Source organism: Pseudomonadota bacterium, assembly GCA_041395565.1.
In the GTDB taxonomy this organism is placed as follows: domain Bacteria; phylum Pseudomonadota; class Gammaproteobacteria; order UBA9214; family UBA9214; genus UBA9214.
The window spans coordinates 171,112-228,782 of the sequence record JAWLAI010000007.1; the positions used below are offsets into that span (position 1 = coordinate 171,112).

At 60.0% G+C, this 57,671-nt stretch carries 47 protein-coding genes, 3 tRNA genes and 1 pseudogene (2 of these 51 only partly in view); 20 read left to right on the plus strand and 31 right to left on the minus strand.

The genetic code is table 11. The features are described from left to right. Nucleotides 1–324, minus strand: the 5' portion of a protein-coding gene (locus tag R3F42_12615) for an autotransporter assembly complex family protein (protein MEZ5542868.1). 1,500 nt of this gene lie to the left of the window's left edge; 324 of the gene's 1,824 nt are visible here — the first part of the coding sequence; it begins with the start codon at nt 322–324; the stop codon falls past the left edge of the window. Nucleotides 325–488: 164 nt separating this feature from the next. Between R3F42_12615 and R3F42_12620 the strand changes: the two genes are divergently transcribed. The 3 genes from R3F42_12620 (at nt 489) to R3F42_12630 (ending at nt 4,919) form a co-directional block, all read left to right on the plus strand. Continuing rightward, nucleotides 489–1,568: an efflux RND transporter periplasmic adaptor subunit gene (locus R3F42_12620; GenBank protein ID MEZ5542869.1), complete on the plus strand. Its 1,080-nt coding sequence runs from the start codon at nt 489–491 to the stop codon at nt 1,566–1,568. Next, nucleotides 1,565–4,675, plus strand: coding sequence for an efflux RND transporter permease subunit (locus R3F42_12625; protein MEZ5542870.1), 3,111 nt, complete (start codon nt 1,565–1,567; stop codon nt 4,673–4,675). Before R3F42_12620 ends, R3F42_12625 begins: the two co-directional genes overlap by 4 nt. 115 nt (nt 4,676–4,790) lie before the next feature. Continuing rightward, on the plus strand, nt 4,791–4,919 hold the full coding sequence (locus tag R3F42_12630; GenBank protein MEZ5542871.1) for a DUF3149 domain-containing protein: 129 nt from the start codon (nt 4,791–4,793) through the stop codon (nt 4,917–4,919). 159 nt (nt 4,920–5,078) lie between these two features. Here the strand turns inward: R3F42_12630 and R3F42_12635 are convergent, their stop codons facing one another. From R3F42_12635 to R3F42_12645, 3 genes are read right to left on the minus strand one after another with little or no spacing between them, the layout of a single operon-like run. Beyond that, on the minus strand, nt 5,079–6,242 hold the full coding sequence (locus tag R3F42_12635; protein ID MEZ5542872.1) for a hypothetical protein: 1,164 nt from the start codon (nt 6,240–6,242) through the stop codon (nt 5,079–5,081). 23 nt (nt 6,243–6,265) lie between these two features. Then, nucleotides 6,266–7,360: a homoserine O-succinyltransferase gene (locus R3F42_12640; GenBank protein MEZ5542873.1), complete on the minus strand. Its 1,095-nt coding sequence runs from the start codon at nt 7,358–7,360 to the stop codon at nt 6,266–6,268. A gap of 5 nt (nt 7,361–7,365) precedes the next feature. Then, nucleotides 7,366–8,229: an ATPase gene (locus tag R3F42_12645; GenBank protein ID MEZ5542874.1), complete on the minus strand. Its 864-nt coding sequence runs from the start codon at nt 8,227–8,229 to the stop codon at nt 7,366–7,368. A gap of 299 nt (nt 8,230–8,528) precedes the next feature. Here R3F42_12645 and R3F42_12650 point away from each other — a divergent pair, with 299 nt between their 5' ends. Continuing rightward, nucleotides 8,529–9,383, plus strand: a complete 855-nt coding sequence (locus tag R3F42_12650) for an SPOR domain-containing protein (protein MEZ5542875.1) — start codon at nt 8,529–8,531, stop codon at nt 9,381–9,383. Nucleotides 9,384–10,180: 797 nt separating this feature from the next. Here R3F42_12650 and R3F42_12655 read toward each other — a convergent pair. Next, nucleotides 10,181–10,271 (minus strand) — tRNA-Ser (locus R3F42_12655). Between the two features lie 442 nt (nt 10,272–10,713). On the opposite strand from R3F42_12655, the gene R3F42_12660 reads away from it, so the two are divergent. Continuing rightward, nucleotides 10,714–11,397, plus strand: coding sequence for a YceI family protein (locus tag R3F42_12660; protein MEZ5542876.1), 684 nt, complete (start codon nt 10,714–10,716; stop codon nt 11,395–11,397). Between the two features lie 206 nt (nt 11,398–11,603). Here R3F42_12660 and soxA read toward each other — a convergent pair whose 3' ends face one another. Both soxA and soxX read right to left on the minus strand, forming a co-directional pair. Next, complete coding sequence (soxA, locus tag R3F42_12665; GenBank protein ID MEZ5542877.1) at nt 11,604–12,374, minus strand: sulfur oxidation c-type cytochrome SoxA; 771 nt, start codon at nt 12,372–12,374, stop codon at nt 11,604–11,606. Continuing rightward, complete coding sequence (gene soxX, locus R3F42_12670) at nt 12,371–12,889, minus strand: sulfur oxidation c-type cytochrome SoxX (protein ID MEZ5542878.1); 519 nt, start codon at nt 12,887–12,889, stop codon at nt 12,371–12,373. Before soxX ends, soxA begins: the two co-directional genes overlap by 4 nt. An 85-nt stretch (nt 12,890–12,974) precedes the next feature. Between soxX and R3F42_12675 the strand changes: the two genes are divergently transcribed. Then, the gene (locus R3F42_12675; protein ID MEZ5542879.1) at nt 12,975–14,081 is read left to right on the plus strand and encodes an SGNH/GDSL hydrolase family protein; all 1,107 of its coding nucleotides are present in this window, start codon (nt 12,975–12,977) and stop codon (nt 14,079–14,081) included. A gap of 21 nt (nt 14,082–14,102) precedes the next feature. Here the strand turns inward: R3F42_12675 and R3F42_12680 are convergent, their stop codons facing one another. The 4 genes from R3F42_12680 to R3F42_12695 are packed head-to-tail and all read right to left on the minus strand — an operon-like array spanning nt 14,103 to nt 16,847. Beyond that, the gene (locus R3F42_12680; GenBank protein MEZ5542880.1) at nt 14,103–15,056 is read right to left on the minus strand and encodes an HD domain-containing phosphohydrolase; all 954 of its coding nucleotides are present in this window, start codon (nt 15,054–15,056) and stop codon (nt 14,103–14,105) included. Next, a complete protein-coding gene (locus R3F42_12685; GenBank protein ID MEZ5542881.1) occupies nt 15,053–15,271 on the minus strand; it encodes a hypothetical protein in 219 nt (72 codons plus the stop codon). The genes R3F42_12680 and R3F42_12685 overlap by 4 nt, the downstream gene beginning before the upstream one ends. Beyond that, nucleotides 15,235–16,203 (minus strand): hypothetical protein, encoded by a 969-nt coding sequence (locus tag R3F42_12690; GenBank protein ID MEZ5542882.1) that lies wholly within the window; start codon nt 16,201–16,203, stop codon nt 15,235–15,237. The genes R3F42_12685 and R3F42_12690 overlap by 37 nt, the downstream gene beginning before the upstream one ends. After that, nucleotides 16,200–16,847 carry a transglutaminase-like cysteine peptidase gene (locus R3F42_12695; GenBank protein ID MEZ5542883.1) on the minus strand — a complete coding sequence of 216 codons (648 nt, stop codon included), beginning with the start codon at nt 16,845–16,847 and terminating at the stop codon, nt 16,200–16,202. The genes R3F42_12690 and R3F42_12695 overlap by 4 nt, the downstream gene beginning before the upstream one ends. A gap of 74 nt (nt 16,848–16,921) precedes the next feature. Between R3F42_12695 and R3F42_12700 the strand changes: the two genes are divergently transcribed. From R3F42_12700 to R3F42_12730, 7 genes and pseudogenes are all read left to right on the plus strand, one after another. Next, nucleotides 16,922–18,232, plus strand: coding sequence for a surface lipoprotein assembly modifier (locus R3F42_12700; protein MEZ5542884.1), 1,311 nt, complete (start codon nt 16,922–16,924; stop codon nt 18,230–18,232). A 288-nt stretch (nt 18,233–18,520) separates the two neighbouring features. After that, nucleotides 18,521–19,660 (plus strand): hypothetical protein, encoded by a 1,140-nt coding sequence (locus tag R3F42_12705; protein ID MEZ5542885.1) that lies wholly within the window; start codon nt 18,521–18,523, stop codon nt 19,658–19,660. A gap of 64 nt (nt 19,661–19,724) precedes the next feature. Beyond that, nucleotides 19,725–20,270: a VPLPA-CTERM sorting domain-containing protein gene (locus R3F42_12710; GenBank protein MEZ5542886.1), complete on the plus strand. Its 546-nt coding sequence runs from the start codon at nt 19,725–19,727 to the stop codon at nt 20,268–20,270. 314 nt (nt 20,271–20,584) lie between these two features. After that, a pseudogene (locus R3F42_12715) lies at nt 20,585–21,031 on the plus strand (peptidoglycan-binding protein). A gap of 54 nt (nt 21,032–21,085) precedes the next feature. Next, nucleotides 21,086–21,844: a L,D-transpeptidase family protein gene (locus R3F42_12720; protein MEZ5542887.1), complete on the plus strand. Its 759-nt coding sequence runs from the start codon at nt 21,086–21,088 to the stop codon at nt 21,842–21,844. Between the two features lie 344 nt (nt 21,845–22,188). Beyond that, nucleotides 22,189–22,725 (plus strand): RNA polymerase sigma factor, encoded by a 537-nt coding sequence (locus R3F42_12725; GenBank protein ID MEZ5542888.1) that lies wholly within the window; start codon nt 22,189–22,191, stop codon nt 22,723–22,725. After that, nucleotides 22,722–23,435, plus strand: coding sequence for a hypothetical protein (locus tag R3F42_12730; GenBank protein MEZ5542889.1), 714 nt, complete (start codon nt 22,722–22,724; stop codon nt 23,433–23,435). The genes R3F42_12725 and R3F42_12730 overlap by 4 nt, the downstream gene beginning before the upstream one ends. Before the next feature lie 56 nt (nt 23,436–23,491). On the opposite strand, the gene R3F42_12735 is transcribed toward R3F42_12730, so the two are convergent. Next, complete coding sequence (locus tag R3F42_12735) at nt 23,492–23,971, minus strand: DsrE family protein (protein MEZ5542890.1); 480 nt, start codon at nt 23,969–23,971, stop codon at nt 23,492–23,494. Between the two features lie 324 nt (nt 23,972–24,295). On the opposite strand from R3F42_12735, the gene R3F42_12740 reads away from it, so the two are divergent. From R3F42_12740 to R3F42_12750, 3 genes are all read left to right on the plus strand, one after another. Beyond that, nucleotides 24,296–24,757, plus strand: a complete 462-nt coding sequence (locus R3F42_12740) for a hypothetical protein (protein ID MEZ5542891.1) — start codon at nt 24,296–24,298, stop codon at nt 24,755–24,757. Between the two features lie 81 nt (nt 24,758–24,838). Then, a complete protein-coding gene (locus R3F42_12745; GenBank protein ID MEZ5542892.1) occupies nt 24,839–25,447 on the plus strand; it encodes a hypothetical protein in 609 nt (202 codons plus the stop codon). Nucleotides 25,448–25,451: 4 nt separating this feature from the next. After that, nucleotides 25,452–26,195 (plus strand): hypothetical protein, encoded by a 744-nt coding sequence (locus tag R3F42_12750; GenBank protein MEZ5542893.1) that lies wholly within the window; start codon nt 25,452–25,454, stop codon nt 26,193–26,195. A 351-nt stretch (nt 26,196–26,546) separates the two neighbouring features. On the opposite strand, the gene R3F42_12755 is transcribed toward R3F42_12750, so the two are convergent. The 4 genes from R3F42_12755 to R3F42_12770 all read right to left on the minus strand — a co-directional run bounded on the left by R3F42_12755 (nt 26,547) and on the right by R3F42_12770 (nt 30,499). Next, nucleotides 26,547–27,488 (minus strand): phytanoyl-CoA dioxygenase family protein, encoded by a 942-nt coding sequence (locus R3F42_12755; protein MEZ5542894.1) that lies wholly within the window; start codon nt 27,486–27,488, stop codon nt 26,547–26,549. 196 nt (nt 27,489–27,684) lie between these two features. Beyond that, complete coding sequence (locus R3F42_12760) at nt 27,685–29,844, minus strand: class I tRNA ligase family protein (protein ID MEZ5542895.1); 2,160 nt, start codon at nt 29,842–29,844, stop codon at nt 27,685–27,687. A gap of 37 nt (nt 29,845–29,881) precedes the next feature. Beyond that, nucleotides 29,882–30,087 (minus strand) — tRNA-Asn (locus tag R3F42_12765). 319 nt (nt 30,088–30,406) lie between these two features. Further along, a tRNA-Ser gene (locus tag R3F42_12770) sits at nt 30,407–30,499 on the minus strand. 112 nt (nt 30,500–30,611) lie between these two features. Here R3F42_12770 and mltF point away from each other — a divergent pair. After that, entirely contained in the window at nt 30,612–32,102 is a 1,491-nt protein-coding gene (mltF, locus tag R3F42_12775; GenBank protein ID MEZ5542896.1) for a membrane-bound lytic murein transglycosylase MltF, read from the plus strand. Between the two features lie 69 nt (nt 32,103–32,171). Here mltF and R3F42_12780 read toward each other — a convergent pair whose 3' ends face one another. The 14 genes from R3F42_12780 to R3F42_12845 all read right to left on the minus strand — a co-directional run bounded on the left by R3F42_12780 (nt 32,172) and on the right by R3F42_12845 (nt 54,460). Then, the gene (locus R3F42_12780) at nt 32,172–33,134 is read right to left on the minus strand and encodes an MBL fold metallo-hydrolase (protein ID MEZ5542897.1); all 963 of its coding nucleotides are present in this window, start codon (nt 33,132–33,134) and stop codon (nt 32,172–32,174) included. Between the two features lie 68 nt (nt 33,135–33,202). After that, nucleotides 33,203–33,658 (minus strand): tRNA adenosine(34) deaminase TadA, encoded by a 456-nt coding sequence (gene tadA, locus R3F42_12785; protein MEZ5542898.1) that lies wholly within the window; start codon nt 33,656–33,658, stop codon nt 33,203–33,205. A gap of 86 nt (nt 33,659–33,744) precedes the next feature. Then, complete coding sequence (locus R3F42_12790; protein ID MEZ5542899.1) at nt 33,745–34,431, minus strand: FkbM family methyltransferase; 687 nt, start codon at nt 34,429–34,431, stop codon at nt 33,745–33,747. Nucleotides 34,432–34,809: 378 nt separating this feature from the next. Beyond that, entirely contained in the window at nt 34,810–35,994 is a 1,185-nt protein-coding gene (locus R3F42_12795; protein ID MEZ5542900.1) for a hypothetical protein, read from the minus strand. Nucleotides 35,995–36,050: 56 nt separating this feature from the next. After that, complete coding sequence (locus R3F42_12800; GenBank protein ID MEZ5542901.1) at nt 36,051–36,299, minus strand: hypothetical protein; 249 nt, start codon at nt 36,297–36,299, stop codon at nt 36,051–36,053. A gap of 36 nt (nt 36,300–36,335) precedes the next feature. Next, nucleotides 36,336–37,394 (minus strand): hypothetical protein, encoded by a 1,059-nt coding sequence (locus R3F42_12805; GenBank protein ID MEZ5542902.1) that lies wholly within the window; start codon nt 37,392–37,394, stop codon nt 36,336–36,338. 61 nt (nt 37,395–37,455) lie between these two features. Further along, nucleotides 37,456–42,909: an ATP-binding protein gene (locus tag R3F42_12810; protein MEZ5542903.1), complete on the minus strand. Its 5,454-nt coding sequence runs from the start codon at nt 42,907–42,909 to the stop codon at nt 37,456–37,458. Next, on the minus strand, nt 42,906–44,588 hold the full coding sequence (locus R3F42_12815) for a hypothetical protein (GenBank protein MEZ5542904.1): 1,683 nt from the start codon (nt 44,586–44,588) through the stop codon (nt 42,906–42,908). The genes R3F42_12810 and R3F42_12815 overlap by 4 nt, the downstream gene beginning before the upstream one ends. Continuing rightward, nucleotides 44,578–47,175, minus strand: coding sequence for a serine/threonine-protein kinase (locus R3F42_12820; protein MEZ5542905.1), 2,598 nt, complete (start codon nt 47,173–47,175; stop codon nt 44,578–44,580). The genes R3F42_12815 and R3F42_12820 overlap by 11 nt, the downstream gene beginning before the upstream one ends. A gap of 25 nt (nt 47,176–47,200) precedes the next feature. After that, on the minus strand, nt 47,201–48,730 hold the full coding sequence (locus R3F42_12825; GenBank protein ID MEZ5542906.1) for a protein kinase: 1,530 nt from the start codon (nt 48,728–48,730) through the stop codon (nt 47,201–47,203). Continuing rightward, on the minus strand, nt 48,730–50,136 hold the full coding sequence (locus tag R3F42_12830) for a restriction endonuclease subunit S (GenBank protein MEZ5542907.1): 1,407 nt from the start codon (nt 50,134–50,136) through the stop codon (nt 48,730–48,732). The genes R3F42_12825 and R3F42_12830 overlap by 1 nt, the downstream gene beginning before the upstream one ends. Next, complete coding sequence (locus R3F42_12835) at nt 50,133–52,157, minus strand: N-6 DNA methylase (GenBank protein ID MEZ5542908.1); 2,025 nt, start codon at nt 52,155–52,157, stop codon at nt 50,133–50,135. Before R3F42_12835 ends, R3F42_12830 begins: the two co-directional genes overlap by 4 nt. Further along, nucleotides 52,154–54,223 (minus strand): N-6 DNA methylase, encoded by a 2,070-nt coding sequence (locus R3F42_12840; protein ID MEZ5542909.1) that lies wholly within the window; start codon nt 54,221–54,223, stop codon nt 52,154–52,156. Before R3F42_12840 ends, R3F42_12835 begins: the two co-directional genes overlap by 4 nt. 30 nt (nt 54,224–54,253) lie before the next feature. Continuing rightward, complete coding sequence (locus R3F42_12845; GenBank protein ID MEZ5542910.1) at nt 54,254–54,460, minus strand: helix-turn-helix domain-containing protein; 207 nt, start codon at nt 54,458–54,460, stop codon at nt 54,254–54,256. Between the two features lie 150 nt (nt 54,461–54,610). Here R3F42_12845 and R3F42_12850 point away from each other — a divergent pair, with 150 nt between their 5' ends. The 3 genes from R3F42_12850 to R3F42_12860 are packed head-to-tail and all read left to right on the plus strand — an operon-like array spanning nt 54,611 to nt 56,453. Further along, nucleotides 54,611–54,988, plus strand: coding sequence for a helix-turn-helix transcriptional regulator (locus tag R3F42_12850; GenBank protein MEZ5542911.1), 378 nt, complete (start codon nt 54,611–54,613; stop codon nt 54,986–54,988). Between the two features lie 24 nt (nt 54,989–55,012). Continuing rightward, a complete protein-coding gene (locus R3F42_12855) occupies nt 55,013–55,888 on the plus strand; it encodes a nucleotidyltransferase (protein ID MEZ5542912.1) in 876 nt (291 codons plus the stop codon). Beyond that, a complete protein-coding gene (locus tag R3F42_12860) occupies nt 55,866–56,453 on the plus strand; it encodes an SLATT domain-containing protein (GenBank protein ID MEZ5542913.1) in 588 nt (195 codons plus the stop codon). Before R3F42_12855 ends, R3F42_12860 begins: the two co-directional genes overlap by 23 nt. 252 nt (nt 56,454–56,705) lie before the next feature. Here the strand turns inward: R3F42_12860 and R3F42_12865 are convergent, their stop codons facing one another. Next, a protein-coding gene (locus tag R3F42_12865) for a conjugal transfer protein TraG N-terminal domain-containing protein (protein MEZ5542914.1) crosses the window boundary here: on the minus strand, nt 56,706–57,671 show its 3' portion. It continues 600 nt past the right edge of the window; the window shows 966 of its 1,566 coding nt (coding positions 601–1,566); its start codon lies off the right edge, out of view — the gene reads right to left on this strand; its stop codon occupies nt 56,706–56,708.

Genomic DNA, 57,671 nt, shown 5'->3' on the forward strand with positions numbered 1-57,671 from the left:
ATAGGGCTGCAGCGCCGCCATGATGTCTTTTTCCGCGCGCCGGTGCAGACGGCGGATTTCATCGGCGGCAGGCAATTCCGGCGGGCCCGCCATGCCGGGCAGCGGCAGCGGCACCGGCAGACCTGGCGTGGTACGGACATACTGTGACAGCCCGAGGTGTGCACGCACATTGTCGCGCAGCAGGCCATCCACCCCGCTTATGTTCAGCTCCAGCGTCTGCTGGGCAACGGCCAGGGGCAGGTACAGCAGGCACAGCGAAAGCGCCGCTGACCACAGTCGGAGGTAACGCGCGGGTCTGCGGGCAGCGGGGCTGGCAGTCTTCATGGTCGCAATATGATACGCACCCGCGCGAACATTGACAGCAGACGGCATCCACCGCCAAGCGTGTTGCACGAACTTCACTGGCGCAGGGCTGTCGATAGCATTGACTGGCACTGCGGGACCGGAGCTAATATCCTGCCATCAGCCTACGACCCGACCGGAGCCCTATGAAACCCGTCACTGAGCTGCGCCTGCTGCTGGCCTGCACGACCCTGCTGGTAACTGCCGCGCTGGCGGCCGAACAGCCTGAGCCGGGCGTCATCGTCGCGCCCGTGCGCCAGGTCGAATTCGCCGACCGGATCGAGGCGCTCGGGACGCTGGCGGCGAACGAATCGGTGGCACTGACCGCCACGGTGACGGAGACCGTCAGCGCCCTGCGCTTCGACGACGGCGACCGGGTCGTACCAGGCCAGGTACTGGCCGAAATGACCAGCCGCGAGGAACATGCCCAGCTGGAGGAGGCCCGCGCCACCGTCAACGAGGCCGAGCGCCAGTACCGGCGGATCAAGTCGCTGGAGGCCGAGGGCACCGCGGCAAAAGCCACGCTCGACGAGCGCCAGCGCGAATGGGAAACCGCGCGTGCGCGGCTGGCCGCGATCGAATCACGGCTGGCGGACCGCCTGATCAAGGCGCCGTTCGCGGGCGTGGTCGGACTGCGCGATCTCAGCGTTGGAGCGCTGGTGCGGCCCGGTGACCTGATCACCACGCTGGACGACGACAGCGTCATGAAACTCGAATTCCCGGTAGCCGCCACCCTGCTCGAGGCATTGCAGCCCGGACTGGCGGTCGAGGCCACGAGCCCCGCCTATCCCGAACGCCGTTTCGCGGGCAGCATCAAGGCCGTGGACAGCCGCGTCGACCCGATCACCCGCGCCGTCCGCGTGCGCGCCCTGCTGCCCAACCCGGATCATCTGCTCCGCCCCGGCATGCTGATGCGCGTCGAACTGCTGCAGCATCCGCGCAGCGCACTGGTGATACCGGAGGAGGCGCTCATCCCACGCGGCGAGCAGCAGTTCGTCTACGTGGTCACGCCCGCACACACCATCGAATACCGGGAGATACGCAGCGGCGGGCGCCGCCCCGGCCTGGTCGAGGTGCTGGCGGGTCTCACCGCGGACGAGCAGGTGGTTACCCACGGGCACCTGCGGGTGCGCGACGGACAGACGGTGGTGATAACGGCCATAGACGACGGCAGCCGCACCTTGCCCGAGCTGCTGCGTACCCTGCCCGGCAGCAATCCCGAATGATCCTGTCCGATGTGTCTGTCACCCGGCCGGTGTTCGCATCGGTCATGTCGCTGCTGCTGATCGCGTTCGGGCTGGTCGCGTTCGAGCGCCTGCCGCTGCGCGAGTATCCGGACATCGATCCGCCCATCGTCACCGTCGACACCACCTACCCGGGCGCGGCCGCGAACGTGGTGGAGAACCGCATCACCGAACTCATCGAGGATCGCATCTCCGGCATCGAGGGCATCCGTTTCATCGCCTCCAGCAGCGAGGACGGACGCTCGCGTATCACCGTGGAATTCGCTATCGACCGCGATATCGACGCCGCGGCCAACGATATCCGCGACCGCGTCTCCGCCATTCTCGACGACCTGCCCGACGAGGCCGACCCGCCCGACATCCAGAAGGAGGACAGCAACGAGGACGTGATCATGTGGCTGAACCTGGCGGGCGACGGTATGACCATCCCGGAGCTGACCGACTACGCCCGGCGCTACCTGCAGGACCGCTTTTCGGTGCTCGACGGGGTGGCGCGGGTGCGTATCGGCGGCGGCCAGGTCTACGCCATGCGCATCTGGCTGGACCGGCGCGAACTGGCGGCACGCAACCTGACCGTGGCGGACGTGGAGGCCGCGCTGCGCGCGGAGAACCTGGAACTGCCGGCCGGCAGCATCGATTCCGACAACCGCCAGTTCACCGTGCGCACCCAGCGCACCTTCCTCACCGCGGATGATTTCGCCCGCCTGGTGCTCGCACGCGGCGACGACGGTTACCTGGTCCGGCTCGGCGATGTCGCGCGCGTGGTGCGTGGCACCACCGAGGACCGTCTGTTCTTCCGCGGCAACGGCGTGCCCATGGTCGGTATCGGCATCACCAAGCAGTCGACCGCCAACACGCTGGCCGTGGCGCAGGCGGCCAAGGCGGAGATGGCGCGCATCAATCCCACGCTGCCGCAGGGCATGGCCATCAAGCAGAGCTACGACAGCTCGGTGTTCGTGGAAGGCGCCATCCACGAGGTCTACAAGACCCTGTTCATCGCCATCGCCATGGTCATCGGCGTCATCTACCTGTTCCTCGGCAGCGTCCGTGCCATGCTCGTGCCGGCCGTGACCGTGCCGGTCTCGCTGGTCGCAACCTTCATGGTGCTGCTGGCGCTGGATTTCTCGCTCAACATCCTCACCCTGCTGGCGCTGGTGCTCGCCATCGGCCTGGTGGTGGACGATGCCATCGTGGTGATCGAGAACATCCACCGGCGCATCGAGGAGTACGGCGAGACGCGGCTGGTCGCGGCATTTCGCGGCACGCGCCAGGTCGGCTTCGCGGTCATCGCCACCACCGTGGTGCTGGTGGCGGTATTCGTGCCCATCGCCTTCCTGCAGGGTGACATCGGCCGGCTGTTTTCCGAGTTCGCCCTGACCATGGCCGCGGCCGTATCCTTCTCCAGCTTCGTCGCCCTGTCGCTCTCGCCGATGCTCGCCTCCAAGATCCTGCCGCAGGATGCGCGCCACTCGCGCCTCTCGGCGCTGATCGAGCGGCTGTTCGGCCGCGTTCGCACGGGCTATCACGCCGCGCTCCAGGCCGCGCTGCGCCACGGCTGGAGCGTCGGGCTGGCGTTCGCCGGCATCCTCGGCGCCTCGGTGTGGCTGTACCAGGCGATACCCGACGAGTACGCGCCCAAGGAGGACCGCGGGGTGTTCTACCTCATGGTCACCGGACCCGAGGGCACGGCCTATCCCTACATCGCCGCATATATGACCGAGATCGAGCGGCGCCTGATGCCGCTGGTGGAACAGGGCGAGATCTCGCGCATGCTGGTGCGTGCGCCGCGCGGCTTCGGCAACTTCGAGATCTTCAACACCGGCATCGTCGTCAACGTGCTAAGCGACTGGTCCAGCCGCCGCTCGGCCTGGGACATCATGGACGACGTGCGCCAGCGTCTCAAGGATCTGCCCGGCGTGCGCACCTTTCCGGTCATGCGCCAGGGCTTCGGCGCGCGTATCCAGAAACCGGTGCAGTTCGTGATCGGCGGCGGCACCTACGCAGAGCTGGCGCAGTGGCGCGACACCCTGGTGGACAAGATCAACGCGGACAACCCCGGACTGGTCGGGCTCGACTGGGACTACAAGGAAACCAAACCGCAGCTGCGCGTGGTGATCGACTACGACCGTGCCGCCGAACTCGGGGTGACCATCGGCAGCATCGGCCGCACGCTGGAAACCCTGCTCGGTTCGCGTCGCGTCACCACCTACATCGATGCCGGCGAGGAATACGACGTCATCCTCGAGGGCGAACGCGACACCCAGCGCACCCCCTCCAGCCTGGAAAACATCTACGTGCGCTCGGATCGCTCCGGCGCACTGATTCCGCTGGCCAATCTGGTGCGGCTCGAGGAGTTCGCCGACTCCATACAGCTCAACCGCTACAACCGGGTACGTGCCATCACGCTGGAAGCCAACCTGGCCGACGGCGTGGCCCTCGGTGACGTCCTGAAACGCCTGGAGCGGATGGCACGCACAGCGCTGCCGCCCGAGGTCATCATCGACTACAAGGGTCAGTCGCAGGACTACCGCGAGGCCGGCAGTTCACTCGTGTTCACCTTCCTGCTCGGGCTGGTGGTCGTGTACCTGGTGCTGGCCGCGCAGTTCGAGAGCTGGGTGCACCCGTTCGTAATCATGCTGACCGTGCCGTTGGCCATGGCCGGCGCCCTGCTCGGCCTCTACCTCAGCGGCCAGACGCTGAATCTTTACAGCCAGATCGGCCTGATCATGCTGGTGGGCCTGGCCGCGAAGAACGGCATCCTGATCGTCGAGTTCGCGAACCAGCTGCGCGATGCCGGCCGGCCGTTCCGCGACGCCCTGCTCGAGGCCGCGGCCATCCGCCTGCGGCCGATCGTGATGACCGGCATCACCACGGCCGCGGGCGCCGTCCCGCTGCTGCTGTCATCCGGCGCGGGCACCGAGACGCGCGTCGTGATCGGCACCGTGGTGCTGTGTGGCATACTGTCGGCGACCTTCTTCACGCTGTTCGTGGTGCCGGTCGCCTACGACCTGCTGGCGCGGCACACCGGCTCGCCGCGGCGCGTTCAGCGCCAGCTCGATCGCGAACTCGCCGCCGGCAAAGACCGCTGAAGCGGTTGCCGCAACCGTGGAGCGGCTGCGGATTTTCGCCAGGGTTTGATGCAGATCAAGATAGCAAGCGGTCACTGCAGAAAAAATACACCACATACAAACGGGAGGAACATCCATGGAAAACCCAGCAATGCAACTGCTGTTAGGCAGCGATATCGGCATCCTGTCGGTCATTACGGTCGGTGTGGCACTGCTGATCGTGGTGGCGCTGTTTATCATGTTCTACGTGAAGTCAGGGAAGTAAGACCGTACTGTTCCGCCCTGGAAACAGGGAACAGCGCCACACGCCGCCAGCCCGCGCTGTTTACCGGATCAGCGCGCTGACAGGATACGACACTGCAACCGCGTGGCTGGCGGCGCGGGCGCACAGCACAGGGCCCGCTTGGGCCGCCTGCCGCTGCAATCACGCCGGCCAGTGCGGCGTCGCGATCCCCTCGCCGAGATCGGCCTCGATCAGCCGACGGCGCACTTCCAGTAACTGTTCGATCAGCTGCGGCTCGAAGCTTGCGTAGGCCGCGGCGTCGGGCACCCGTTTCACGACCACGCCGAGCAGTTCGGTGATGGCGTTGCCGATCGAGTTCTGGCTGATGGTCACGATCAACTTGTCCTCGTCGTTGCGGTAGATGAGCTGCTTGAATGCGGGCTGCCAGCGGATGGCATTCGCGTAGGCAGCGTCCACGATGCAGCGGTCGCGCACCTTCTTCGCCGTCTTCAGGAAGTCGTTGTTGAACAGCAGCACGTTCTCGACGGTATCGGGGAAGTAGAGATCGTCCAGCATCGGGGCGTTGCGGGTTGAGACCTGGCTGAAGAAGGTACGGTAGAAATCGATGAAGCCCTTCAGGATCTCGTCGTACTCGTTCCAGAAGCGAATCTCCTCCAGCGCCGCCACCCCGCCATGGATCTCCCAGCTCGGCAGGCCCTGCGGGTAACCGGTCAGCTCGATGCGCGACCCCGCCTCCCCCACCTGCCACAGGATCTCCAGGTCCAGCGCGCGATCGAAGAACTCGCGGTAGACGTCATGCATATAGGCCTCGAACAGGCTGTGCTGGCCGCCGTCGGTCAGGTTCGGATTGCTGGGATCTGCCAGCGCCGCGTCGTGCAGTTCCGCCTTGTCGAACACGATGAAGTGGTTGTGCAGCATACGGATGCTGGGAACCCCGGGCGAGGTCAGCGGCCAGGTCGCGTCCAGGCTGGCCTCCCCGGCCAGCAGCAGGTGCGTCTCGGGATCCGGGTAGCGCTCGACCATGTAGTCGATGATGACCTGGTTCATGCGGTTCCAGACACGCTTCACCTCCTCCGGCACCTGGGTCCGACGCACCGGCCGACCCAGCGGGTTGAGGATGCACTGCGAGGTGTTGTAGATGATCGAGGTGTCGAACTCGCGGCTGTGGCCCAGCGCCTTGCGATACAGCAGCAGGTTCTCCGGGTTGGTCAGCAGCCCGTTGTTGTGCATCAGGTCGTTCAGGTTCTCGGTGCTGTTGAAGAACTCGTTCGGCGCCATGGCCTCCGGCACTTCCAGCGGGATGGGTCGGAAGGGGGTGACGATCTCTCGGGGACCGGACTGCATGCGGTAACTCCTCGTGCTGCGGTTCAGGATGTGCTGCCAGACCCGGCGATCCAGTCGAGACCCAGCGGGTTGCGCGGATCCACGCCGGCCATGAACGGCAGTGCGCGCTGCTGGTGCGTCAGCTGGTAGACCAGACCGATCCAGTTGCCGACGATGCCCTCGGCGGTATCGTGCCAGGTGTTGTCGAGGCGCGCCGCAACCAGCTGTTCGGGAAACGGCGGCGCCTGCGCGCCGGTTTCGCGCCCGCGCAGCAGGCAGTCGCGATACTCGTCAAGGATGGCGCGCTCGCGCGACCGGAACTGGTGCTCGGGAAACGGCGGGTAGTCGTCGCGTTCGCCGCCGGCAAAACGCTGCACCTCGCGCTTGTACTCCTTGAGCAGCGACACGGTGTCGTATTCGGGATGCCCCTGGAAGTAGACCACGCGGAAGCCGTCCGCACTGACCGCGAGATGGACGCCGACCTGCGCGCTATCCACCAGCACGTGCAGACCGGCCGCACGGAACTGTGCCGCACTGATATCGTTGAAGCGTGAATGCGGCACGTCGAACTGGGTGTTGACGTCGTTCACCAGCGGGTGATTCTTGCGGATCACCCGGTGCGGAAACACGCCCCAGCACTTGGCCGGCAGCGGCCGGCGCTTCTGGCGGTGCTGGAACTGCATCGCGGCATGGGTGGCCAGACAGGAACACAGCACCGAGGTGACGTTGGTCTGCGCCCACTCGAACACCTCGCGCAGCGGTTCCCAGAACGGCTCCTGCGACAGGTCGGGATGGGAGACGTTGGCACCGGTGATGATGAGCGCATCCAGGCCTTCGGCACGCACCTGCGCAAAGGTATCGTAGTAGCGATCGATGTGCTCACGCGCCTGCACGCCGCGCGGCAGTTCCGGCAGCGTGAACGGGTGCATGTAGAACTGCGCGATCGGGTTGCTCTCGCCCACGAGGCGGAAGAACTGGCGCTCGGTCGCGGCCAGCGCCGCGTCCGGCATCATGTTCAGCACGCCGATATGCAGCTCGCGGATGGTCTGCTGCCGGGCCCGTTCCGGATCCAGGATGGTCTGGCCCTCCTCGCGCAGGCGCTGGAAGGTCGGCAGCGCATTGTGAGCGACGATCGGCACGCGTGTCAGCCCACCGCTGCCGGCGCCTTGCGCGCAATGGCGCTTTCCACCAGATCGAGGAAATCCTGTTCGTCGCGCACCGCGGCCACCTCGTGCGAGGTCACGGTGTAGCCGTGCGGGCGCGCGATGGCCTCGTAGCGCGGCACGCGCGAATGGAACAGGCGCGGAAACACCCAGCGGCAGAAATCGTCCGGATCCACCTGTGCGGCATACTCGAGTCCGTGCAGGCCGAGGTATTCCTGCAGCTGTTCCGCGAGGAACTCGGGTCGGTAGTAGAGCGGCTTGGGGCTGCTCTGGGCGCGGCTGATCAGGGCCTGCTCCTCGGCCGCCTCGGTGACGCGGATGTACAGGATCAGCGAATGCTGCACCAGCAGGTCGATCACGGAGGGCTCGTTGAGTTCGCACAGGCTGCCGCCGACATCGTTGACGAAATTGTCGTAGCCGTAGATCTCGTGCGCCTTGCGGATGAACTCCGGCACGTCCAGCATGGCCGCGATCTCAGCCTCGCGATACTGTGCCTGGCGCCGGGAGAACTCGTCCAGCGGCACCCCGCCGCGTTCCGGGTTGCCGAGCTTGCCGACGAAGCTCAGCACCGGGCCGAGGTCGTCCACCTTGATATTGTTGCGGATGTGAATCCAGTCGCGGCGCAGCAGGTCGCGCAGGAACGGGATCGTCATGGCCTGTTGCTTGATCAGGTCCATGATCGGCTCGTCCAGATAGCGCGTACCGATCCGGTAGTCGCCCGAGTAATGGAACCAGTTGTGGTTGCGCAGCAAGGTCGACAGGTGGGTCTTGCCCACCCCGGACATGCCGAGCAGGGTCACGCTCTTGTGCTTCCAGGTGCGGAACGCCTCGGGGGTGAACTGCATGTCTCGATCTCCGGGATCAAACGAAGCGGGAAGTTTAACGGAAACGCTGCCTTACGTCAGAGACACGGCTACCGCACCGCGCCGGCCGTACCCGTGGGCAGACTCGGGCGGGTATTGTATCCCGTGACCGTGGTGCCGGCGACCTTGCTGACCCGGCCCCACTGCAAGATAATGCCGCCTTCGTCACCGGCCACGATCGCAGCGGCCGGCTAGCCTGATTACGCAGATAACGACACAACGCCCGCGACCCGGAGCAATAGGGTCAGCGCGGGCGGGTATAAAGGGAACGAGCCCCTCACGTGCACACAAGTCATTACAGCAACTGGATCACTTACATACTCCTCACAGTCGGTTGCGGCGCCGCGCTGTTCATCCTGATACTGGGATCGATCGATGATCCGGTGGACCTGGCATCGATCCGCCACCAGATCGAGGTGGCGAAGCTCAATGCCTACCCGGGCCCGTCCGCAGGCAAGCCGACCCCGCAGCAGGCCCGGCCATCCGGGCAGGCGCCGGCAGCTGACGCCGCCCCAGCCCCGGCCGCACCTGCCGGCGCGTCTGGCACAACCGCCGCAACACCGGCGCCCGCCGCCCCCGCGTCATCTCCCGTCGACGCCCCGGCGCCCATGTGGACGATCCAGGGCATCGCGATCACGCTGGATCCGGGCAGCACGCCACCGCCCGCAACGGCGCCGACGCCTGCCGGGCCACCGCAGTCCGCAGGCACGGCACCTGAACCGCGGCATACGGACAGCGCAGCCGACGTGCTCGCACAGGCCGCTGCCGCAACGACGGACGACGTGCAGCGCCAGGAGGATCCCGCCGGCACGATCAACGCAGCCAGCCCGGACACACAGGCCGCCACCGTCGCTACGGACGACGTGCAGCATCAGGACGCCTCTCCCGGCGCGGATACGCAGGGCGCCTGGCTCATCAATATTGCATCGGTGGGAAACAGGGACGATGCAGACCACCTGGCCGCAGCAGCCCGGTCCAAGGATTTTCCGACCGCGCTGCAGCCCGTCACCGTGAACGGGAAACATTACTGGCGCGTACAGATCACCGGTTCCGCCACGCACGAGGAGGCCAGGCAAACCGCTGACCGCGCCCGGACAGTGCTGGGACTGAAAGACCTCTGGATCATGGCGCGCTGAGCCCGGGCGCGCCGGGCGGGCGTCGCCGCGGAAATCCCGCAAGTGCCGTCGCATCCCTGCCATGGTATACGAAGCTGAATTCCGGCTTATGCAGTCGAGGGTTCGACTCCATACTTCAAGTGATTCATAAAGAAAGGGACTGCCGGGCTCGCTGCGCTCACCCAAAATCGCTCCGGCGATTTTGTCGAACCCGGCCATGATGAAATCGAGGGTTCGAATTCATATTTCATGTGATCCATAAAGAAAGGGGCCAAAGGCCCTTTCTTTATGGATGGCACACAAGAGGATTGCCGGGCGCATCCTGCGCCCCGCCCTGCGGGCTCGCTGCGCTCACCGTCGCTCCCGGCGATTTTGTCGAACCCGGCCATGATGAAATCGAGGGTTCGAATCCATATTTCATGTGATCCATAAAGAAAGGGGCCAAAGGCCCCTTTCTTTATGGATGGCGCAGAGAGGGATTGCCGGGCGCATCCCTGCGCCCCGCCCTGCGGGCTCGCTGCGCTCACCCAAAATCGCTCCCGGCGATTTTGTCGAACCCGGCCATGATGAAATCGAGGGTTCGAATCCATATTTCATGTGATCCATAAAGAAAGGGGCCAAAGGCCCCTTTCTTTATGGATGGCGGAGAGAGAGGGATTGCCGGGCGCATCCCTGCGCCCCGCCCTGCGGGCTCGCTGCGCTCACCCAAAATCGCTCCCGGCGATTTTGTCGAACCCGGCCATGATGAAATCGAGGGTTCGAATCTATATTTCATGTGATCCATAAAGAAAGGGGCCAAAGGCCCCTTTCTTTATGGATGGCGGAGAGAGAGGGATTCGAACCCTCGATACGGGATTACCGTATACACACTTTCCAGGCGTGCTCCTTCAACCACTCGGACATCTCTCCGGAACAGTCACCGTATGCGCCTGAACAGACCCTCACCGCATAACCCGGTCAGGTAACAGGCAGGCAAACAGGCGCGGAAGATTAAACCAGAACACCATGACGTTCAAATGGTCCGCGCACCCGCCGTTAACTCCCGGCGCCGGGCGTTGGTGTCGGAATGTCAGGCCGACTCGGCACCCGGCGTATCGACTGCCAGCCCGAGCGCTTGGCGGGCGAGCACCGTGGCGACCGGCGACGACGCTTGCCCACCCCCCTATTGAATCTGAAGCGAATCAGGGTCGATCGACAGATTTCCCGACAGGGCGCGCGTCAATACTGTCACCCAGATTACGTATATTCAATAAGTTACATGGGATCGCCCCGGGAAATGTAAAGATATATTGACAAATAAGTATATTAGACTACTCTAACATACATGACGATTACCCGAGAGGTAACGATGATGAACAGATCGATTGCAGCGTATGTCATGGCACTCGGCCTGCTTGTGGCCGGTCTGCTGCCGGCAACCGGTAGCGCGGGTGAAGATGCCCTGTGCGCGCCGTTCATGGACGGGAAGGTCGACACCTCGCTCGTGTCGTCCATGTTGCAGGCCGCAGCAGATGGGTATCTGTACCGCATCCGGCAGGAATCCTCGCAGGTCGGATTCTGTGTCGACAGCGAATTCAAACGGGTGGAGGCCTCGTTCCGCGACTTTTCCGGCGGGGTGGCACTCACTCCCGCCTCGTGGGTGGAGCGCGATCAGCAGGCCATGGTCGTTATCCGGACCGCGAGCCTGGACACCCGGGGTTCGGTCATCGAGAACCTGATCAAGAGCGAGAGTTTCTTCGACGTTGAGAAGTACCCGGAGATCCTGTTCGTCAGCCGGAATTTCGAATGGCTGGACAAGGACAAGGCGAAGATCAACGGTGAGCTGACCGTACACGGCGTCACCCGTCCGGTGGCGCTGAATGTCACCCTGACACCCTCGGCCGAACCCGGCCCCAACGGTGAGGAAAGCATCACCATCAAGGCATCCACGGTGATCAACCGCGCCGACTTCGGAATGGACAGCCTGTCGAAGCTGGTGAGTAACCAGGTCAAGCTCTGCATGTCCGTCGAGGTGGTACGCTATCACAGCGGCTGACGCGGTCACCGCTCGAACGGCGCGCTCGTTCACACGGGATTATGCGATAGGTGCTGGAACCAATCTCAAAATTGGAAAATCCCGCGGCGGCCATGTTTCTCGTCATTCCGGCGCAGGCCGGAATCCAGTAATGCGCGGGTTTGCCGGATGCCCGCCTGCGCGGGCATGACAAGGCAAGAATGCTTGTACCGATTTTGAGATAGGTGCTAGTAGCGCACGGCCGGCGTCTCGATCGGCAGGCCGTTGGAACGCGACATCATGTAGAGTTCGAGCAGTTCCAGCTCCTCGGAACCCGAAGCGAACGGTTCCGCACGCATGAGCGTGAGGCACTGCTGGATACGCTGGGGCAGATTGGTGATCTCGCCGATGTCGAGGCGGTATGCCGGAAAGCCGTTGCCCTGCCCCTCGCTGATCTGCTGCCCCCGGATCATCTGCCCTGGATAGATCTCGTGGCAATGCTGACAGGAGATGTCGATCAGTCCGTAGCGCGTCCGGTACAGCTGCTCGCCCCGCGCCAGCAACGCCGCCACCGGACCGTCGGTCCGAACGTTCACCGGCTCGCCGCGCGCGCGGTTGCGTACGAAGGTCTCCAGCGCGACCAGCTCGGGATGGTCGACGGGCAGCGCCGCACCGCCATCCCTGGCGCGGCAGCTGTTGATCTGCTCCTGCAGTGTCAGCACGGCACCGTCACGATAGCGCGGGTAACCCGCGATACCGGCGCTATCCAGCCCCGCGCCATCCGCGCCATGGCAACCGGCACAGGACTTGCCACCACCCGCCGGTTGCGCCTGAAACAGCGCATGCCCCCGTTCAACCGTGAGCATGCCCGGGTTCAGGAAGTCATCGTCCTGCATCTCGTGCGTGTCCGGCTTGATGAACTCGTAACCGGAGCGCGGCCCGGCGCCGTCGACGGGCAGCGCGGAAAGGCACAGGCCCAGCCCGCACAGGACCCGCAGTGCGCGCAGCACACCGGTCATTCGAGCGTCACCAGGTAGGCGATCACGTCTTCAACCTGCTGCGCGGTGAGAAAGGTCCGGCCGATGTACTGCTTGCCCGGCCGGTGGATCAGCCGCGGGTCGCGGTAGTAGCCCGGCATGATCGACATCGGATTGAGATGACGCGAATCCACCACGCGCAGGCGGATCTGTGCCGCATCGAGTCGAGCGCCAATGCCCGCCAGTGGCGGACCGATGGTGCCATAGGCCTCGATGCCGGCAATCGGCAGGCGATGGCAGGCCAGGCAATTGCCGAGATGGCTGTCCGAGACGATGTCCCGCCCGCGCGCGGCATTGCCGGTCAGGTCGCACAACGGCCGGGGTATCCCGTATTCCACCATCTCCCAGCGGCAGTAGTCCGCCGGCAGCGGCGGCGGCTCCGGCTGTTCCGTCCCGGTGGCCGCCGCGCGCAGCGGGAGCAGCGTCGCAAGCAGCAGGCCGAGGCAGTACCCCTGCAGCATGGCTGGCCGGCCGCGCAGAATGTATGGCGAAAGCATAGCGAGCACCCGGAACGTTCATGCCCGCCCCTGCCACGCGGCAGCCGCACCGGGACAGGATGCAGGACAATCGTGAATTGCGTGCATGGTACAACAGGCGATCGTGACGCTGCCAGCCGCGCCGGCGCGATACGCTGATGATGACGCATTCCGCCACGGTATCGCTTACTATACCGGTCCCGTGAACACCACACGCACACTCGGCCGTACCCTGCTGCTGCTGATCGCCTATGGCACTGCGGCTGCGGTCGTCTACGTGGCCAGCCTGCTGCTGCTGCAGCATGGCATCCGGCCCGACATTCCCTGGGTCGCCGGCGCCCAGCAGGCACTGTTCCGGGCCGGCATGGCCGGCCCGGCGGCGAACTGGCTCGCCCTGCCCGGCTGCATCGCGCCCGACCCCGTGCTGGTCTACAAGCCGGCCGAGGGCCGCTGCGAATTCAACCATATCGAGTTCAGCACCACCCTGCATTTCACCGCTGCCGGCAGGGACACCGGTCCCAGGCCGGCGGGCCCGGGTATCGCGGTCATCGGAGATTCGCACGCCATGGGCTGGGGCGTGAACGATACAGAGACCTTCGCGGCGCAGCTCCAGCAGCTGTCGGGACGTCCGGTATACAACCTCGGTGTCGCCAGTTACGGCACCGTCAGGGAACTGCTGCGGCTGGAGCGCTCCGGCCTGCTCGACCAGATCGATACCGTCATCATCCAGTACTGCAACAACGACTACAACGAGAACCGTCTGTTCGATGGTGCCTCACGCACGGCCCTGCAGGAGAAGATTTTCGGCCACGGCGCGGCGGACCCTGACGCAGCCGCCGGCAATGCGGGCAACGTCCTGCACGGCTACTGGCTGACCCTAAAGGCACCCTTCAAGCACCTGGCCGACAGGCTGCGCCGCAAGAATTTCGCCCGCCACTACGAGGTACTCATCGACACCCTGCGCAAGCACGCAGCGGCATTGCAGGGCAAACGCGTCATCGTCTTCTACAGCAATCCCTTCGGCCAGCGCTACCGCAACTATCCGCTCGGGCGGGATGCGCAGCTGCCAAACGTCTATTTCGCGGACCTCGGCCTCACGCGCGCCGACTATTTCCGTTTCGACAGTCATCTCACCCCGGCAGGACACCGCAAGGTGGCCGCTGCCCTGCTACGCGAGCTAGCGGCGACCGCAACGGCTCAGCGTCCGCACTGAAGGTGGCGCCGGGCGCACGCGTCAGGTCGGCTCCGGCTCCGGCTCCGCTCCCGATTCCAGCCAGTCGCGCCGGTTTTCCGCGATATGGAACAGCGCGGCCACCACGTGGCGGTCGTAGCGCGAGTCCGCACCCGCCATCAGCTCGGCGACCGCCTGTTCCGTCGACATGCGCTGACGATAGGCCCGCGGGCTGGTCAGCGCGACGAAGACGTTGGCTACCGAAAGTATCCTGCCCGTCAGGGTCAGCTGTTCCCCGCGCAGGCCGTGCGGGTAACCACTGCCGTCGAGCAGTTCCTGCTTCTGCGCAATGGTCGCCAGTACCGGCCCGTCGAATTCGAGGTTGGCGAGCAGATCCAGGCCATGCTGTACGTGCTGCTGCAGGACCGCCTGTTCGGCCGCGGTCAGGGGCTCGGTTTTGACCAGTATCTCGCGCGGGACCATGATCTTGCCGAGATTGGCCAGCGTCGCCGCCAGTTCCAGGGTATCGCGCTCCGACCGGCCGAGCCGCAGCTCGCGACCGATGGCGTTGGCGACCTCCACCATGCGCTGCGAGTGGTGCGCGGACCAGGGATCATGCATGTCGACCACGTGTACCAGCGTGGCAACGAGCTTGCGCAGCAGACCGGAATGGCGCTGCTGTGCCTGCTGCAGCGGGGTGATGTCCGTCAGCACCAGCAGCAGCGGCCGTTCGTGCCGGCCGATGCGCTCGACGGGAACGAAACCCACGCGATAGTTGCGGTCCTTCCCGCCTATCGGCAGGCGCAGCATGCGCCAGATGTATTTACCCGTCTTGCCCGCCAGCCGGATGCCGTGCCGCAGCTCTGCGCTCGCCACCGGACCGAGTGCGGCGCCGAGCGGATTGCCGATCAGCTCGGCCAGCGTGGCACCGGCCGCACGCGCGGTCGCCTGGTTGCTGAACAGGACGTGTTCATCCTGGCTGAGCAGCAGCGTCAGGGTATCGATGTTGTCGGTCACGGCATGCAGCAGCTCGGTCTGCTTCTGCAGCCGCTGTGCCTGGCTACGAAGTTCGTGCGCCTGCTGCTGCGCGCGACGCTGCTGCCGTGACGCCAGGCCGCCACCGAGATCGCCGCGACGCACAGCAGCAGCAGCGACAGCGTCATGACCAGGAAGCGCCGGTGCTCGTTGGACTCCTTCAGCGCCTGGCCGGCATCGACCTGCTGTACCAGCACCCAGGGCGCCGCGCCAGCCGCCGGCTCAGCTGCAGTACCGGCGTACCGCGGTAACTGGTGAACACCCCGAACTCACCCGGGTGCTGCACGGCGCCGACGCCGCCGAGGTTGACGCGGTCCATGCCCAGGCTGCGCCGCGTCGGTCTGCTGCCATCCCGACCGGGCGAAAGGTAGACGACCCTGTCCCCGCGCTGTTCCAGCAACAACGCCTCGCTGTCCTCGGCAAAGGTGGCGCCTTGCTGCAGCAGTGACAACAACTCGGCGTCCGCATTGCGTATCCCGAGCACCACGCCGACCGGCGCAGGCTGCCCGCTCTTGGCCCCGAGTACCGCATGCACCGGCACGGCGAAGGCGATCAACGCCCGCCCCTGCGCATCGAGCCGCAGCGCGCCGATCCGGCGCCGGCCGCCGCTCAGCGCAGACTCGGCCGCCCGCAGTTCGTCCGCGCCGATCTCCGGCATGCCCGGCGTCGCCACCACCGGCTGCAGGCGGTCGTTCAGCAGCGCGAGTCCGGAGGACTGCGGCTGCGGCAGATCGGCCGGGATGCGCGGGGTGTCCGCCAGATAGTAGCCGTCCCGGTCTGCCGTCGACAGGATCAGGTTGCGCAGGTAGGACAGCTGGGCCGGTTCGGTAGCGGGCCGGTCACGCTCGGAGGACTGGACGAGCTGCCACAGGTAGAGCTGCAGCGAGGCGTTGTCGGCGAGTTCCTGCAACTCGCGCAGGCGCTGGTCGAGCCAGCGTTCGATCGTGTCGGCGCGGCTGTCGACCACCAGCGCGAGTCGCGATTCCCACTGCTGCAGGTCCCGCACGCGTTCCTTGCTGATGTAGAGATTGATCAGATAGGCGCCCAGCCCGATGATCGCCAGCAGCACCACGACGCCCGCGGTGAGCGAGGACAATTTCGGCGCGGCGGCGTGCGGCGGCGCGCTCATTGCGGTAGATGCAGCCACCAGCTGGCTTCGTTGATGGAGTAGACCGGACGGTAGTGGACGATATCGTGGTGCGAGACGACTTCGCCGATCTGGTTGTCGAGGATCGCGATGTCCTGTCCGCGCGCAACGGCGAGCACCGCATGCGGAATGCGCAGATTGGTATCCTGCAGCACAACGATGCGCGCATCATCGGTCGGGTAGCCGAGCCAGCGCAGCGAGAACAGCTTGGTCAATGCATAGTCCTCGCAGTCCCCGCCGCGGGAGAGGAATTCCCGGGCCACCGCCCAGTAATCCTCCAGGCCGTAGTTGTCCAGATCGAGCACGTAGCGCTTGTTGTTGGCATAGCGGTTGACGCGCTCGAGCTGCTGGTCCCGGGGCAGCGACCGGATACTGTCCAGAAACTCGAGCCAGCGCTTGAGGTGACAGCGGTTGAACGTGGTCTCGCTGCAATCGCCCGCCGGTGCGTCTTCACGCAGGTGGCGGGCGAGCACGTCCACCCACTGGGTGAACACCCGGTTGTCGGCCTGGAGCCGCTGCGTGGTGCCGAACAGGTCGCCCGGAAACCCGGTAGCCCGCAACGGCAGCAGCGCCACGACCAGCGCGGCGCAGATGCACGTGATGCGATTTATGAAGGATAGAGCCAATTGTGAATAAACCGATTGTCTTTTAAAATCAGCCACCACGCACAGGCGGACTACAAGGTAACCGGGCCAAGACCATGATTCAAGGAAAAGTTGGGACGCCGCGCGCGCGTCGTGAGCGCGCGCTGCTGTACACGATGCTGGCAACGGTCTGCTGCTGTTGCGCCCCCACGCTGTCGGCACCGGCACGGGCCGAGGCGATGCAGGACCAGTTCGCAGCCGCGTTGCAGGCAATCGAGGCGGACCGGCTGAAGACAGCACGCGAATTGCTGGAAACCTTGCTGAGCAGCAATCCCGGCATGCATCGCGCACGCCTCGAACTCTCGCGCACCTATTACCTGTCCATGGATTACGCGGCGGCACGCGCGCAGGCGCAGCAGGTGCTGGACGATCCCAACACGCCGCCTGCCGTGCGCACCACGGTGCTGGCGTTCCTGGCCCAGATCGACGAGGACGAACAGCGGCTGGCGACACGCCATAGCTGGAAGCCGTCGCTGTATCTCGGACTGATGCACGACACAAACGTGAATGTCGGTCCGCAGCAGGATATCGTCCAGATCGGCGGCACGCCCTTCGCGGTCACCCAGGGTCGGGAGGACCAGGCATTCGTGATCAATCCCGGACTGGCCCACACCTACAACCCCGGCCGTCGGTTCCAGTCCGGCGAGCATACCGGCTATTTCCTGTGGCAGAGTTCGGTCAGCGCCTATTACCGCGGCTACTTCGACGAACAGGATTTCAACCTCGGCCTGCTGACACTGCGCACCGGCCCTGCCTGGGTGGTGCCGCGTCACTGGCGCGCCGGCATCGGCCTGCAGGCCGACCAGATCTGGCTGGGCGACGGCCGGCTGGCGCTGTTCACCAGTCTCAATCCCTCCGTCCAGTGGCAACTCGGTGCCGCGACCGAACTCGGTCTGGAGGGCGTACTCACCCGGCGTGACTACAACAAGGACAGCGACGGCGAGCGCGAGGGCTGGTACAAGTGGGCCGGTGTCACCCTGGGACGGTACCTGTTCGGCCAGAAGGTGGCGCTCAAGGGCGGCGCCGGTTATTTCCGCTTCGATACCGACGATGACGCGGAGCGCTTCGCCAACAAGGGCCCCGACCTGTTCATCGGCGGCGTGGTCCAGGCCTGGCAGAACGGCACCGTGTTCGGGCGGGTCGGCTACCGTCACTATGACTACCTCGGGCTCGAGCCCGGCTTCCCGAATCCCCGCGACGAAGAGGAATGGCGTTATACCCTGGGCTTCCAGCACACCTTCGCCGCGGGCGTACTGGACAAGTGGGCCCTGATCGGCAGCTGGACCCGGACGGACAATGCCTCGAATGTACCGCTCTACGACTACGACCGGGACCAGGTCAGCCTCGGGCTGTCGCGGACCTTCTAGCGCGGTGCGGGCGGCCGTCCGGCCCGCCCGGCAGCGGGCCGCGGGTGTCGTGAAATTTTACAGCTGACATGCCGGAGGCTGGAGATTTTCGACTGGAATTTCAACAAATTGTATTCGTCCTGGCGCATGGGCTGAACGACGAGGTGTCAGTTTACGTTACTCATTTATGGCCCGACAGCGAAAGACATCTCTAACCATATGTTATTGAAACGTATTTTATAATGGCGCATTCCTTGCATAAAAACACTGAATAAAAGGAACGTTTTTCAGCACAAGGAGTCACGCATCATGCGGTTATACCTCAGCATCCTCTTACTGGCAGGCTGTACCCTCTTCCTCAACACCAGCCATGCCGGCGGCATGGCGCTCAAGGATCGCGACTGCGCGGAAATCCTCAAGCGCTGGGCTGCCGATCCGGCTTCGGTGCCCAAGAGTCTGGTCGATGGCTGCCGGGAGCAGCTGGCGGCCCAGTCGGCGCCCGATATCAAGCCTGCGGCCGGCGCGCCAACCGATCCCTGCGCCAGTCCCGATGCCGCGAAATCCATACACTGCTGGGGCCCCTGGGCGCACCTGGCCCCGGCCGGCGGTGGCGCCGTCGCGCCGATCGTCCTGGCCAAGGATGATCCGAACCTGCGGCCCGACCAGTTCGACAACCCGCCAACGGATCAACCGGTGACGCCGCCACTGGGATCCTGCACCCCTGGCGCCGGTTGCGGGTTTGCCACGATCGCGCCCGGCCTGGTCGCACAACCCGACGATACCAGCGCTTCCAGTGTAGTCCCGTTCGAAATGGACCCCGCCGTCAACCAGTTCGTCGTCGACCCGGGTGGTGAGAAGGAAACGGTATCAAACGACGGCCTCGATCCCGCGAACATCCCCGGACCGCCCCGCTACGAGGCGACGGTCGGCGACGTCGAATCCAAACTGATCGTGCTGCAGGGCGCGCCGGACGCGAACGGCGAATTCGACCAGGCGGCCGGCATCTGGCGTCACGGCAACCTGACCGAGCAGACACCGGAGAACACCAGCTCAGGGGTGTTCGCCTGGGGCATCGCCAGCACGCTGGATACGCTGGATACCCTCAACGCCGGCAACGTGACCGCGACGTTCTCGGGCATCATGTCCGGCCACACCGACACCCTGGCCAACATCACCGTGAATTTCGGCAGCCAGCCCGCCTGGAGCGGCAGCTGGCAGAATCCCGGCTATGCCTTCGAGGCGGGCGGCCCGGTGCAGGCGGTCGATCTCGTGTCGGATCCCGCCCAATTCAGCGCCAATGTCCAGTCGGGCTACGTCCAGGGCGTGCTGCTGGGCGCGGCCGGCAGCCAGTCGGTGGCACATGCGGTCGACGTGATCCTGGATACGGGCGACGGTACCCTGCCGGTACGGGACGTGGGCCTGCTGCAGCAGGTGCCCCAGGTCCAGTAGTCCGTCACGTCGATACCTGTTTTTTTCACTGTCAACAACTACAATCGCACAAGAGGCAGCAGACATGATGAAGTCAATCGCAATCAGAACCTTGCTGGGCCTGTGCCTGGCAGCCGCCGGTACAGTCGCATCCGCCGCGTCGGTCGTCCTGGTCCCCACCGCGACCACGCTCGGCACCAACGCATCGTTCAGCGTGAACCTGGACATCGACATGAGCGACGTGGCGAGCGCGCCTTATTCAGGCGAGGTGATCATCACCTACGACCCCGCCTACCTGACCTACACGGGATTCACTGAGGCAGTCAGCGGAACCACGGCAACGCCGACGACCGGCACCGCCGGCAGCAACAACACGGTGACGGTCGGTTTCGGCAACATCACGTTCGACGCCGGCACCATCGGCACCTACAGTTTCATCACGAACACCCTCCAGGGCACCACCGCCATCTCGCTGGCGGATGCCAACGGGCTGGGCAGCATCATCGCCAACGTGAACGAGGTGTTCCCCAGCTTCACCGGCACGCCCGTCACCATCGTCCCGCTGCCGGGCGCAGCCTGGCTGATGCTGAGCGGCCTCGGCGTCCTGGGTCTGACACGACGCCGTGCCTGAACGTCCCGCGGGCAGCGTCCCGCACGGTAACGACACCATGACTGGTGAAGGATCCCCGCTCCGGCGGGGATATTTTTTTCCCCGCAGCGGGCGCATGACCAGCGCACTCGCCGCCCTGTGCCTGCTCGCGGGGCAGCACGCCGCTGCGGCTGCAGATGGCGCGACGACGGTGCCGGACGCGGCGCAGCGCGCGCAGCTCGAGCTGCTGCTGAGTGCGGAACAGGACGGCCTGGATCCCGCCGACTACGCGGCCGCGGCACTGCAAGGGCTGACGGAGCGCAACACAGACCGCACCGACCGGGGAGTTCCAGGCACGACTGGCAGCGGCCTTCGCGCAGTACTGTCACGATCTGTCACGCGGGCGCCTGGACCCGTCCCTGGATCCGGACTGGCACATCGCACGCCCGGACGCCACGGACACCCCACCCCCCTTGTTCGCCACCGCCGACGCGGTGCTGGCGTACCGGGACAGGCTGCAGCCGCCCTATGCACAGTATCGGACGCTGCGCGCAACACTCGCGCAGCTGTCGGACATCCGCGCGCAGGGCGGCTGGCCGGCACTGCCAGCCGGTGCGGCGCTGCACCCCGGCGCCCGCGACGAACGGGTGATCCCGTTGCGCAACCGCCTGCGCATCAGCGGCGATTACCGTGCCGACATGCAGGCCGACCCGCTCTATTTCGACAGCGGTCTCGCCGAGGCCGTACAGCGCTTCCAGGCCGGTCATGCGCTCTGGGTCGACGGCATCGTGGGCGACGACACGCGCGCGGCGCTGAATGTCCCCGTGGAACAGCGCATCGACCAGGTCAGGATCGCCATGGAACGGTGGCGCTGGCTGCCGCGCCAGCCGGAGACAGCGCACGTGCGCGTCAACATCGCCGCCGGCCGGCTCGAGGTCGTCGAGTCGGACACACCCCGGCTCGCGATGCGCGCCATCGTCGGCCGCACCTACCGGCAGACACCCAGCCTGGCGGGCCGGATCGATCTCGTCACCATCAATCCTGCCTGGACGGTGCCGCATACCATCGCGGTCGAGGATCTGCTGCCACAGCAGCGGCAGGACCCCACCTTTCTGCAGCGCAATCGCATCCGGATATATTCCGCGCGGGACGGGCGCGAGGTGGACTGGCGCAACATCGACTGGGCGAGTTTGCAGCCGGAACATTTCGGCTACACCCTGCGCCAGGATGCCGGGCCCGACAACAGCCTGGGTAGTCTGAAGTTCTCGTTCGACAACCCCTACGACATCTACCTGCACGGCACGCCGACACCGGTCCTGTTCCGGCTGCCGGAGCGGACCTTCAGTTCCGGCTGCGTGCGGATCGAGCATCCCGACCTGCTGGCGGAATACCTGTTGCTGCCGGAACAGCACATGGACCGCGCAGCCATCCAGGCAGCCATCGACCGCGGCCAGACGCGTGCGATCGCGCTGGAACACGCCCTGCCCGTCTACCTGATCTACATGAATGTATGGACCGATGCAGCAGGCAGCGCACATTTCGAGGGCGACCCCTACGGGCGCGACCGGCGGCTGCTCGCGGCGTGGCAGCGCGCGCGCATGCATCCGTCCCGGTAACGCCGCGGATCGCGCCGGCGGGCCGGCACGGCAGCGCCCGACGCAGAGCGCGGGGCTGCGGCTGGGCCGGATCCAGTACTTGCACAACGGCGGCTACCGGGTGATGTCGCGTACCAGCCGCTGCACCAGAGCGTGCCCGCCCCCTGTGAAGGGTGTCGCGGTAAACCACTATAATCGGCCTGTTACTGGAATCCACCCAGCGCTGCGGGGTCCGCGGCCGCGCCTGCTGTTACGGGCGGGAATAAATCAGCCCACCCGGCCGTCTGAGGTTGAGGGCGGATAACCGCCGTGCCGCAGGGCATGAGAACCTGCTAAAAGAACCTGTCGCGATCCGGGGGGATTCGATGTTCAACAACACGCGTTTCATATGCCGGGAACTCGAGAAACAGCGTGACCTGCTCTACCAGCTCGCCTATTCGTGGTGCCACCAACCCGCGCTGGCCGACGACCTGGTCCAGGACACGATGGTGAAGGCCCTGCGCAGCGCCGGACAGCTGCAGGACACCCGGGCCGTCAGGTCCTGGCTGACACGCATACTCTCGAATTGCTGGTACGACCATTTGCGCAGCCGCCGCGAAACCGTGGACATCGACAGTCTGCCGGCGGACAAGCACCCTGCCATCCCCTGCGCGACCGAGCGCCAGGACATGGTCACACGGGTACGGCACATGATCGAGCAACTGCCAGATGGCCAGCGCCAGGTCATTACCCTGGTCGACCTGGCCGGGTTTTCCTACGCTGAAATCGCCGAAATACTCGATATACCGATCGGCACGGTCATGAGCCGCATCTGCCGGGCCAGGAAGGTGCTCAAGGTCGCGCTGGCGGAGTACGATCCGCGCCACGAAATCGCGCGCGCGCGGTTAAGGAGGGTCAAATGAACACCCGCGACACCTACTCCGACGAACAGCTGCAGGCGTTCGTGGACGACGAAATCGAGCTCGGCGAACGCGCCGAGATCATGGAGGCCATGCGCCATGATGAGGAACTCGCCTGCCGGGTCTGCGAACTGCTGCAGACCAAGGATGCCGTGAAGCTCGCCTATCGCGAACCGGAACAGCCGGCGCAGCGCCGGCACCGGTGGCAGAACGCGCGCACACGGCAATTCACCTTCAGGGCGGCGGCTGCCGGCATGATCTTCGCGGTCGGCGCCGCAACCGGCATGCTGCTGCAGACCCACAGCAGCGGCACGACAACGCTGGCCGATGCCCAGGAGACCAGGCAGGAAACCAGACGTGTGATCATTCATGTCAGCACCATGGACGGCGAGCGCATGGAACAGGCGCTCGATGATGCGGAAGAGATGCTGGTCAACTACCAGGATCATCCCGAGCGGGTGCAGCTGGAGGTCATCGCCAACGCGGAGGGACTCGCACTGCTCCGGCAGGACAAGTCGCCCTACGTGGAACGTATCCGGCGACTCACCCGCCGGTTCAGCAATATCAGCTTCCTGGCCTGCAACCGCAGCATCGAGAAACTGCACATGCGCGGCGTAGACGTACACCTCATCCCTGAGGCACGGGTGATTCCAGGCGCGCTGGAGGCGATAGTTGACCGCCTGCAACAGGGCTGGGTCTATATCCGCGTCTGAGGCAGCGGCACGGCGGGCCGGCCAGGCGGCCGGTTAGCCGTGCCGTCGACCCGCATTCAGGGCTTGATATAGGCATACCCCAGCTGCTGCAGACGCGCGAGTTCCGCCACGCCGCTTGGCACGATGTCCGCAGCACTGACGTCATACAAATCGCGCTGGAAATCGATCTGCTTGCCCTTCAGCGTATTGCCGCAGACCTGGAATGCAATCCCCTGGTCCTTGAGGCCGGCAATCTTCGCCTGCACATCCTCGTTTGCATTGGCGGCCTTCATCTTGGTGTTGGCCAGCGCCTCTGGCACGAGCAACAGCGACAATCCCGCGCCGTGCATGACGACCTTGAGATCGAGATTGTCCTTGCCGACCGCGTTGATGTGATTCTGGATATTGCGCAGTGCCGCTGCCTGCGTGACCGCATCGTCATAGTTGATGTGGTAGACCACCTTCTGTCTCTCATAGCGTTCATCCGCCATCAGGCCAGATGCCATCGGCATGGCGATCGCCGCCAGTAACGCAAACAGAATTCCTGCCTTCTTCATAGTCTTCCTCCTCACAGTTGCACCCCGCTGTTCGCCGCCGCGGCCGACTACGGCAGCCGCAGCGACAGCCGCCAACAATACCAAATGCAGGGACGTGCGCTGACGCGGATTTATTCCACTGTTCAACCCGGCCCGCGCTGCACGCCGCCTGCGCCATGGCTGCAAGGCCTGTAACGCCAGGCGACGGCGGCACTGCGGCGCGACCGGGAATATTTCCCGAACCCGCCGCGTCTATTCCTAGGGATCGGTGAACTTGCTCCCGATCCTTGCAACGCCCTGCGGCTTGCAGCTTGTATCTCGTGTCATTCAACCAGGAGAAATGTAATGCGAATACCCGAGCGATTGACAGCCTGGATGCTGGCGGTCTGTGCCGGCTTCATGGCCTGCGCATGCATCGCTGCGCCGGCCTTGGCTGCGGATGAGAAACCCTTTGCCGAACACAAGGTGGTACTGCAGATCAGCGACGATGATCCTTCCAAGCAGACGCTGATTCTCAACGTGGCAGGAAACCTGCTCAAGGCATACGGCACTGACAAGGTCGATATCGAGATCGTGGCCTTCGGCCCGGGGGTACGCCTCATGTTCGCGGAAAACGTCAACAAGGACCGCATCGGCGGCCTGAGCGCCGACGGTGTCCGCTTCGCTGCCTGCAGCAACACGCTCGCCAAGATGACCGGTGCACTCGGCTACGAACCCGCACTCAATCCTGACGCCGTCAAGGTCAAGGCGGGCGTCGTACGCATCCTGGAGTTGACGGAACAGGGCTACACCCTGGTGAAACCCTGATCGGGTAGCCGGACCGGTCTGCAGGGAGCGATCCCACACCGTGGGCAGCCCGTTATCACATTACAAACTGGAGGATTATTCATGGGGAATTACACGTTGAGGCAGGCAGCCCTGGCAGCTGTCGTTACCGGGGGGATGCTGGCAGGTACGAGTGCCCAGGCGGCCAACTGGCTCATGCTGCAGGGCACCGAGCCAGCCGGCGCAGCGGAACGCGCGAAAGTGTGGGGATTCGTGCAGGTCCAGTACCAGAAGGATTACAGCGATCCCAATGCAGCGGGCGCCTACATCCCGCCCAAACTCATCGGTCCGAATCTGGACTCGCAGTCCGCCTTCAATGTCAACCGTGCCCGCATCGGCGTGCGCGGCAGCAACTTCCCGCTGGACAGCAAGACCAATTACTTCCTGTTGCTGGAAATGGGCAACAACGGCATCACCGCGCCGGGCAACAGCTTCGTCAAGGCCACCGACGCGAGCGTGACCTTCAGTCATGTCCCGGGCGCCCGGATCCGGGCCGGCCTGTTCAAATACCCCGGCGCCGAGGAAGGCCTGCAGGCGATCCACGTCTTCGACTACATCAATTTCACCAAGGTGACGAACGAGCTGCTGCTCGAGCGGTTCCCCAACAAGGCCTACACGCCGGACATACCCGCGCAGCCGCTGCCGACGAACCGACCTCAACGGGTTCGATGAAGGTGTGGGCGCATTCCGTGATGTCGGCGTCCAGGTATTCGATTCCTTCATGGTCGGTCCGGACAAGGACTGGGACCTCAGCTACGCGTTCATGATCGGCAACGGCAACGGCCTGAACTTCTCGGACACCAACGGCGGGAAGGATTACTACCTCTATCTCTCCGCCGAAAAGGTATTCGGCGGCAGTGGCCCCTGGCGCGAGGGGATGAAGTTCTGGGTCTGGCACCAGGACGGCAAACGCACCGCCGACCTGACCAACGACAGCACGGCCAATCCGGTCGAGTATGACCGCAAGCGTTCCGGCCTGGGCTTCAAGTATCTGAAGAAACCCTATCGCTTCACGGCCGAGTACATGACCGGCAAGGGCATGATCTTCGTCGGCCCCAACAACCCGGACTTCGACTTTACCAATGCAGCCCAGGGCGATCCGACCGCGGCGAACAGCGGCGCCTTCGCGAAGGCGGATGGCTGGTATGTGGAAGGCGGCTGGTACATCCCGAACACCAACTGGGAACTGGATGTCCGCTATGACTACTACAACCGGCTCAAGAACAGCAGTCGTTTCGAGTTCGAACGCAAGCGCTGGACCCTGGGAACACAGTACCACTTCAACAAGAAGACCCGCATCGCGATCAATTACGAGATGAACGATGACGAGGCGCCCGGCTTCGCCCCGGGCACCGGCCCCAATGATAACCTGGACGGCCTGGACAACCGTCTCGCCGTGCAGTTGACCGCGATCTTCTAGTGGTCCTGCCGCAGTCGCTCCTGGTCCAGACCCGGCCACCGGCCGGGTTTTTTTTACATCCACGCCGCCGACCCGGCCGCACCTGCGCGCCGGGCAAGACACCAACGGTTAGGGCCGGGATTACCGCCAGGGTTGCCGGCGCAGCCGGAATGCCACCCGCATGCGGCCGGCGTGGCGAATGTGGCAGCAAGCGCGTCCGCTGCACGGCCATGCCGACGTATCATTTGCCGCTGTGCCAGCGGTACGCGACAGGGGACCGCAACGCAGGCAGTGATGGCGGCCAGCTCTCGCGGGGGGCTTTGCACCCCATCCGGTTCGCGCAGCGCCTACAGCCGGGCGCATGCAGGGCATTCAACCCAACTTGCCGTGGCAGTGCTTGTATTTGCGGCCGCTATTGCAGTAACAGAGCGCATTTCTGCCAATGTGCTGCGTGGTTTCCCCCATGTCGATATCACTCTCGCCCACCGCCCAGTCGAACAGATGCCGATATTTCTTCGGCACCCTGAGAAATTCATCCTCATCCACCAGCAGCGGTTTGTGCTTGTTGTAGTTGATGGCATCCCTGAACCAGTTTCTCGAATAGACGCAATACAGCATCGGACGGACAATGTCCGAACGGTTGGCCGCACCCGCATGCAGCACGCGGTAATCGTACAGTATGCATGACCCGATCGCGCAGACGAACTCCTCGCCATCCCCCAGCCCTGGATCGTCATGCCTGACCGTCGTCGTGTGGGTGCCGGGCCAGATCCGGGTACAGCCAGTCAGCTCCGTTATCGGCACCAGCGGTATCGCGACCGTGATCGCGTAGGGCGGCGGATAACGCAGCCATTGTTCACCAGCGTCCCGATTGGTTTTGGTAACGTAGATGTTCGCCATGTCCCTGTGAATGTGCTGATCAGGCGCGCCTGGGAGCGAGAACACGGAGCCCATGCTGTTCATGATCATCGATTCATCGAGCAGATATTGCAGCAATGGCAGCAATCCCTGATTGGCATAGAACTGTTGATCGTTGAATGCGCCAGCGAGGTGCAGCGGTATCATGATTCTCTTGTGCCCGACACCTTTTGCATCGTGGAAATCGGACATCTTACGCCTGCTTTCGTCGACGAGATATTTTGCGTATCGCACCTGGTACTCAGCGTGCAGCTGCTGAATATATTCCGGGGCAAACGCATTCCTTACGAGCAGGACGCCCTGCTCCAGGAACCGCTCCGCCCCGCTGCTCAAGCGGGTTGACTGTGAGACATCATCGACGGGTTGCAATCCGGACAGATCAATTTCAGGTATCACGCCTCGTATCCTTTTTTATGGTTTACGGATTTTCAGGGGAGTATATCAGCCCCGCGCCAGGATCACAGTCCAACCACCCCGCCCAGCCGCATCGATATGTCTCTGATTATCGCGCCTTCCGCAACAGGGCTCTTACGCACCGCACCAGTCCACATTTGCGGCAAGGCCCCGCCCGGCAACAACCCGCAAATTCGCATCACGGTCGCTTGCAGCCGCTGTTCTCATTCGGCGGCAACCGTGACATGGACACGGGCTCGCCATGTCCCATCCGTTCCCATATTTCCTCACACGTAAACGGCGCGAACACGCTGAACAACATGACAAGGCGTTCGAAGTCGTCAGCGTTTTTCGAGCCATGCCGTTCGCCGCCGGCAGATGCTTGCCTTGCAACCCGCAAACGCCTGCGCAGCTGCTCCAGCCTGGCCTCAATCAACGCCAGCGCCGCATGCGGCCGGTAATCCTGGATGAGGCCCGCCACACGCCGCGTGAACGCCGAGCTCTGCCGGGAATCCGGCCGGTTCATCCCGGCTGCAGCATGACCGCGCAGCATTTCCGCCGTCGACTCGAAGCGCCGTAACAGCCGAACCGCAGGTTCTAGCAGCGCTGGCGTCCATTTGATCGGTTTGCCCGGCGCAGCGGCGCGACATACGGCAATACGCAGCGCATCAGGACCGTATTCTTCCAGCAGCCGGTCTAAGCCATGATCGGCGCCATTGCGCTTGCCGATTTTACCTGCTTCATCCATAACCAGGTCATGGCCTGCATATGCACGGATGATCTCCGCGTCTTCTAGGAGACCCTCCGATTTGAGAAACCACCCGATGAAGCGATAGACATGCAAATAGGTATAAGTGTCGTACCCCGCGTGGTAATGATCTACCGGGAACCAGCCATTCGAGCGGCAGTCGACAAACGGATTTGTGCGCAGATCCTTTGACGGTGCCGAGAGAAAGCACCAACTGTCATCGAGATAGCAGTCCAGGGTGTAGGGTTCCGGTCGCGCAGGCCGCCGGCAGCTCGGACAGCTGACATGATTGGCCGCCATAGCCGCAGTCATACCGCCAGGCGCTGCCGCACTGAAGGGCAGCGCATCATACGGAATTGCCACGGTCCCGCAGTGGGCGCAATCCACCAGCGGCAGCGGCGTCCCCCAGCGTCTTTCCCTGGAAACCGGCCAGTCATGCACCTGATAGCGCGTCACCGGTGTCCCGTGCCCGCTTGCATCGCCGCGCGCATGCGGTGCATTGCAGTCACGGGCAGCAAGGGCTGCCGCGGCATACCTCTCTCCGTCGCTGGCCGGCGCTTTGCAGGCACATATCCGCGCACCGGAGCTGACGGCCAAGTGGTTGACCGCCCACACCGGTATGGTTCGCTCGCACCCCGGCACGCAGACCCGGATGCCCGTATCGAACCCGCCGCGAGTTGCCCCGGATTTGTTGCGCCGCCTGATTCGTTCCGGCGGCAGAGCAGCGCTCATGGCCCGGCAGCGTTTGTCATAGTCGCCTGCCGTGACGGCCTGATGCCGTGACGGGCACGCCTCGAGCAGCACACGCACCGCCGGATGGCCGCAGGCACTGGCAATATAGTCCACGTCTTCGATCCGCAAGCCAACCGGCACGAAGACCCGCAGCGTTCCGTAGGCACCCGCAGCGGTGACCGCCGGCAGTTCGACTGCGGTACCCTGCAGCGCTCCGATATGTCCACGCATCAGCCTGCGGGACCGCACGGACCACCGGTCCAGTGCATCAATCCCTGCCAACAGTTGCTCGGTCGCCGCGGTCAGGCGGATAAACCATTGCGCCGTATCGCGCCGCACAGGCGGGTTGCCGCAACGCCAGCAGGATCCGTTTACGACCTGCATATCGGCCAGAACCGTGCCGCAAGACTCACACCAGGTTGCCGGCAATAGCTTGCGGTAAACGTAACCCGCTTCGAAGAGTTTCAGGAACAGCCACTGTGTCCACTTGAAATACTGTGGATCCGATGTGGTTTTGACCCGATGCCAATCGTAGCTGATGCCCAGGTTCCGCAGCGTCCGGGTCATGCACTGGATGTTCGCCAAGGTCAGACTGTCTGGCGTCGTGTTAGCCGCCTCCGCTGCCAGCTCGTTGGGCAGGCCGAAGGCATCGAAATTGGTGGTGTAGAGCACATCATGCCCGGTCAGCCGTTTGAACCTGGCCATGACATCGCCAAGTACATAGTTGCGGGCGTGTCCGACATGCAACGCGCCGCTGGGAAACGGTGCACTGTCAAAATTGAAGAACTTGCGCTGTCCCGGCGCATCCGGTGCCGCGAAACACTGCAAGGCGTCCCAGCGCGCCAGCCACTTTTCTATGACGGCCTGTGTATGGCTCATTGTATGCTGCAAGGCAAGCGGTGCATCCGGGGCAATGTGGTACGCCTGACGGGAATTGAACCCGCTTCCCCGGGTGAACAGCCCGGTGCTCTTCAACCTCAAGTCATCATTTACCGGTTCACAGGGCTGACAGCCAGCATGTCCGCGCACCACCATCAACGAAATGGCTACTTCCAGCGGCTGGACCGCTCACCCATCCATGCAAACAGCGACCCTCGATCTTTGCCATTGAGCTACAGGCGCGCAGCTAAATTCGATACTAGCAGCACACCCGACGCGGAGAAACCGGAAGGACCTGTCAGAGGGCCAACTCGAGCGCGGGATAGGGCTCACCGGCAGCTTGACGGATACGGCGCCCGACGGGGCCTTATCCCCCTGTCCGGGAAGGCGGGATGATTCGGCGCTGCGCGCCTCACCCCTGCGGGGCCGCGTCGCTCGCTCCGGCGGTCGCCGGCTCAGCCTGCGTCGAATACGGCAGTCCTGCCGGCTTGTGGAACCGGGTTTCAAATCCGCACCCCGCCCCTGAAGACACAGACGCCCCAACAGGGGCGCATATGTTGATTGGCGGAGAGGGAGGGATTCGAACCCTCGTAGCCCGGTAATGGGCTCAACCGATTTCGAGTCGGTGCCGGTGTGACCGCTTCGGTACCTCTCCAGTGAACTCGCGTGGATGATCCACACTACAAGCCGGCGTGTAGAATCTGCCGATCCGGTGACGGATAGGCTATTATAACCACACATGTATCAGGGAAATAGACTGACCGCCCATGCCTGAACCAGCGCGACAACCTGTCCTGCCGCTCGCGCGCGTGCCGCGACCCGGCCGGGAGGCACATTCTAGCGCATGCATCACCGTATCTGCCACGGGCGGCATGAAACTGATCCTGCTCGCGTGTCTGCTGCTCTCGGCCTGCGGCCGTACCCCGTCGCTGCTGGAGCAGGTCCAGCAGTCGAACCAGCTTGTCGTCATCACCCGCAACAGCTCGACCACCTACTTTGTCGGTCCTGACGGTCCGACCGGATTCGAATACGAACTCGCCCAGCGCTTCGCGGACTATCTCGGCGTGGAACTGCACGTCGTCATCCCGGCAAACTTCAACGACATCCTGCCCCTCATCGCCCTCGGCGACGCACACCTGGCGGCGGCCGGCCTGACGGTGACCGCCAGGCGCCGGGAAAAGGTCCGCTTCGGGCCGTCCTACCATACCATCACACCGCAGCTGGTCTACCGCAGCGGCACGATGCGGCCACACTCCCTGGCAGACCTCGACGGCACGCTCGAGGTGCTCGCCGGCAGCAGCCACGAGGAACTGCTGGAGGAGTTGCAGCAGCAATATCCGGCGCTGGCATGGCAGGCCAACAAGGAGCAGGACAGCGAGGAACTGCTGGAGATGGTCTGGCAGCAGTTGATCGACTACACGGTCGCCGATTCCAGCGAACTGTCCGTCACCCGCCACTTCTACCCGGAACTGGAACCCGCCTTCGACCTCGGCGCGCCGCAGGACGTGGCCTGGGCCTTTCCGCCGACCGAGGACACCAGCCTGTACCTTGCAGCCGTCACCTTTTTCAACAAGATCCGGCACAACGGCATCCTGGCACAGCTGGTCGAACGCTACTTCGGCCACGTCGAGGATTTCGACTACGTGGGAACACGGCGCTACCAGGCTCACGTCGAGCAGCGCCTGCCCACCTTCCGTTCGGCTTTCGTCGAGGCGGCCGCTGCCGTGGGCATGGACTGGCGCCTGCTGGCGGCCATCGGCTACCAGGAATCCCACTGGGACCCGGATGCCGTGTCACCGACCGGCGTCCGCGGCCTGATGATGCTGACCCTGGATGCCGCGGAGGATCTTGGCATCGATGACCGGCTCGATCCGGCGCAAAGCATCCACGGCGGCGCGGAGTATCTGGCGCGCATGCTGGCACGGATTCCCGAGCGCATACCCGAACCCGACCGCACCTGGCTGGCACTGGCGGCCTACAACGTCGGCCTCGGACATCTCGAGGATGCACGCATCCTCACCGTGAAGAACAAGGGCGATGCCGACAAGTGGGTGGACGTGAAAAAGAACCTGCCCTTGCTGAGCAAGAAGAAGTGGTTTCAGCAGACCCGCTACGGCTACGCCCGCGGGCGCGAACCGGTGCGCTTCGTGGAAAACATCCGCACCTACTACGATATCCTGGTCTGGCTGACCGAAAAGGAAAACCCGTCGGTCAACGTACGGCGCGATCCGCTGCAGTTCGGCTCACCGGCGCTGTAGCGACGCTGTCGCTGGATAAAACACCAATAGGGTGCACGGCCTGGAATATACGGCGTACGCGGTGCGCGGCTACTGCCCCAGCAGCTCGGCCTCCATCGAGAGATAGACCTGATAGGCATTGCGCCGATTGGCCTCCGCGAATGCCGGCAGGTCGCTGAACCCGCTCCAGTCGGTATCCCGGTAGGCCTCGTCGAAAGGCACCAGATCGGCCACGGCCTGCCCCATCCGCTCGCGCAGATAGGCCAGGTAACGCCGGGTCAGGTCGATGGCCGCGGCGGGCTCCCGGGCTACACCACCATGCCCGGGCACCAGCGCGGTCAAGCGCTCCAGCTGCATGCGCTCCAGCAGTTCCAGCCAGAGCCTGGTGTTGGCATCGCCGAGAAACGGCACCCTGCCCTCGAAGATGATGTCGCCGGAAAACAGCACCCGGTCCGGCTCCACGTACATCACGAGGTCGCCGTCGGAATGCGCGTTGCCGACCACGGTCACGGTGAAGTCGACATCACCGAGGCTGAAACTGGCACCCTCCTCCAGCAACTCGTTCGGAGGCACCAGTCGGGTCTGCTCGTTCACCCAGGGATCGAGGGTGAAACGGCGCTCCTCGAGTCGCTCGCGCGCGGCGGCGGATGCCAGGTAGTCTGCGGCCCCGGCCGGGGCGAGGATCTCGGCGTCGAGATCGGCAAACACCTGGAGACCGTAGATGTGATCGGCATGATAGTGGCTGACGACCACGCGGACGATCGGCTGGTCGGTGATTGCGTGTATCTTCTCCAGCAGCAGCTGCGCGAGCGCCGGCGTGCCCAGCGCGTCGAACACCACCACACCGGCACCGGTGACCACCACGCCGGCATTGGAGATGAAGCCCTGGTTGTCGGTCGCCACCCCGGCACCGCCCTGCACCACCCAGACGTGTTCGGATATGCGCGTGAGCGCCATGGCCACCGTGGCCGGCGCCGGCTCGGGCGGGGCCGCGGGCGCCGGCCACGCGAAACACAGCAGCAAAACCAGGAGCGGGGGGGCGAACATTTGCATGAAGTGACCTGCCTGCGACAAGCGAGCGTGCCTGCCAACGATACTACCGGCAGGCGGCACCCGCAAATTCAGCGCCGGCGCGCCTGGAAGAACGCCTTGAGCAACGCACCGCACTCCGCCTCCAGCACCCCGCCCTGCGCCGTCACCCGGTGATTCAGCCCGGGCAGCTCGAAGCCGCGGCAAACGCTGGAGACCGCGCCGCTCTTGGGATCGTGGGCACCGAAGACCACGCGTGCGACGCGTGCATGCACGATGGCGCCGACGCACATCAGGCACGGCTCCAGGGTGACGTACAGGGTGGTGTCCGGCAGCCGGTAGTTGCGCAAGGCCTGTCCGGCCGCACGCAGGCAGTCGATCTCCGCATGTGCACTCGGATCGTGCCTGCCGATCGGGCGGTTGCGGCCGCGCGCAACCAGCACACCGTCCGCGACCAGCACCGCGCCCACCGGCACCTCGCCCGCCTGCGCGGCTGCCGCGGCACAGGTCAGCGCCTGCTGCATCCAGTGTTCGACCGGGGCTGTCATGTCAGACCGGCTGCCGCTGCCGCGCCCGGCGCCCGGCTGCTCACGACTTCACCGCCGCCGTTGGCATGCACAGCGCGCGCACGCGCCTAAGCGCGCCGGGTGAACGCGATATCGACGAAACGGATGATGCCGTTGCCATCGCGCTCGGCCGTGAGCAGCGAATGCACCGTGAAGCCGTGCTCTGCCATGAACCCGACCAGTTCCTCAAATCGGTAGCTGTTTTCGAAGCGCCTGGCGATGGAAGCCTCGCAGACCACGAAGGCGCATTGCGCCAGCGTGCGGACCGCGCCTCGGAGGACTTCCAGTTCGTAACCCTCCGTATCGACCTTGAGGCCGATCCGCCGACCCTGCAGGTGCGGCAGACCGGACACGACCTCGTCCAGCGTGCGCACCGCCACGACGATTTCCTCGTAGGCCTGGTCGGTGGCGGTCAGCGCTGTCCGGCTGAGCAGCGACGACCGGCTCGGCTGATCGATATTGTGCTGTAACGCGAGCTCGCCCGGCGCGGACCCCAGGGCACACTTGTGGAAGGTATAGCTGCGCCCGCGCAGCAGCCGCTCCAGCGCAGGCGCGGGATCGAGCGGATCGAACAGGTGCAGTTCCGCCGCGGGCAGCTGGCGATAGAGCCAGGGCGTGCCGTCGGCGACCCCGATATCGAACACGACATCGACCGCCGGCAAACCGCTGATGTCGCAGGTTTCGCGCCGCTGCCCGGTGCGGTGGATACCCAGCCCGAAGAGACCCAGCGACTTCTGCACGGCGGATTTCAGCATGTCACGCCCCCGTCCTGCAGCATCGGCTCACTCCCACTCGATTGTAAACGAGCTGTTTATTACGTTTATTTTCATATAGTTATAATTCTCCGTTAAGCTAATACCATTATAAATACCATGTTCAGAAATTTCTTGAAAATAATTCCTTTTCTTTGCCTGAATGCTCCATCTAGCAGGGTCATGAACCCCTGTGGAGGCGCCCCACTCCACTCTTAGCCGACAAAAAGGTCAAATGCTGGCGCTACTTATTTTACAGTATCTTTCCTTTCCCAGCTTAAAGAGGTTTGTCATTCTCGACGACGATATCGAAATGCTCAGAGTGATCCCCGGGCATACCATCCATCTTGCTCATGATGCTTGAGTATTGATGCCGCGTGACTATTTGCCATCTCCCCCTACCCAAATCTGCAGGATGTACATCAACCACGAATCTGTCTTTAGGAGAATGGCCCTGAGCTGTTCATCGGTCAGCTCAGACTCCAATTCGTGCACTCGATTGAACAACTCGATCAGCTTCACCAGTGCCCGAGTGTCGTGCATCAAGAAGTCGCTCAGTGGAGCGTTGTTCAGCTCGCGACAGACATACAGTACCCTGGCTCGACGGGTCGGCTTGCCCTCATGCAACAGGTCCTTCTGATCGGCAATCCCCGGAATCCATGCGGAAACGGACTCATCGGGAGCCAATCGTCTGAGCAGATGGTTCCACAGCTCTCTTAGCGAGCTCAGTATGTGCCTTGCCCGATCGGCATTGTTTCCTTGCAGGGCGTCACGAGCGCCGATGTACGGCCGAGCGAGTCCTGGATCGACCTGCTGCAGGAGAGCGATGCAGCCCGATGTTTCCAGCTCCGCCTCAGCAACTAGCTGAATTTCCGTTTCGGCATCTTCCTCGTCACGTTCGTCCCAGGGACGAAGGCATTCGAGCGCGAAGCTGGTGGTGTAGATCTCACGGGTGGCCCCAGGCAAAACAAAGGTAGGCAGGCGTGTGATGTCCGAAATCTCCCGCAGTGACTCCGCCAAACTCCCATACGAAGCGGCCACGTGGGCTATTGAACTCTCCAGCCCCGCGATGACTGGCACCTCGATTTGAAAGCGACTCCTTATCGCCGAGAAATCAATGCCCGCCATGAGCCGTTCCGTGGCTACAAGTCGCAGTGAGGTATCACATAAAGCCAGCTTTGCGGAGGCCTGAAGCTGTGCGAGATGCGAGAAGTCATGCTGGATGGGCTTGATGCGATCAAGCCATGACTGATGTGCAACCGTAAGGCTCTCGGCAATACGGCTTGTCGCGGTGGTCTGCTTTATCAATTCCTGCCAGTGTTGATTGGCACTGACGATCTCCTGTATCCGGGCCGCTGCTCCTGACATTTCGAGGGCGCGACTGATTTCCAACTGCTGACGACGAATGGGTTCCAGAGTGCGTTCCATTTGCTCGATCACGCTTAGGTAGGACGGATTGACCAAACGGTTGATCATCTCCATTTCTTTGTGGAGCTTAGCAATGGCCGATTTCGCAGTTGTTAAATCGTCTGGCATAGCAATCTCAATTTCTCTCATCGCCACCATTTCTTGATCGTTACAGAGTGACGTTATCTCCAATTGGAGGACTTATGATGATCTTGTTACAAACCTCGCGGAAGAACATAGTCCCAGTCCCGCAGATCGGGATCAACATGAACAAATATGTTTTCATCAAGAACCGGAAAATCAATTCCGGAATCTGCAATCCCTTCAATATACCCGTGCTTCCATTTGATTCGCCCTGTTTCATTCAACGCTTTCCACAACTCCGTTCCAACCTTGATCCCTTTTGGACGAAAAGGGTGGTTTGAGATTGCTTGGTCGAGTATTCCCATCGCCTCCGATTTCACAAAGTTCTCCCTTCCTGTTCCTAACAATATTTGATTTTATGCCGTACTTTCACGATACGAAATTCGATGCTCAGTGAACTTCTCCAGGAGCAGATCAATCGCCTCGGCCGTGCGTGTTCCCCACATCTTCGTCACGGCATAAGTCTTTCCATTAGAGTGAATCAGTTCGTCATCACCGATGAAGTATCGCCGTGTCTCGGGTTTGTTACCCTCGGAGACGAGTTGCTCCGCCAGCTTCTTCTCGAACTCGACTGAATCGAGGTTGCCTTCAACGACCCGCATCATATTGCTCTTCCAGGTGATCACCGCGCGTATCTCTTCCGGGTCCACACCTGAACCGCACAGATGTCGGATCACATGAAATATCGCCCGTCGTTTTGGAAGGTGCCTGAATGATTCGTCCCCGATAGTCACATCGAATTTGGTCAGATCACGCGACTGAGTCCGGGATACTCGTTCCAAACGAGCTTTGTCCCGAATCCGGATCTGGTACTCCTCCGCCTCTGGCAACGGAATTACTTGCTGGATATCCAGTAGCAGTTTGTCACCGTCCCTGTACGGACGAAGCCGGATACACCGGATATCCAAACCGCGCTCATTGAGCCATAGCACAGAGGTTGTAATCTCTTTTGAAAATTCCGCTGCAGCAAGAACGATGCGCACCTCCTGCGCAAACCGGTCTTCATCAGCCTCTTCCCAGTCGAGGAACTCCAACAAACGTTCCCGTGCATCCTCCTCCTTACCCAATGTATTCAAGTGCCGCTCGAAGACATCGACAGCGCCGTCGAATGTCATAGTGGAGACCATGGCCGCATAACGGATCGCCTGCAGATCCATATGACCGCCGTCTTCGGTTCGCTTGAGTTCGATCACGACGAGATTGGCGTCCTTATCGATACCCAGGAGATCTATCCTGCGCCGACTATCCTCCCAATTCCCGAACTCTTCGGAAATTACCAGCGTGTCCGGCGCAATGACATCGATTTGCTGCTTCAACAACTGCTGAAGATGCTCGCGTTCCTTGAAACCCGCATCGGCGAAGTTCGTTGCTTCTATGGGCTGAAACCCTTGTTCTGTTACCTGGTAAATCGCCATGCTGGATATCCTGTCTCAAAAATACTTACGATCTTACGAAAGAACCACATTCCTAAATGGCCTAAGACACCGCTGTCTTGGTACCCCCACCATGCTTAGTTACCCGTGGGCGACATCTGATTTTGACAGCACCTCTAGTGAACGAATCGTCAGATGCCTTACTCGACCATACATACGCCTCGCCAGCACCAAGGTGACTCATCTTCTCAGAGGTCAGTTCTCCTAGAGCAGCATTAGCCTTCTGGATATGCTTCAGCCACGCCGGTGAATTGAACTTATGCATAATAATCTGTGAGGACAGCTCGATCAGTGACACTGGGACGGATGGCGGATCTTGAGATGCAACCATAATGCTAGTTCCCTTATGACGCATCTCGCGAACCACTTCGATCAGGCCTGACACCAGATCATCGTTCTCTATATATTTGTGGGCCTCGTCGAACACAACCAACTTGTTGAACGCACTTCCTTGATAGGTAGCCTCTGAAAAGATTTGCAGCATTACAACGAATAGTCCTAGGGCTTCATCTTTCTCTATGTATTCCTCCCGCAGATCAACGATGATCAATCGCCCTGGACGAACCACCTCTTGGAGGCGTTGGCTGTCATCGATATATTCACTTGCAAATAGCAATCGCGTCTGAGCCAGTTCCTTCAAATGATCGGACAGTCCGGAATTCTCAATGCCACTGCGCAATGCGTCCAACGTCAAATTGTTTCGTAGACTGCGCATAATGAGATTGACTTGGCGCATGTACATGCTCTGGCTACCTATCGCCCCCATCAGGAACTTCCAGTGGGCTGCTTTCAACTCAGTTGCCGAGAAAGCTATGGGTCGAACTTCTATGTCAGGATACTCAGCTCTTCGTTCGGCAACTTTGTTCGCTGGGGTAAGAATCAGCACATCCTTCAGAGCCTTTGGATTGGCCTTGTACCGCTCACGAAGAATACGGATCTCCTCGTCCACCGAGTTAGCATTTATCATCGAGGTAAACTCCGGCGCATAATCCTGCGTCGGACTGTAGTGGAAAATAACTGTGGCGAGCGGACTTGGTAGAACATTGATATGCTGAATCGGCATCGAGGCCATCTCGATCACTGTTCCAAGGGTGTAACTTTTGCCACCACCTTGAACCCCAAAGAGACTGATCGTGTGAGTGTGGTTAAGATCCAGTGCGACCTTCCTGCCGGAAACCTCTCCGAGTAACCCGTACTGCGGCGAATCGCCATTGACGCCGAGCATGATGTCATAACTGACCTCTGCTTGAGGCGAAGGCCCAGATGTCGGAGGCTCTGGTACTTCAGGCTCGGGTTCGGCAGACACCTCAGGAACAGCAACAACGGTGGGTTGTTCGTCCTGCTTTTTCTCTTCAGGAACAGAAGTCGAAGGTATCTGATCGACAGGTTCCTCCTGCTCTACTGCTTCTTCTTGAGTAGACTTCGGTGCTTCCGCTGTGGACGGAGGTTCTGGCGAGGTAATGGGTGTTTCCGACTCATCGTCCCAGAGTTCATCCAACGTCCAGGAGGTCGATCGCGCTCTCTTGGGTGCGATAAAGGCTGCCGTTTCGAGTTTCGGCACATTCGGAATGAACTGTTCACTTAAGAGTTGCACTGTCGGTTCTTTCTCAATCTCAACCGAAACAGGCTTACGGCAGTTTTCCAACAAGGCGTGAATAAGGTCCTTACCTATGCGGTGGAATTCGATACCCACCTCATTGTCCGGAGCCTCGGTTCCCGCCTTGTCAAAGTCGAAGATAAGAGCACAGCGCCTGAACTGAAGCGAGTAACCTTGCTCTATGGATTCGAGTAAACCTCGCGCTTCCTGTGCCGCGGTAGCATCAAAGATCCCGTAACGCAAAGAGCGTTCCAGATAGAACCGAAGGATCTGCGCCATTTCCCTGCTCTTGAGCAACCTATCCGGCCGGTCCGGCTTTTTCAGGGCCGGATCGAAATGACGCTGGAGAATGCGCTCACTCTGATTTATTTGAGCGGAGATCCGTTCCTTCAGTTGGTTGAAGGCGGCAAAGTCACCTACTTGCGAGTAACATTTAACCTCAACCAAGTTGCAGGTGATTGTCCTTGATGTCAGATCGAGGTCAAATAATCCTAAATCAGTACGCTGAAGGCTTATTGCGTCGTTGACATCTTCTGCCTCACTGCTCGAACGATACAAATCTGTATGAGCATCCAAAGGAACAATAACCTGGTTGCTTAAAGCTCCCTGATATTCGAGGTAAAGTCGCGCTAAAGCCAGACCAAGTGCTTCTGCTTGTTGAGTTGGCGCAGAGATCAGTTTCAATGCAAGTTGCCCTGACAGCGAACGCAGGCTTGCCAGAATCTGGACTGATTGCTCGCCATCAACTGACAGACCATGCCCGAGCAGAACCGGCTTCAGCATAGCCTCAAGTTCCTCGTTCGACCGTGAGGAAATGATCAGATTGTGCGTCGCCTGAGAGCTGGCTCCCGGTACATAATCAATCAAGTAGTCTGGCCTGTTCTTCCGTCCACCATGATCGAAGAATTCGATTCCCATATTACGGTCAATTGTGAAAACCCAATCGCTGATCTGATGGACTTCATAGATCAATTCACGTTGTGCCACATCCAAACCAAGAGTGACGACAGGGACGGCTTTGAAGCTGGCACCAGAAGCTGCAACCGCTGAGGTTGCAAAACTCAAGTGACGGCTCAGTAAGGCGAGCAAATCGAAGCACACCGCTTGGTTGTCTGCTCCAATAGAGCGCCCGACAATTGGACGCTTATTCCAGTAAGTACCAGAATCATCATCAACGAATTCCGTATCATAGTCCTGTATCAGGCCATGCAATGGGGTTACCCCCATCGGTTTTTCAGCTACCGAGAGTTCCTCAGCGGGAAACACGTCCAACAGAACGCTAATGTGTGCAGGGAACTCCTTCGCATTTGCATGGAATTCGGTGAGCGCGTGCTTGGCCAAATTCAGTTTGGAGAACAGATGACTGCCGGTAGAAGTCGCGAACGCATCGGCGGCCTCGTTCACCGTTGATCCGGGACGGACCATCGATTCAAGTGCCTCACCCAAGACTGGCGAATCAGGATCGGATGTAAATAGTCGGATGTCGTAGCGCAAATCGGCGTGCTCACGTTTCTGTTGTAGCGAAAGTAGAGCTTCTGCGATGACCGAGCCGGCACCTGGATTGAAGATATTCAACGACAGCTCCCGCACATATGGATGTTGGGAGAGATAGCGCTCGATCTTGTCAGCAATGACTTTTCCAGAAATATCTGTTCCTGCGGCGGAAGGTTCAGCCAAACCCAAGGCTGAACATATCTCCGCCATCAGACCACGTGAATTTTCCTCGGTTGTTGGAGCGTAGAGCGCCCAGAAAGCATTAAAGTTATCGACGGGAGTAAAGATGCGGCCATCCTCAACAGGCACACCCACGGGATAGGCTGATGGCACAAGACCATCCAGAAGCGCGGAGCGGACATGAGGAATGTGATCCTTTCCGCCAGCCTTGATCTTTTCAATCCAGTCCTTACCCAGAGTGACCCAACTGCTCAGCCATAAAGAACGGAGCGGATGGGTTGGTGAAACCAACACTGCCTCCCTATGCCTTCCACGGAAATCGGTCAAAATGACGTGAATTGAATCAACGGCCAAAACATTTCGGAGGGCTTGCAAGTGCTGCTGTCGCTCGGCACCAGAAGTCGTCTCAGCCTGTCGGATAAGGTTCCTTACCAGGTCTAGGTATGCCTCGGCATACGCAAGACATTCCTTTTCCGAGTCTCGGAACGAAAGCCCCTGCATGATTAGCTCGGCAGTGTCTTTACGCACTACTGAAAAAAACTCTTCTCGTGCGGCCAGGAAAGAGGCCATTGCTGCGGATGTTGGAAGTGTAAGTCCAACTTCGGAAGGCGGCTCGGCGGTATCAATATTGATCTGCATTCGCCAGCCAGACGGATGTTTAGGCACTGCCAAAATACGCTGCTCGATAGTTTTTAGCATGCGCGAGAGTGGAATCTGTACAGCGCCTTCACGACCAAACTTCGCCAACAAGGTTTCCTGACGTGAGGCTTTCTTTGACCGACTGCCCTCAGCCCAGGTGACACCGCTGATGGCTATCTCCTCCGGATCACGTTCATCTCCCAGCGAGGTCAACTGCAGCCGGAAACGCGCATGCTCCAGACTCTGTTCAATGGGTATGGCTCGTTGCGGAGGTTCTTCCTCGATGCTGCCACCGGGCAGGACATAGAAAGGCTCGCTCTCATAAGAGCGTTTAGCGCCCTCGGTACTGGAATCAGATTCCAGTGGGATCGGATCGCCATCGGCAGTCCAAGGCAGGACGCGGATGAAATGCCATCCCTCTTCAAATTCGATCTTGTTGAGCTTAGCCAGGTTAGTCGTGCATTGGAGGCGGTTTGGGGTCCAGGCTTTAACTTTCTTGGATTTGCCGACAGGGCCATCGTTTTGCGAAATGATCTGTACAGTAAAGTGATCCAGACCACTGATCTTGCTCGGGTGAGGATTGACTTCAAAGACCACGTTCATTTTCCGACGATCATTGGGAATCAATACCTGTTGCCCAATCAGCCCAGATAATTGATCATCAGTTTCATCCTCCTGCACCACCGGAAGGTCCGTTTCCAATACCGTCAACAGAACTTTATCCAGGGAAAGCTCCTCCTGGAACGTCCACTTGTCGAACGAAATGCTCCACCAACTCTTGTCGATCGCAATGGGAGGCGTCCAGGTTTCCGGCTCCTGAACATCGTATTTCTCGAAGTAAGTGAACAGGCGCGACTCCAAAGCTTTGTCGCTGAGTCCTAGATCGGCGATGCGGCCACGAACTGACTTGTGAGAGATCATTAGGCTGCGGACACTGGCAAGGTTCCGGCGAATCTTGCCATTGACCATCCCGGGATCGGCAAAGAGTTTGAAGTCAGGAATCAGCGTCAATTCATACAGACTGGCCCCAAGTGTTTCTCCATCAATTCCGTTTTCGAGCGCCGTAAGCAGATACCGCACTCGGGAAGTGTCGTCGGCAAACAACCACTCCTCCTCCGTGAGCATGCCCAGGATATCTCGCACATAGCTGACCAGCGTTGCTGGAAGCCGATCAAGCAGGGAGTCGATAAGATCCTCATAGATACCGGTGAAGGTTAGCTCCTCGAAGGTCGCCACGCCGAAGGAGTCCTCGGCGCTAGTGCGAAGCGAGGTTGGTATAAACACCAGCAAGGGCTGACGCAGCTCACCGTTCGCATCAGGGTTGCGCAACTCCACCAGTTTAGTGGAGGTTACCCGGTGTGGTTGATCCTCCTGATCATGGCTGCCGAGAATAAAAATGTTTCCATGCGGCCGGGCTCGGCGCAGTTCCTTACAGACCGACTCCATTACCTCGTCATCGAGATCGGTGACCCGCATGCAGTGGCCTGGGCCACGGTCACCCAGGATCGCTTCAATACGGGGGCAAAGGACACCAGCAACCGCCGCGTTCAGTTTGTCCTGGGAAAGCTTGGTGAACGCGTCGCTCATGCATGCCTCCCATTCTTATTTATTCCGTCATTTCTCTCGATCGTATAGCGGGGAGACACCTTCTGCGTCACGTAGGCATCAGACAGATCCTCGTAGAATCCGATTTCACGCAGGCGACGCTTGAAGGCTTCCACATTGAGGCGCAAGGCGCGTCTGTCCAGAATACTGCTGTTAGCCTGAGCTCCTTCCGGTAGCCGATCGATATGAAGACCGTAACGGTTTCTCAGAAAAGCCAACAACTCCTCGATGCGCACTTCCCGGGTAACAAAGCGCCCGCTGTCTTGAGTTAACACAGCAACCTGTAGGAGTACTTCAAGCAATTTGCTTCCCAAAACGAATCGACGTGGACTTCCCTTGGTTCGGGATTGAGCCAACAGACCGGTTTCTTTGTTTTTCAGTAAGAGAGAATCCAGGCATTCCGTGATGTACTGGCGATGATATTTTCCTCGATAGGCCATCAGAATTTCGATGAATGACTCAAATTCCCCGAGCCCCATCGAAGTAACTTCTCTGATTTCTGGATCTACGTCTTCGTTCCCAGAGGTAGACTCCTCAATCAGGCTGGCAAGGCGGAATTTGAAGTACGCTTGCCGCTCGGCATCATATTCAGGCTTTAGCAGAGAAACTAAATCGCCAACGCCGAACACGCCTCCCCCTGGTGTAGCAAGCTTGCCTGTCTTTTTATTTAGGTATTCCGCCATTTCATCGAGCTTCTTGACGACGAAATTAGCCTGCACGAAGGCCGGTATCTGTCTATAGAGTCGGTCCGTAGACTTGCGGGCCAATTCGGCCATATGTGGATTGTTGATGTCGCCCATATCCACAACCAACGCCACGCGGTATGGACAGCCTTCCAGTGCATTATCAAGACCGGGATTGATCGGGCATTCCTTGATAGTGCAGAGATCGTTGCCAGAACGCTGTTTCACCAGCTTGGGCAGCATCTGCAGCAGCTTGAGGTGGTAGAGCGCCAGATGGAAGGCTAAAAGGGTCTTGAGATAATCCACCAGTACGGAGCGCGGAATATAGGGCTCGTAGGCCAGAAGCCGGAGAATGTCGTCGGCCATGATATCGGCCTGGCCGATGCACAAAGGCTGAAAACGTGATGGCTCCTTTGAGTCCTTCATATCCTGTGTGACTTGATGATCCAGACGCAGGATCGCCTGTGTTTCCACATCCACGGATGCGTTAGGATCGTAACGGTCTGTCACTAGGTCGATTCCCGGAAAGAAGAACCGCTTCAAGGCATCACGCGCCGCCTGCCCTTTACCTTTGCGAGCATAGAAAAGCATCCAGTAAATCTGTTCGGCCGCACCGTAATCACGCGTGTGCTTCGCGTTGCGGAATTTATAGGTGTTACCATGAAGAGGACGCGGTGCAGCAAGCGCCTGATTGCTTTTTCCACGATTGACCATATCCATGAGGTCGGTTTCAATCCAGGCGCGAGTTATATCCGAATGCTTGTCGAATCCAGAAAACCACTCCGGATGCTCTAAAAAGTCTTGTAGAAACTCATCAACTGAGAGGTCGCCGCCACGAGGGGGGCGACGGCTACCGTAACCGTCATATTTGAGCCGCGGAAACAACATCGTCAGAACACGGTCCATCTCGATATGCTTGAAATCGAGATAAGAAACTTTGGGGATTCTGAATTCCTTGTCGCGACCTTTAACTGACATGGTACTCACCCCCCTTTTCTGAAACTGTCATCTTCAACACTCCGTCGTCCTCGCGACGGATTTCGTAGAACTTGTGCCCAGCTTTGGTCAGCAAAACTTCTTTGTAGGGCACTGAGGCCAGACGATTCTTAAATACAGTTAAACTCAGCAAGAAACCTTCCTGCTCCTCAATGCTTGGCCGGTAACCATTGTTGAGTCGCATCAGCATTTCGTAGACGTCGAGATTGATGCGCAGACTGGCCTTGTGCCCGTCGCCGGAATCGTAAATCAGTACCAGCGCCTGAGACAGACACTCGAGGAAAGGATGTGTCGCCGTTTCCTGCTCGGTGCGGAGTATGAAATGGTCGCCGTCAAAGAGGCGGTAACTGCGGATCGTGCCCTTATCCACTTGGCGGACACGCAGAGCAAGTTGGTTACCTAAACGCGCCGGATCACTCAAGCCTTCACCGCGATTGATCGCCCAGAGAATAGCGGTGACCTCATCGGCGCTTTTCCCGCCGGGCTGCTCAATGGCATTCAGAAAGGGGTCGATGCTTCCGTACGGCAGCATCTCCTTCCAGCCAATATCGCGCCGCTCGAAGAAATGGCGACGACGCAGGTGCGAAAGGTAATTCCGATGTTTGGTGATCAGTCGAGTTCGGTTCTTCGACGAGTAATCGCGAGGCAGATTGCGGAATAACGTCTCCACCAACTCATCGTCATAACTGGTTCGCTCCGCAAACGAAAAGCGGCTTACAGCCTTGGTCTTCGGATTGAGGAAGCCAAGCTCGCGATCCAGATCTGGATTGCTGACTTGGGCGACATCAATTTCGCGTAGCAGCGAAACCAATCGATCATTCGAGCCTTCCGCCCCGCCGAGCCACGAGTTGAAATAGAATCCGTCGAGGATTCGGTTCTGAGTCTCTTCACCGCCGTTCTGATAGAGTTGATGAATGCCGTCGCAATCCTGGGTACCCACCAGCATGAAGGCCAGCGCCGAACGGATATCGCGCATCGTGATGTGCAGGCGACCACGCAGGTGAGTAATGGTGTAGAGCATCTTCAGCCGATCGATCACCTTTGGACCTGCAACAGAGTCCTGGAAGGTCCGGGCGTTGTGGTAGGCGTAGCACTTGCCCTTAAGGTCGCACTTCTCGCATGCCTGCCAGTATTCCTGTTGCGTCATGCGCGCGATCAGGCGCTCCAGAATCGAAGGCTGACCTTCCTCGGGTTCGGCCACTACCGAGCGCAGGTTGAGGTTGATGATCGCGATACCGCCTTCCGGAGCGGCCCCGGCCAAACCCTGCTGGATCTGTTTGGCAAGCAGCGGATATTCCTCTCCATGCTCCAGGAAGAAATCGACCAGACGACCTTCATTGATCGCGATCAAGCGGGTCTGATTCTCGGGCCATCCGGAAGCGTCCTCGCCCGCGAAGGGGGCGAAAAATTTCTGTAGTACGGTGTCGTTGCGTTCGTCACCTTCATCCTGACTGCCGTCATAGTTGCTCTGGTAGGTGTGGCCTTTGAGCTGGAACACAGCCCCATTCGCGCCGCGCTGCATCTGTGCGCCCTTGCTCTCGGCAAAGGCCTCGAACTGCTGAATAAAGGCTGTCTTACCATCACCGGCATTACCGCTGATGATTACCAGGCGAAACTCACCCTTAAGCAGCGCAGGCTTGAGCTTCTCGTCGAGGTAAGTTGGAACATAGGTAGCCTTGCCAACTTCGTCGAGGCCACGGGTGCCCGCGTTGGACACCTGGCTCTGGCTATAGAGAGTCAGCAAATGGGTGACGAAAGGATTGGTATTGGGCTTGGTCGGCTCGAAGCCCAGCTTGGACACCACCTTGGGGCCGGTTCCGATCTCGCCGGTGGTCAGCACCGAGCGTAGGCGCTTGACCTCGGCCAAGGCGGTCAAGAACTCCTCCGCCGACGCAAAGCGATCCTTGCGTTCAGGCGCAATCATTTTCACCAGCACATTAATCAACGAAGAGTTTACGTCGCCACAGCCTTTGAACTGCTTGGGGTCCTTGGGCTGAGCTTTGATCGGCGGCGTGGGCTCGTCGAAAGGATACTTTCCGGTCAGGCACTCATAGAAGGAGATGCCCAGGGCATACAGGTCGCGGTCCATCCGATCCGAAGCATCCGGCTCAGAGGAGTAATCATAGTCCGGCGGCAAGTAGCGCCGTGTACCGCCACCGCCTTGAATCTCGTCGTTCTCGGAGACCGCAACGTTGAAATCGATGATGCGGACACCCTTATCGGTCCACAGCAGGTTGGAGGGTTTGACATCCTGATGGTAAACCCCGTGCTTGTGAAGATGAGCCAGCCCTTCCGCGGCCTCGCGTACAATGCGTACGGAATCATCCAGCGATAGCGCCTCGGCATCGATCAGATCCGAGACGTCCAGACCTTCTACATATTCAAAGACAATGTACGGCGTCTGCTTGGTATCGGCCATGCGATCCGCCCAGATCACCTTCACGACATGCGGGTGGTCGGGCAGATTGGTCAGGGTCTTGTATTCGCGGCGCAACCGTTCGTACACACTGCGGCGGTCTTTAGTCACCAGCTTGATGACCCGCACCACATCGCCCAGGGAATCGAACACCTTGTAGGCGACGCCAAAGCCACCACTACCCAGCTTCTTCTGAATACGGAAGCGATCCGCCAGAATGAAAATCCTGCGGCAGGTTCATCAGGTTATCGGGGAGCTGCGGCACGACCACGGCCGGGCCGCTCACATCCGGGGCGGATTCATTCTTTGCTTCGGGCAGAATGAGGTCATCCAGGCCCTTGCGGGCGATGGCCGCGCTGGTGTGCCGTTCCTCGGGGTCGAACTCGCAGAACTTCTGCAGCCACTCGTCGATCCCCTTGGGCAGGTCCGGCTTGTGTTCCGAGGGCTTCATCGGGAACCGGCCGTCGGCCTCCATCATCTGGTCGACGCTTTCAAAGGGCAGCTCGCCGGTCAGCAGCTCGTAAAAGATCAGCCCGGCGGCGTAGAGGTCGGAGGCGATGCTGGCCTGGGTCGGGTCCTTGAAGCACTCCGGAGCCTGGTAGGCGGCTTCCAGATCATCCACCACCTGATCGGCGATGGTGGAGGTGCGGTTCTTGCCCACGCGGGCGAAATCGAAACCCGTCACCCGGGCCTGTCCACCTTTGGTCACCAGAATGGCGTCCGGGGTGAGATTGCGGTGGATCACCTCATGCCGGTGCGCATGGTCCAGGGCCGAGAGCACGTCGCGCATCACCTGGAGCTTCTGGTCAAAGGTCAGCGCCAGGGAGGCCTTGTTGATGTGCAGGCGCAGGGCCTGGCCGGGCAGGTCCTCGGTGACCAGCACCACCTTATCTTCATCGTCGGAGACGAACAGATCCTTCACCGCCAGCACGTTGGCGTGGGTCGGCATGTGCGCCACGGCGCGATAGGCGTTGCTGATCTTCTTGAACTCTTCCTTACGGGCGGCCTCGTCCTGGTAAGGGTCGGCCTGATAGACCCGCAGGCGGGCCATGCCGCCGCTCTTGCCCAACAGGTTGTGCTTGGCGCGGTATTCGGTGTAGCGGTCGGTGCCGCCCAGCTTCTCTTCCACCTGCCAGTCGCGGAACACCAGCGCCGCGCTCTTGGGCTTGGCGTTACCGGTGATCGCCTTGGCGATCTGGGAGTGGAAGCGGGTGATGTTGTCCAGCCGGTTGTCGGGGATGCGGCTCGCGTCGCGGAAGTATTTCAGGCAGTGCTTGTAATCGGTCACGTCCGGGCTGTCGATGCCCGCCTGGTCGAACACGGCGGCGTCATCGGCGGTGAGCAGCACGGCGGCATGCACATGGGCCTTGCGCAGCTCGATCAGGCCGGTGTTGCTCTCGCGGATGATGGTGGCCATGGTCTTGGCATGGCTGCGCAGCTTGGCCAGCGGCGAGAAGAACGGCTGCCGTCCTTCTGGGTACCACTTGGAGCCATACACATCGATGTTGCCCCGCGTCCCTTTGACATCCACCAGATACACCGCGTGAGGCGCGAGGATGGCGATGTCGATTTCGAACACCTCCTCACCCTGACGCATCTCAAAGTTGTGGAATATCAGCCAGCCATCGGGCAGATGATCCCGAAGGAAACCGATGGCCTGCCGTTCAGATTCATTCGCGGGTTGCCCAATGGGTATGACCTTCGCCATCAGCGACCTCCCTCCTCGATAGTGTGCTCGACGAGGGCGCGAGCCTGGTCTTCTTTTTCCTGAGCATCAGCCCGCTTATGTCCAGCATTCCAGACCAGCTCGTTGAGCTTAGCTTCGAGGGCACTGTCGCATCGGGGAATAAGCAGACGAGATACGTCTGGTGCCGACAGATGCGGAATGGAGCTCCCAGCGGCTGTCCGAATCAATTGCCGGTAACCGACATCAGTGAGGAATAGGTATGCGTAGAGGTAGCCTGGAAGAATCTGCGAGTTCTGCGCACTAAGCCTCAGTACGTCTACCGATACACAACCACCAGCAAAACGGCGGTCTGCCCAAACGCCACGACCGATGATGCCGCCTACCTGGCCACTCCGAGCAAGAAGCAGGTCGCCTTCCTGGGTCGCCCACTCACTTTCGTCCGGCAGTAGACGGCTGGACAGGAAACGCGTCGGCTCATAACGTTGGCGGAAAATTTCGCCGCTGGTCAGAAACGGGGCACCGTACTCCTCATCAACAAAGACCTGTTTAAGCCGACCGGTTTCGCTAATCGCTATTCCGAGAGTTGAGAATTCATCCTTGCGTGTGACGCCAGCAATCAGCCGATCACTTTCTTGAGCAACAGCATCGTGGAAGGTTGCCTCCAGCCGCTTGAGAACCAGCGAAGAGGAAGCTGTCGAACACGAGAAGACCCGATGTGACAATGCCAGCTTTTCCGGGAAGCCAAAATGGTGATTGACCATCGAACCGGCAGTTTTGAGGAGATCGGTTGCTTGAACCCTCAACTCCGCTGCCCTTTGAACCAATTCGTTTGCTTGTTCTTCAATGTCGCCGAGTCTCGGGACAGGAAGGTCTGCGATGTGATGTGGTTCTATGTGCTGAATAATCGCCCCATAGGTACCAGACACCACAATTGGAACGCCGAATCGACTTGAAAGGTATGCGTAGAGGTAGCCTGGAGTGATCTTGGTAATGTCGGGCGCAACCCTCATGAAATGTTGTGAGCCCGCCATCCCTTTCATGTCCGAACGGGCATAAGCCATCCGTCCAATCGTTCCCGAACAGGTAATAAGGGTCCATCCTTCATCAAGGACCAAGGCAGGATTCCCCTCAACCTGCTTTTTGGACAACAACGAAACATTAGATAAATCTGCGTCGAGAATGTCTGTACTGCCAAGAAAGGGAACACCACTCGTTGGATCATCAACGTAAACGCGAGGAAACCTAGGGCCGTTAAAAATGCCACCATTATGTCCGGCGGTAAGACTCTTGAGAGCCTCATTCTCATGTCTCTTCAATAGTTCCTTTGCTTCGACTGCTCCTGACATGTAAGGACCGCAGTCAAGGCGACGACCATTGTTTTCAAGCCATGTGCTTGGAATCGCTCTGCACTGAAATTTTCTGCTCATAACGTCACCTCGCCGGTTGCGCGGAATTCCTTGTATTTCTCTGCCACCAGCGGCAGCTCGTCATGAATCCGGCGATTGCGGCGCGTGGTCCGGCGGATTTCCACTTCACCACCTTCACGAACCCGCTCGATCACTTCCTCATCGAAAACCAGTTCTTCACCATCCGGGGCTCGCTGAAACAGGAGATTACCTCGGGCGTCGACACCGGCCCGATCCACCACGGCCATGAAGACCTTATATTCCGGGTGCTCGGTATTGATCAGCTCCTCCTGGCTGCGGCGACGCAGCACCAAAAGGCTGGGCAAGGCAGGCGTCAGACCGTACTCCTTCACGGTGACCTTGAACGGTTCTACTGGAAGGTCAACCGAGGCCAGCACTTCGCAGTGTCGCAGTATCCACCAGCGAATGTACTCATCGCCCGGATTTCCTAAAACACCATCAGGAAGTAGGATGCCAACACGGCCAGTTCCAGGCTTGACCCAATGCAACGCACGTTCAATGAATAAAACCTCAGGCGGTACACCTCCTGTGTTGATGGCGCCTGAGTTGATGTAACCGTCACCGCCTTCTTCTTTGTTCCAGACCTTTCCAAGGTCATACTCAGAGAGAATTGATTCGTCGGCAATAACATCCTTTGTCGAGAACCAGGGGTTGAGCAGAACTATATCCATGCTGCCCAGTGACATGGCCGGGCGGGCGGCTTCGATGCCATCCAGCTCGCCGTCCGGGAAGGTGCGGGCATCGATGCGGAACACGCGGCCCGGATTGCCTGTTGTGAACAGCAGGTTCATGCGGCTGGCCACGGCCAGAAAGGGATCGATGTCGCAGCCCAGGGCATTACTGGCCGCCCAGGCGGCGGTTTCGTTTTGCGCCTGACGGATCTGTTCGTTGGTGGCCTCTTCGGTTGTGGTACCCATGGCCGCCAGTTTCTTCTTGAAGATGTGCGCGGCAGTCATGGCCAGAAAAGTGCCGGTACCGCTGGAGCAGTCCATGATGCGTTCGCCGGGTTGCGGATCGAGCATCTCCACCGCCATTTCGGCCACGTTGAGCGGCGTGGGATAGCGGCCCTCACGGCCGTCCATTACGCTGCGGGCGACTGCACGAAAGGCCCCGGTACGGTAACGGGGCTGGGTTTCGCTTAAGTTATAGCGGGCCAGCTCCATGACCACGCGGGCGGTCTCGTGGGATTCCAGCGTCAGATCCCAGCCACGGGTCAGCAGGTTCGGCTGCCAGGCCTTGGCGGCGGTAATAGATTCGTTGATGCGCTGGGCAATGGCCTGTTGGCCCACCTCGGTGAAAGGCTCATCGCCCTTTATCCAGAACTTGCGCTCGCCGTTGGGCAGTGTCTCGTCATGAATCTTGGCCAGCATCAGCACGGCCAACTGTTTGAAGGAATCCTTGTGGTCGAGTCCCAGATTGCGATTTAGATACTGGCGGCAACGCATCAGTGCATCTTCGAGATCCTCCGCCTCGGCGCTGACCTGAATGACACCGCCGGTACGATCGAGATCGGTGGTGCGTTCGCCTGGAACCGGCCAGACACCGAGAGGCTTGGCGCGGACCTCGAAGCGGGTGCGCTCGACCTGGAACAGGAACTCTTCCTGACCGTTAGTCCACATGCCCAGCGTTGCGCCGGGAATCAACTCCAGCAGTTCCTTGAGCTCACGCAGGTCGGCGTCAGCCTCGGCAATGGAACGGAGCTTGTCGCGCTTCTTCTGATTCTTGCAGACGATAATCCGCTGCAGATTGTCGTTGTTATGCTCGGCATCGGGACGGAAAATCGCAATGTCGATACGCTTGCGTCCCTGACCGGGAATCTGCGGATTGTAGTTAACCTCCAGATCGTTTCTGTCAAAGCCGTAGCTCTCGATGAGCTGGCGCAGAACCTTCTGCATCAGCAGCTTCTTGGCCGAGGCGCTCTCCTTGTTGCCGGTCAGGATGTCGATGAAAAAGTTATCCGGGCCGCTCTCTTCGGCAGCACCCTGCTGATCATCATTGACGTCATCAATTTGATCGCTCATCGCACCGCCACCTTCTTGCTGGCCGATCCTTTCGCCCTACTCGCTGATTTCTTCTTGGCAGGTGCAAGTCCATCAAGTTCTGCATGAAATTCTCGGTACTTTTCAGCGATGACTGGCAAGTCGTTATCTTCAACCTTCTCTTTGCGTGTAAGAACGCGCTTAACCCACTCACCCTTAATTCTGAACTTTTCTTCATGCTGACGAGGTTCGACGATTTCTTCGCCGTCGGGTGTGCGCTTGTATAGCTTGTTGCCACGACGGTCGAAACCAACCTTGTCCGCCACTGCCATAAATACCGGGTACTCCTCAATGCCGCCCAACGCCTCTGCGCGTTTTTCCTGTTCACTCTTGCGACGCAGAAACAGCAGGCTGGTGAGAATGTTGACATTGGCTTCGGCGATAAAAGCCTCCACGGGCAGATCGACGGAGGCCAATACTTGCGTTTCGCGCATAATCCACCAACGGATGTACTCCGCTGCCGGGTTACCCAAAACACCATCGGGCAGAACGATGCCTAAGCGTCCAGTGCCTGGTTTTAACCACTTGATACAGCGCTCTATGAAAAGGATCTCGGGCGCGACGCTGCCTTTAGGAACGCCAGTGTTGCGAAATCCACCTTCACCATCCGACTCCCAGTTATGGGCCAGCTCGTACTGCTCCAGGATGTGTTTGTCCGTGATTGGAATGTCTGAGCCGAACGGAGGATTCGTGGCAATGATATGGGCCGAGCCGAGTGGAATTTCTTTTTTGGCATTTGTTAGGTCTGCCAGGTGCCCCAAAGGGAATTCAAGCGAGTTGATATTGTAGATGTGACCACGGCCATCACCCGCCAGCACCATGTTCATCTGTGCGGCGCGGATCAAGAATGGATCGAAGTCGGCCCCGAAGACGTTGGCGGCCGCATACTCCTTCAAGCGTTCATGAACATTCAGGAATTCGGTACTGGTCTCATCACCAGGCGATGTATCCTGTTCCTCCCGGAATTTTTTCAACATATGCGCAAGTGTGGCAACCAGGAAACCGCCGGTGCCACATGCAGGGTCCAGCAGTGTTTCGTTCTCTTTGGGATCGAGCATTTCCACGACCAACTTCACCACGCCCCGCGGCGTAAAGTATTGGCCTCGGTCGCCACGTAGATTGACGCCCACCAGTTCCTGATAGGCGACACCCTTGGCATCCACATCGGTGCGGGTGAAATCGTATTTGGCCAGTTCCGAAACAATAAAAGCCAGAGCCCGGTCGGACAGGGTTATGTCTTCATTACCGCGAAAGATGTTCTTGTATTGTTTTTTGACTTCGGCGAAAAGCTCCTCAATTCGCGCCCTTATCTCTTTACGACCCTTAGAATCAAATTGTTCCTTGGGACCTGCCCAAAAACGGCGTTTCCAGGCTTTGCGCTGTTTCGCCCGCAGATTCTCGTCATGCATTTTGCAAAAAATGAGATACAGAAACTGCCAGAAGGCGGCATCCTTCGGCATACCCTCATTACCATGTATAAAGTTATGGCAGCGGCGAAAGGTAATTTTGAGCATCTCGTTGTCTGCAACACGGGTATGCGCATCGGAAAAGACCTCTTTGGTGCCGACAGACTCTTCTGCCATCGGCCAATCGCCTATCGGGTTGCACTTCGTTTCGAATCGCTTTTTTTCCTTCTCGAGAAAAAAGAACTCGAGCCCGTTTGTCCACAACCCGTACTTAATGGCATCGACCTCTCGCATGATGCTCTCAAGTTCGTCGAGGTCCTTAGCAGCCTGGTCAAAGTCCCGTATACGCACGGCGTTCTTGCCAACATTGGGCTCAGGCCGGCAGATCGCAGCGCGACTTATGTTTTCAATCGTGTGCTCCTCGCCATGATGAAAAATAGCGACGTCCACTTTCTTGCGCCCACCGATTGAGAAATCCAGTTCCATGTCTTCCGGTGAAAAGCCGTACTCATGAATCAGGGCACGTGCGACCCGCTGGCGTACTAGCTCTTTCTTGGTTTCCTTAATCGGTTCTCCGGATACATAGTCGAGCGTATATCCTGCAGCGATTGTGTTCTCCGCCTGTTTCTTTTTCTTTCCCATATCAAACTCCGCTACAGTAGGTTGAATTCATCATTGGCTACGGCCCCCACCCAGATCTTGTGTTGTGTTCTTCTGCTTCGCGATCCACTCGTCAATATCCTTCCGGGCGAATCGCCACTGGCCGCGGACCTTGAATGCGGGTAGTTCACCGGATTGCGCCATGGAATAAATGGTCTTTTCACCGACCTTCAGCAACGCAGCAACGTCCTTGATTTTCAGCATTTCTTCATTTTGCATGCCTTTCTCCCGGAAGCTGTTGACCTTATATCTCATGCGTTTATTGTGGTTATTCTTTTCGCTACTCGGGTAACTTTTCCATACTTTACCAAACTATACCAGATAAATTAACTGTTGCATAACACTAAACAGTACTCTATATTCTCCATTATGAAAGCTTTTGGAGAAACTATTCGGGATTTGCGTAGCGCCCAAGACCTGGGCCTGCGTGAAACGGCGGGATTGGTGGGAATATCACCCGCCTACCTTAGCCGCATTGAACGCGGCAAAGAACGCCCGCCAAGTCCCGAGATTATCAAGGCGTTGGCAAAGACCCTCGCAGCCGATCCCGATGTGCTTTTCCGGCTCTCCTCCTCTACTGATCCGGAGATCGTTGACTACCTGCACGAGAACCCAGAAGCCATGAATCTGATTCGATACATCAAGGAAGCCGGACTTACGTCCCAGAGTATTGAACAATTAATGGGGACGGCAAAAGAGCTTTCGGACAACGATGAGACCAAACAGGGTCGAGTCAAAAATCGTTAATGCAGATGTGAGCACCTTGAACGCATGGGAGTCGGTGAAGATTTCAAATCGTTTTGTAACAACCTGGCTGTAACTAATAGGCAGTCAATATCGGATCGCTATGAACTGATTACTCGCAGGTTTAACCTGGAGTTCTGGAATACTGATTCCCGCACCAGTCACAGCATTTACGCTGGTTCTTTTGGTAGAAATACTGCTACTGGGAAAACCAGTGATGTTGACATGATCTTCTGGCTGCCAGTTTCATACTACAACACCTACAATGCCTATTCCGGCAATGGACAGTCGGCGCTACTTCAGCTTGTAAGAAATGCGCTTCGTAAAACCTACCCTACAACACAAACCGGCGCTGATGGACAAGTGGTGGTCGTATCATTCCAAGACAACATAACTTTTGAGATCCTGCCTGCCTTTGTTAACAGGGACGACAGCTTTACATACCCTGACTCAAATGGCGGAGGTTCTTGGAGAACTACCAATCCCCGCCCAGAAATATCCGAAATCAACAGACTTGATAAGGAGTGCAACGGTAACCTAAAGAACCTATGCAAGATGGCAAGAGCTTGGAAGAAGAAATGGGACGTCCCGATCAGTGGTTTATTGATCGACACGCTTGCCTATTACTTTATTCGTGGGTATGAATATCGTGACAAGTCATACTTGTATTACGACTTCATGAGTAGGGACTTTTTTGAGTATCTGCGATCACAGCCTACTGATAAACAGTACTGGTTATCTCCAGGTGCGAATCAATATGTATGGCGAAAGGGAGCGTTTGAATATAAGGCTCTAAGATGCAAGAACATTGCTGTCGAAGCGTGTAGCTACCAAAGTGAAACATACGGCTGGACTGCACGTCAGAAATGGAGGGAGGTTTATGGAACAGAATTCCCAACATAACGTTGAAATGTCTGCCCTTGAATCACAGATAAGGGAATGTTTTGGCCGTGTAGTCTATACGACCAAAACTCACGAAAAGGACGCTGATCTTTGTATGCAGTGGCTTGGGCGAGTAAAGCTCGCACAGATTGTATTATCTGCATTGACGACAGGTGGTTTGGTGACGGTACTTATTGGAGAGCCGGAAACCAGCAAAATTGCCGCAGTAGTATCTGCCATCATATCTACAGTATTGCTCATCCTTAATGCATACATAAAAGACGTTGACCCTGGTCAACAAGCTGAGCAACACAAGAAGACCGCCACCGAGTTATGGAATATTCGCGAGTCTTACCTTTCATTACTTGCCGATCTTCGTGCCGTGGACGTGGATATGGGCCTTATCCGGGAAAAACGAGACGAACTACAGACCGAACTCGCCGGAATTTATTCATCAGCACCGCGGACAAGCCCCAAGGCCTATAAATATGCTGGGCAGGGTCTTAAATTGCGAGAAGAAATGACGTTTTCAGATGATGAAATAGATAAGTTCTTACCCGCGACATTGCGAAAACAAGCCAATTGAGCGCTATCATTACATAGTGATGGTTTACAAGAATAGAACAGTCGCCTACATATTTCGACTTAGCCGATTCGGCAAAGCCGCCATCCGTATATTGCTCAAGATTACCCTCAACACGATCAGCCTATTGGCCAGTAGTGCCAAGACCTCTGATTCAAACGACGCATCGGCGAACGCTGCGCGCGGCGGCGTACTCAACTACAGGACCGGCAAACTTGACGATGGCACGGACCCGGTCGGTTGGTACGAAAAGGACTAGCGCTTCAGCCCCTTCGTAACGGCAATTTTCCCTATGTTTCCGCCTTGGCTACCGGCATCTTGAGCCGGTGCTCTGAGAGGGTTCGTGGCTGCATCGATAGATCGCCCGACTTTCACACCAGCCCACGCCATCATCCCACTCCATAGCAACGGCAGACCTAAATAGAGACTCGTCGTGATCATATTCAGCAGCATGCGCTTGATGTCATGCTCGCCAGGGTTGGCGAAGATTTGCAGGAAGATGTTCACGTCCGGATACATGGACATGATGAGATTCTGATCCACCCACAACGCCAGATACCAGAGCACGCTCCAGAACTTCACGGTGAAAATAGCCATGGCGCCGATCACCATCATGGAGATGGAATAACGCGACAGGACCACCACCATGGGAAGCAAGGCGTAGATGCCGAGCAACAGCACGGCCTGCACCATAGGAAGCCCCTGCAGGACCGCGGTCATAGTGACCGAGAACAACGCAGATGCGGTAAGCACACCGCCTGAGGCGAGTCCGCCTTTGACCCAGCTCTCGGCCGTGCTGAGCCACCCGGTAGTGCCCGAGTTGTTCGCCACCAGATCGTTGTTCGACCAGCTGGGCGGTGAGTTGGTGAGGACAGTGCGGGCGACGGCATCGTTTTGCTTCTCGGTTGCCAGCGCCGGCGCGACGGCGACGACGAGGCCCGAAAATCCGGCAGAAGTCGCATCGGCCTCGTTGATCAGTTTCTCCCGCAGACCGATCGTTCCGTCTTCCCACCATTCTTTGCAGTAGGGCTTGCCCCACGTCGGTGGCGCGGCTGGATCGTATTCCGTGTCGCGCGCCACATTGTATGCCCAGCCTGAGATCTGCATGGTCGGTCGAAGGGTGTCGTAGTAGCCGCTCGTGTCACGATAGACATGCGAACCCATCCACTCGGGATCGTCCGGCCCGTATGTCGCCAACAACGCATTGACCGCGGCGGTTGC

What these genes read in the sequence shown, in the direction of transcription:
- R3F42_12810 (MEZ5542903.1), bottom strand. Translation starts at nt 42,909, where the DNA reads ATGAGCGACGCGTTCACCAAGCTTTCCCAGGACAAACTGAACGCGGCG.
- tadA (MEZ5542898.1), bottom strand. Translation starts at nt 33,658, where the DNA reads ATGACAGCCCCGGTCGAACACTGGATGCAGCAGGCGCTGACCTGTGCC.
- R3F42_12735 (MEZ5542890.1), bottom strand. Translation starts at nt 23,971, where the DNA reads ATGAAGAAGGCAGGAATTCTGTTTGCGTTACTGGCGGCGATCGCCATG.
- R3F42_12745 (MEZ5542892.1), top strand. Translation starts at nt 24,839, where the DNA reads ATGGGGAATTACACGTTGAGGCAGGCAGCCCTGGCAGCTGTCGTTACC.
- R3F42_12760 (MEZ5542895.1), bottom strand. Translation starts at nt 29,844, where the DNA reads ATGAGCCATACACAGGCCGTCATAGAAAAGTGGCTGGCGCGCTGGGAC.
- R3F42_12620 (MEZ5542869.1), top strand. Translation starts at nt 489, where the DNA reads ATGAAACCCGTCACTGAGCTGCGCCTGCTGCTGGCCTGCACGACCCTG.
- soxA (MEZ5542877.1), bottom strand. Translation starts at nt 12,374, where the DNA reads ATGACCGGTGTGCTGCGCGCACTGCGGGTCCTGTGCGGGCTGGGCCTG.
- R3F42_12780 (MEZ5542897.1), bottom strand. Translation starts at nt 33,134, where the DNA reads ATGCAAATGTTCGCCCCCCCGCTCCTGGTTTTGCTGCTGTGTTTCGCG.
- R3F42_12795 (MEZ5542900.1), bottom strand. Translation starts at nt 35,994, where the DNA reads ATGGTGGCGATGAGAGAAATTGAGATTGCTATGCCAGACGATTTAACA.
- R3F42_12840 (MEZ5542909.1), bottom strand. Translation starts at nt 54,223, where the DNA reads ATGGGAAAGAAAAAGAAACAGGCGGAGAACACAATCGCTGCAGGATAT.
- R3F42_12805 (MEZ5542902.1), bottom strand. Translation starts at nt 37,394, where the DNA reads ATGGCGATTTACCAGGTAACAGAACAAGGGTTTCAGCCCATAGAAGCA.
- R3F42_12660 (MEZ5542876.1), top strand. Translation starts at nt 10,714, where the DNA reads ATGAACAGATCGATTGCAGCGTATGTCATGGCACTCGGCCTGCTTGTG.
- R3F42_12675 (MEZ5542879.1), top strand. Translation starts at nt 12,975, where the DNA reads ATGGTACAACAGGCGATCGTGACGCTGCCAGCCGCGCCGGCGCGATAC.
- R3F42_12830 (MEZ5542907.1), bottom strand. Translation starts at nt 50,136, where the DNA reads ATGAGCAGAAAATTTCAGTGCAGAGCGATTCCAAGCACATGGCTTGAA.
- R3F42_12725 (MEZ5542888.1), top strand. Translation starts at nt 22,189, where the DNA reads ATGTTCAACAACACGCGTTTCATATGCCGGGAACTCGAGAAACAGCGT.
- R3F42_12705 (MEZ5542885.1), top strand. Translation starts at nt 18,521, where the DNA reads ATGCGGTTATACCTCAGCATCCTCTTACTGGCAGGCTGTACCCTCTTC.
- R3F42_12630 (MEZ5542871.1), top strand. Translation starts at nt 4,791, where the DNA reads ATGGAAAACCCAGCAATGCAACTGCTGTTAGGCAGCGATATCGGCATC.
- R3F42_12845 (MEZ5542910.1), bottom strand. Translation starts at nt 54,460, where the DNA reads ATGCAAAATGAAGAAATGCTGAAAATCAAGGACGTTGCTGCGTTGCTG.
- R3F42_12855 (MEZ5542912.1), top strand. Translation starts at nt 55,013, where the DNA reads ATGGGAGTCGGTGAAGATTTCAAATCGTTTTGTAACAACCTGGCTGTA.
- R3F42_12720 (MEZ5542887.1), top strand. Translation starts at nt 21,086, where the DNA reads ATGGAACGGTGGCGCTGGCTGCCGCGCCAGCCGGAGACAGCGCACGTG.
- R3F42_12860 (MEZ5542913.1), top strand. Translation starts at nt 55,866, where the DNA reads ATGGAACAGAATTCCCAACATAACGTTGAAATGTCTGCCCTTGAATCA.
- R3F42_12730 (MEZ5542889.1), top strand. Translation starts at nt 22,722, where the DNA reads ATGAACACCCGCGACACCTACTCCGACGAACAGCTGCAGGCGTTCGTG.
- R3F42_12710 (MEZ5542886.1), top strand. Translation starts at nt 19,725, where the DNA reads ATGATGAAGTCAATCGCAATCAGAACCTTGCTGGGCCTGTGCCTGGCA.
- R3F42_12690 (MEZ5542882.1), bottom strand. Translation starts at nt 16,203, where the DNA reads ATGAGCGCGCCGCCGCACGCCGCCGCGCCGAAATTGTCCTCGCTCACC.
- R3F42_12635 (MEZ5542872.1), bottom strand. Translation starts at nt 6,242, where the DNA reads ATGCAGTCCGGTCCCCGAGAGATCGTCACCCCCTTCCGACCCATCCCG.
- soxX (MEZ5542878.1), bottom strand. Translation starts at nt 12,889, where the DNA reads ATGCTTTCGCCATACATTCTGCGCGGCCGGCCAGCCATGCTGCAGGGG.
- R3F42_12835 (MEZ5542908.1), bottom strand. Translation starts at nt 52,157, where the DNA reads ATGAGCGATCAAATTGATGACGTCAATGATGATCAGCAGGGTGCTGCC.
- R3F42_12700 (MEZ5542884.1), top strand. Translation starts at nt 16,922, where the DNA reads ATGATTCAAGGAAAAGTTGGGACGCCGCGCGCGCGTCGTGAGCGCGCG.
- mltF (MEZ5542896.1), top strand. Translation starts at nt 30,612, where the DNA reads ATGCCTGAACCAGCGCGACAACCTGTCCTGCCGCTCGCGCGCGTGCCG.
- R3F42_12645 (MEZ5542874.1), bottom strand. Translation starts at nt 8,229, where the DNA reads ATGCAGTTCACCCCCGAGGCGTTCCGCACCTGGAAGCACAAGAGCGTG.
- R3F42_12850 (MEZ5542911.1), top strand. Translation starts at nt 54,611, where the DNA reads ATGAAAGCTTTTGGAGAAACTATTCGGGATTTGCGTAGCGCCCAAGAC.
- R3F42_12790 (MEZ5542899.1), bottom strand. Translation starts at nt 34,431, where the DNA reads ATGCTGAAATCCGCCGTGCAGAAGTCGCTGGGTCTCTTCGGGCTGGGT.
- R3F42_12740 (MEZ5542891.1), top strand. Translation starts at nt 24,296, where the DNA reads ATGCGAATACCCGAGCGATTGACAGCCTGGATGCTGGCGGTCTGTGCC.
- R3F42_12625 (MEZ5542870.1), top strand. Translation starts at nt 1,565, where the DNA reads ATGATCCTGTCCGATGTGTCTGTCACCCGGCCGGTGTTCGCATCGGTC.
- R3F42_12815 (MEZ5542904.1), bottom strand. Translation starts at nt 44,588, where the DNA reads ATGTCAGTTAAAGGTCGCGACAAGGAATTCAGAATCCCCAAAGTTTCT.
- R3F42_12825 (MEZ5542906.1), bottom strand. Translation starts at nt 48,730, where the DNA reads ATGGCGAAGGTCATACCCATTGGGCAACCCGCGAATGAATCTGAACGG.